Here is a 57671-nt window from a genome sequence, read left to right on the forward strand (position 1 = left end):
CCTGAAAGGGCGGAACCGTATACAATTATGCCCTTTCAGGGCGCAAATTCAGATTGTCGTTTTTACGTAGGGCGTTGCCCTACGCTATATAATTAAGCCCTTTCAGGGCACTCCGCAAAATTATCATTTAGCTCATTTCTGCACGGTTATGAATCAAATTTTGGTGCAGTTGCCCTGTATTTTATCTGATAAGTCTAAATATCAATCTAGTTTTTTTATAACTTCGCAGCGCGAAGATCAAGAATTAGAATTAAAATGAATCAGACAACACAATCATGGTGGTTTATCTTTTACAAAGACCAACTGCTTCTTGAGAAAAAAGAAGATGGCATATATGCCATCCCGTGTGGAGAAAGCTCTCCTATTGTTATTAAAGAAAAAACAACCGTACACAATATCACTACACTGGAAGGGAGAAACTGCAAGGCTTTCTCCCTCTCCTCTCCCATTGAAGAATCGGAGCAATGGATCATGATAGGGCTTCGTGCCTCCTATGAATATCTTCCTTTGTCTCATTATCAGACAGCAGGAAAAGCACATGAGATTCTGCATTGGGATAGAAACAGCCGCTTTTGTTCCGCCTGCGGCACGCCTATGGAACAGAAAGAATCTATCATGAAGCGTTGTCCGAAATGTGGCCGGGAGGTATATCCTTCCATTTCCACAGCGATTCTTGTATTAGTGAGAAAAAAAGATTCACTACTTTTAGTGCACGCCCGCAATTTTAAAGGAACATTCAACAGTCTCGTTGCCGGATTTCTGGAAACCGGAGAAACGCTAGAAGAATGTGTAGCACGTGAAGTGAAAGAAGAAACCGGACTGGATGTAAAGAATATCACTTATTTCGGTAATCAGCCCTGGCCTTATCCCAGCGGACTAATGGTCGGCTTTATTGCTGATTATGCCGGAGGGGAAATCAACCTCCAAGATGAAGAATTGAGTTCGGGAGACTTTTATACAAGAGACAATTTACCCGAACTTCCCAGAAAACTTAGTCTTGCCCGAAAGATGATTGATTGGTGGATAGAGCATCCAAATGAATAAATCAAACATGGAAAATATCATCAAAGGAATCCGTCAGTATGTTCCCGAAGCCTGCTTAGAGATGGGTAAAATGAACATTTACTAAAAACAATCATAAATTAGCCCCATGGAATTATCAACAAAAACACCCCGAATTGAAGTAGTAGATGCTCTTAGAGGATTTGCTGTAATGGCCATCCTTCTGGTTCATAACTTGGAACATTTCATTTTCCCCGTATATCCGGAAAACTCTCCTGAATGGCTCACCATTTTGGATGCCGGAGTATTTAATGCGACATTTTCACTGCTTGCCGGAAAGTCTTATGCTATATTCGCTCTGCTTTTCGGATTCACTTTCTATATCCAGTCGCACAACCAGCAGTTGAAAGGAAAGGACTTTGGTTACCGCTTTTTATGGAGAATGATATTGCTGGCAGGATTCGCCACTTTGAATGCTGCTTTCTTCCCGGCAGGAGATGTCCTGCTTCTGTTTGTTGTAGTCAGTCTTGTACTATTTATCGTACGTAAATGGAGTGACAAAGCAATTCTAATCACCGCCATCTTGTTTTCACTGCAACCGATTGAATGGTTTCATTATATAATGAGCCTTTTCAATCCTGCCTATACCCTACCCGATTTGAATGTCGGAGCCATGTATGCTGAAGTAGCAGAATACACCAAAGCCGGAAGCTTTTGGGATTTTCTGATAGGTAATGTTACGCTGGGACAGAAAGCAAGTCTGTTTTGGGCTATCGGTGCCGGACGTTTCTTGCAGACTGCCGGACTTTTCCTGTTTGGCTTATATATCGGACGCAAAGAATTGTTCGTTACTACCGAATCTCATTTGAAGTTCTGGATGAAAGCACTTATTATTGCAGCTATCAGTTTCGCGCCACTGTATTCTCTGAAAGAACAGATCATGCTAAGTGACAGCAGTTTAATTCAGCAAACGGTAGGTACTGCCTTTGATATGTGGCAGAAATTTGCATTTACGATTGTACTTGTTGCTTCTTTCGTGTTGCTTTATCAGAAGGATCAGTTCAAGAAAACTGTATCTAATCTGCGATTCTACGGAAAAATGAGTTTGACCAATTATATTTCTCAATCTATTCTGGGAGCCATTATCTATTTCCCATTCGGATTCTATCTTGCTCCTTACTGTGGATATACTCTTAGCCTGATTATCGGTATTATTCTTTTCCTGGCGCAGGTTCGGTTCTGCAAATGGTGGCTGTCTAAACATAAACAAGGACCATTGGAAACAATATGGCATAAATGGACTTGGATAGGCACGAAGAAATAACAGAAAAAAAGAAATAGCACTGACTGAAAAATAGACTAAAAAAGCAGGCCACGAAATACACATAACTACAAACGAACAACTTACGAATATGAAACTGAACGTATCACTCTAAAGCATCAACAAAACATGTGTATCCGCAGCCTGCGGGTTGAAATTGAGATGATGTCAATACAACAAGATTCTCGCAAGAAGGATTAGCAAGTGGACTTAAAGAATGCAAAGGAAATGAAAGAACTGTGCCAAGTTGGGGAAAAAGCCCGAAAATAGGCAGAATCAGGGCTATGTATAGAGAAAAAGAAGCGCCTCCATAATCTTCGAAAAGACCATGGAGGCGCTATTTATTATTTATCTTTCGTTATCTATATCTGAAATTTCAGAAGAAACAAAATCAGATACCCAATGATTTCTTCACTGCTTCAATCTTTTCCATTGCAGCAGATTCGGCAGAAGCATAACAATTGCGGCAACCCATTTCACCCTGAACTTCCATATAGAACTTAATCTTAGGTTCTGTACCTGAAGGACGAACAGAAACTTTGCTACCGTCTTCAGTGAAATATTGAAGTACGTTAGATGGTTCCGGCATATCGATTGCAGTTACGTTACCTTTATCATCTGTCTGTTTCAGTGTCTTATAATCTTTGCTTAAGATCACTTTAGAGCCACCCAATTCTTTCGGAGGATTGGCACGGAAGTTCTCCATCATAGCTTTGATTTCTTCTGCACCACTCTTACCCGGTTTCACTACGTTTACAGTAAACTCTTTAGAGAATCCGTATTCTACGTAGATATCCAGCAACAACTGATACAAGGATTTACCATTATCTTTTGCCCATGCAGCAACTTCAGCAATCAAACAGCAAGCTGATACGGCATCTTTATCGCGAACGAAATCTTCGGCAAGGAATCCGTAGCTTTCTTCACCGCCACCGATATATTTCTGTTTGCCTTCACGCAGACGGATTTCACGGGCAATCCATTTAAATCCGGTGTAGCAGTCAAGCATTTCGATATTGTTCTTATCTGCGATTTTCTTGATTAATTCAGTTGTAACGATTGTCTTCACACAGAACTCGCCACCTTTAATCTTACCCAGTTGTTTGTACTGTGTCAGAATATAATAAAGGTACATCATACAAGTCTGGTTACCGTTAATCAGTACCCATTCGCCTTTATCATCCTTGCAAGCAATACCCACACGGTCAGCATCCGGGTCGGAAGCCATAACGAGGTCAGCATCAATTTCTTTGGCAAGGTTTACAGCCATAGAAAGAGCTTCGGCGTTTTCCGGGTTCGGAGATACGACAGTCGGGAAATTACCGTCCTTAATCATCTGTTCGGGCACAGTAAATACGTTTTCGAATCCCCACATTTTCAATGCACGAGGAATCAACATCATACCTGTACCATGAATCGGAGTATAGACAATCTTCATATCTTTGTGACGGGCGATAGCTGCCGGATCAATAGAAACAGTTTTCACCATATCCAGATAAATCTTATCGATGTCTTCACCGATAATCTGAATCAAATCCGGATTTCCCTGGAATTTGATATCGGCAGCAGAAGCAATTGCATTCACTTCGTCGATGATACCTTTATCGTGTGGAGCCAATACCTGTGCACCATCGTCCCAATATGCCTTGTAACCGTTGTATTCTTTCGGATTGTGAGAAGCAGTCAGAATGATACCGCTCTGGCAACCGAGGTGACGGATGGCGAAAGACATTTCCGGTGTCGGACGCATGTCGTCAAACAGATATACTTTGATACCATTGGCAGAGAAAATATTAGCAGAAGTCTCCGCAAACAAACGGCTGTTGTTGCGGCAATCGTGACCTACTACTACAGAAATCTGCGGCAGGTCTTTGAAGTTCTTTTTCAGATAGTTGGAAAGTCCTTGAGTGGCAGCACCTACCGTATAGATATTCATACGATTGCTACCTACCCCCATAATACCACGCAGACCACCAGTACCAAATTCAAGATCTTTGTAGAAAGCTTCAATTAGTTCGGTTTTATCATCGTTTTCCAACATACGTTTCACTTCAGCCTGGGTTTCAGCATCATAAGCCGGGGTTAGCCATTTTTCGGCTTTTTCAGTGACCTGTTTAATAAGTTCCTGATTTTCCATTTCGATTGTTATTTATTGGTTAATGAATTATTTATTATCAATTTCTTGAGCACACAAATGTAAAATAATAAGTTTATAATTCCTAGTTATTTAATGAAGAATTAAGAATGAAAAATGAAGAATCGCATTATAAGACATATTTGCAAAGCATAATTCTTCATTTTTCATTCTTAATTCTTCATTTTACCAAATATCTGTCACCAGTCTGCTTGACATATTCCTGCAAGAATTCTTTCGGATATCCGGGACGCATCACTCCGGCAGGTTGTCCGATAGAATTACGCTCAAACTTACCGTCTTTAACACGTTTCACCACTCCATCATTGTACTTCACAATCAAGAATGTACCCAATTGTTTCCAAGTATCGAAAGTGCTTTGTGCGGTCATATTTGTATAGTTTGTCAGAAAGTCAACCGCTGCGTTCTTATCTTTTGCCAGCAGTTTGGCAGCCATTTCTTCAATGCCTTCCTGTGCATTGTTGAAAGTTGTTTCCATTTCTTTCTGCGCTTCCCGTACATCACCGATCATCAAATCATAACGCGGATAGACCATATTAGATACCCAGTTGAAAATCCAGAAAGCAGAATTCCAGGAAAAAGTAATATAATCGGCCCCATCTACACGGGTATAACATACCGGCACTTTAGTAGCACAACAATAAACCGGGGTAAATACAGCCATATTCGCATCATCCACGCCAAACCAAAGTACACCGCCTATCGGGTCCGGCTTATGAGCCCGCATTTGTGCAACAAATACAAACCCGCTTTGTTGAGTGGAAATCGGACGTTCGTTGAAATATTCCTGACCGTCTACTTTGAAGTTCAGAGGAGAAAGACGATAAGGTGTCTTATAAGGTCCGGCTCCGAAATCATTGGAGATGTCAAGAGGCGTTCCTTCATAATGGTCGCGCATCATATCTTTCACATCTTGCACGGATAACTTATGTTTTGGTTTCACAAAAAGAGGCATCGGCGTATTGGTCTTTCCCTCAATGTAAGGAAGATAATCTTTTCCGTTATCTGTGAACTTATTAAAATAGCTCCACACACGAGCCTCACAGAAACGACGTGCACCAAAATCAAGAGGCGCATAGGCTAATGAGAAGCTAAAGTCTTTGTTTACTCCATTAAAATATCCCTTCTCGCGGGCAAAAGAAACGACATCCGGAGAGTACATGCAGTTTTCCTTGTCGTTCATATCAAACTGATGGATACGTGACTGGTTGGCATGGGCCGAAATACAATCATCGGGCACACGTACAGCTACCCAAACTGCTCCACGGATGCCGGGACCTTTACCAATCATTTCCATAATCCATATTTCGTTCGGATCGGCAATAGTAAAGGATTCTCCTTCGCTATAATAGCCGTATTGCTGCACTAAGTCGGTCATGATCTTAATTGCTTCACGGGCAGTGCGCGAACGTTGCAAACCGATATAAATCAGACTTCCGTAATCGATAATCCCTGTAGAATCGGCCAATTCCGGACGTCCGCCGAAAGTTGTCTCACCAATGGTAACCTGATATTCATTCATATTACCGACTACATTGTAAGTCTGGCGTGCCTGCTCTATTTCTCCCAGATACTTGCCGGTATCCCATTCATAAACTTTCAGCATCGTACCTTTTGGATAGGTAGCAGCCGGATAATGATAAAGTTCTCCGAATAAGCCATACGAGTCGGCAGAATAGGAAACAATCGTCGAGCCATCGGCAGACGCATTTTTTCCGACAATCAGGTTGGTGCAGGCGAAGGTGTTCGCCACAGCCGCCATCAATACGGCGGCACAAAGAATAATTCTTCTCTTCATAATAAATATATGATTCACTTTTAATAATTTACCAAACAAAGCTTTCACGGGCTACTGTTTCATTCCCACAATAGTCGGTCACTGTAAATTCAACAGTATGCTTGCCTCCTTTCTTTACGCGTTTGGGGTCCAACGTACATTCCCAGTATGATTTCACAATATTGGGACGTCCGAAAAGCGCATACTTTCCGTCAATCGTTCCACGATAGGAAGCAATTCCCGCGCCCTGATCTTTCAAACGATAGACAATTTTTCCGTTTCTTCCCCACTGATTCTTGTTGACAGGGATAATCTCCGGCGGGATGGTATCGATGGCAACAGTGTAAGTTCCCAACTCCCGGATAGATGCTTTCATGTATCCGTCTTCATACTTTCCGCCTACGCTGTACTTTCCTCCTTTGGGAGTTATGCGGGCCACATAATATTTCGTCGTATCGGCAATTGGTTTTCTACGCAACCCGATACACAGTTCACAAGCTGCATGCAGCGGAACCGCCTTATCATTCAGTTGATAAGTAAAAGCAACGGCACCACTATCCGCCTTCACCTGATAATTGAGGGGAACATCATCATACAACATTCCTTTCGGAACAACCAAGTTTAATCCCGGTTCTTGCAGATAATTAGTCTTATTCCAGGTAAAATAATATTTCTCCCGATGATTCAACGGTTCAATCGGCTGTTTCCGACCCCGTACGGTGAAACTATATTTGGAAGTGTTTCCGAAAGCATCTTTTAATGTATATAAGAACTGATAGTCCCGTTCCTCATCAATCGTCACCAAGCCACGGTTATCATTCGATGCTTTTAGCAGACGCAAAGTGTTGCCCGGATCAATGAAAGATTTCATATATTGCCCGTAAGTCCAGGAATTAATCATCCGGTTCTCTTCCTGCGAGAAGCGATCTACGGTGCTACGAAATATTTCATTTCCATCTACCGTAAGTACAACCGAATAAACTCCATAATGGTTATTCACTCCATCCATGTAATCGTATGCTTTGATCCCCACACCTATCACTCCCCATGCTTCCACCGGACGCTCACTATTGGGAAGAATGGTTTTATTCTCTTGCTTTCCATCCACTACTCCTTTACCCAGTTGTGGAAAAAATAGAATGCCATCCGCTTTCGGAGCACGCGTATCTTTTATTTTCGATTGAAAGAAAGGCATAGGGTCAATATAATCTCCCGATTCCGTTTCAAACACATCCAGATGAAGATGCGGACCGAACGAATATCCGGTATTTCCGCTCCATGCGATCTGCTGGCCTCCTTTTACCGGATATTCTTCCGGTTCAGGAACAATCTCTACTTCCCAGCTTTCTTCTTCATATTGAAGTTTCTCCACCCTTTCGGCAATGGGAGAAACAAAACCACTCAAATGGCGGTTGATCGTTGAATAGCCATTGTGATAACAGACATCAAGTACATATCCCGAACCATTCGTGACGCGAATACGCGAAATATAGCCATCAGCGAGAGCACGAACGGGTTTACCGATAACTCCGCCTGTCTTAAAATCCAGTCCGCCGTGGAAGTGATTGGAGCGAATTTCTCCAAAGTTCCCACTCAATGTAAGAGGAAAGTCAAAAGGAGGTACAAAGGTTACTTGCTTCTTCTCTTGTCCATACCCTCCGATGCAGCAAGCCAACATCAAAGCAGTGATATATCGTCTCATCATTCCGTTCACTTTTTTACTCCCGCAAATGTACACTATTCCCACTAAACTATGAAATATCCGAGGAGAATGATGACCGTAGATACTAGTTAATATTTCTTTTTAATGTTATATTCATTGCAAATTAGTAGTCATTATGTTATTTATATTAGTACTTTTGTAGCCGTTTTTTAATTATAATTAAAAGTTAGAAACTCAATGAGAATGTATGTAAAAGTAATGGCAGCGGTCATTGCATGTATATTGCTGAGTGGAGAAGCGCTCTCGGCATTTGCAACTACCCCCGCTACAGAAAATCTGAGTTGGTTTAAAAAGAAAAAGAAAAAACCAGAAGAGAAAGAAGAGAAGAGTAAAAGCGACTACGAGAAATTAGTGGAAGACAGTAAAACGACCAAAGGGATGTTTGCTGTACATCAAAAGAAGAATGATTATTATTTTGAAATTCCCACCTCACTTTTGGGACGTGACTTATTAGTTGTCAATAAGCTGCAACGAGTTCCTGCCGAACTTAATGATGCGGGCGTAAACCGCGGAGTAAACTATGAGAATCAGATGGTTTGCATGGAATGGGACAAAGCGACGGGCAAACTAATGTTACGCCAACAACGCCCATTACCTCTGGCCCCCCAAACGGACGCTATCTTCCGTTCGGTAAAGGATAATTTTATCTCTCCGCTGATTGCCGCATTCAAGATCGAAGCAGTCAATGCAGATTCTACGGCATTAGTAATCAAGGTGAATGATATTTATGATGGTACGGAAACCAGTATCAATAACGTATTTACCAATATTAATCTGGGTACTTCGGCTATCAAGAATTTATCACGTATTCTATCCATCAAATCCTTTTCAAACAATGTCGTGGCAACTTCCGAGTTGACTACCCGGGTAACGGAAGGTACTACTACTGTTTATGTAACGGTGGAAGTTAGTTCTTCTATTCTCTTATTGCCCGAAAAGCCGATGATGGGGCGATTCGACAATCAGAAGGTCGGTTATTTCACGAATCCGTTATTAAGTTTCAGTGATGCGCAGCAGCGTACGGATAAGACACAGTATATCACCCGCTGGCGTATGGAACCCAAACCGGAAGATCGGGAGGCTTATCTGAAAGGTCAGATGGTAGAACCTGCCAAACCGATTGTCTTCTACATTGATAATTCAACTCCTTACCAATGGCGTTCGTACATTAAGAAAGGTATCGAGGACTGGCAGATTGCCTTTGAAAAGGCTGGTTTCAAGAATGCGATTATCGCCAAAGAAATCACGGACAGTATGCATGTAGACATGGATGATGTCAATTACTCCGTACTGACTTATGCTGCTTCGGAAAAGAAAAATGCAATGGGACCTTCTCTGTTAGATCCCCGTTCCGGAGAAATTCTGGAAGCTGATATTATGTGGTGGCACAATGTGCTTTCTATGGTACGTGAATGGATTACTGTCCAGACCGGAACAGTGTGTCCGGAAGCACGTAATGTACAATTGCCTGATGCTTTGATGGGAGATGCCATTCGATTCGTCGCCTGTCATGAGGTAGGCCACTCTCTGGGACTCCGCCACAATATGATGGGTTCATGGGCTTTCCCGACAGATTCATTACGTTCCGAAGCATTCACTTCCAGAATGAACTCTACCGCTTCATCTATCATGGATTATGCACGATTCAATTATATCGCACAGCCTGGAGATGGCGTGAAAGTTCTTTCTCCGCATATCGGTCCATACGATATGTTCGCTATCGAATATGGATATCGTTGGTACGGAAAGAGTACTCCGGAAGAAGAAAAGGATATTTTATTCGATTTCTTGAGCAAACATACTGATCGGCTTTATAAATATAGTGAAGCACAGGATGTCCGCGATGCGGTAGATCCACGTGCACAGAACGAAGATTTAGGTGATGATCCGGTTCGCTCTTCTTTACTTGGCATTGAGAATCTGAAACGTATCGTTCCACAAATTCTTCAATGGACTACTACCGGTGAGAAGGGACAAACTTATGAAGAAGCATCTCGCCTCTACTACGCTGTAATCAACCAATGGAACAACTATTTATATCATGTCCTTGCCAATATTGGCGGCATCTACATTGAAAATACAATTGTAGGAGACGGCGTTAAAACTTATACATTCGTAGAGAAAGAGAAACAACAAGCTTCACTGAAATTTCTGATGGATGAAGTTTTGACATACCCTAAATGGCTGTTTGACACGGAAGTGGGGCAATATACTTATCTACTTCGCAATACTCCCATCGGAAAACAGGAAAATGCTCCTACACAAATCTTAAAGAACGCCCAAGCCTATATCCTTTGGGATTTACTTGGCAATACTCGTTTGATGCGTATGATAGAGAATGAATCTGTCAACGGAAAGAAAGCCTTTACAGTAGTGGAACTTATGGACGGACTTCATAAGAATATTTTCGGTGTTACCGAACGCGGTGGTATCCCTAATGTTATGGAACGTTCTTTGCAGAAAAACTTCCTCGATGCATTACTTACAGCCGCTGCAGAACCGGAAGCTGTTAAAATCAACAAGAAGATCGCCAACGAACATTTCTTGCTTGACCACGCTACTCCTTTCTGTAGCTGTTACGCTGCCGAACAACGTGCACTTCGTCAGGAAGACCGGATGGGTGCTCCACGTGTGCTCAATTTCTATGGCAGTCAGCTCAACCGTATTTCAGATGCTATCTCTGTGAAACGCGGTGAATTATTACGTATCAAGAAGTTGTTGCAGAACCGTTTCGGAACTTCCGATACTGCTGCACGCTATCATTATGAGGACATGATTCTACGTATTAATACTGCTTTAGGAATCAAATAAAACCACTTATTACTTTAACTATCTACATTAATGAGAAAAAAATACTTGTGCATTCTTATATGCCTCTTTGCAAATGCGCTGGCCTTTGCCAGCGCTGCTAATCGTACAATCACCGGAGTCGTTATATCCGGTGAAGATAATGAACCTCTGATCGGTGCTTCCGTATATGTTAACGCAGATGACTTGAAAAAGGCCGGAGCATCACAGACTTCTCTAGGTACTATCACTGATATGGATGGTAAATTCTCCATTTCCATTCCGGAAAAGGTGACTAGGTTACATTGTAGTTATATAGGATTTGAAGAACAAGACATCGTTTTGCAAGCAGGAAAAGATACTTATCGTATTGTACTTCAAGCTTCTGCACACACATTGGGAGACGTCGTAGTAACCGGTTATCAAGAACTGGAACGTCGTAAACTGACTGCTGCCATTGCCAAAGTAGATGTTACAGATGGAATGGTAGGTGCTGCAAAAAGTATCGACCAGGCATTAGCGGGACAAATCGCCGGTGTGGCTGTAACGACAACTTCCGGTGCACCGGGAGCTCCAGCACGTATTCGTATTCGTGGTACTGCTTCACTGAATGGAACACAAGACCCGTTGTGGGTATTGGATGGAATACCTTTAGAGGGGACAGATATTCCAGAAATCAACAAAGACAACGATAATGACATCGTAAATATGTCACAATCTTCTATCGCAGGTTTAAGTCCAAACGACATTGAAAGCATTACGATATTAAAAGATGCAGCTGCTACTGCTATCTATGGTGCACGTGCTGCAAATGGCGTAATTGTGGTAACAACCAAAAGAGGAAAAACCGGAAAACCTGTTATTAACTTCAATACTAAATTGACTTATACTCCAAATCTCAATACTTCACGACTCAACTTACTAAACTCGGAAGAGAAAGTCGATTTGGAACTTCAATTGTTAAAAGAAGCACGGTTTGACATATTATGGGGATTAACAGATCCGATACCGGTATTTCCTGAAAAAGGAAAAGTTGCTGCTATCATGAAACAATATAACTTAATAGACATCTATAAAGAACAGGGGTGGAACGGACTGACACCTGAAGCCCAAAATGCTATAAACAAACTGAAAACAATCAATACAGATTGGAATGACATATTATTCAGAGATGCTTTTACGCAAGAATATAACTTTAGCATTTCTGGTGGTAGCGAAAAGGTTACTTATTACAACTCACTTGGTTATGTCAAAGAAAACGGAAATGTACCAGGTGTAAGCATGAGCCGTTTTAATCTGACCAGTAAAACGTCTTACCAAATCAACAAAATATTAAAAATTGGAATGTCTATTTTTGCCAACAGACGCAAGAATAACACATTTATGACTGATACTTACGGACTTATTAACCCTATATATTATTCACGTATCGCCAACCCTTACTTTGCTCCGTTTGACGAACAAGGAAACTACCTTTACGATTACGACGTAGTCAGAAGTAATGAAACAGATGAAAAGCAAGGCTTTAATATATTCGAAGAACGAGCAAACACCAATAAAGAATCTGTCACCACAGCCATCAATTCTATCTTTGATGTTCAGCTACGTTTTAACGATCAGTGGAAAGTTTATTCACAGATTGGTGTGCAATGGGATCAATTGTCGCAAGAAGAATATGCCGGGATAAATTCATATAATATTAGGAATATACGTGAAACCAATAAATATTGGAAAGATGGTGTACACACTTATCTCATACCAGAAGGAGGTATGCTTAAAACAACTAATAGTACAACTTCACAACTCACATGGAAAATCCAGGGAGAATACAAAAACACATTTGGGGATATACATGACATACAGATAATGGCTGGTTCGGAAATTCGCAAAAACTGGGTAGACAACCAAGCCTCAACCGGATACGGATATGATCCCAAGAAACTAACATTCCAGAATCTCATATTTAATGATGAAGCACAAGCCAATGATTGGAATCTAAAAACTAAATCGTACAAGGAAAACGCTTTTGCTTCTTTCTTTGCCAATGGTTCATATACTTTAATGAATCGTTATACATTGGGAGGAAGTGTGCGCATGGATGGTTCTGACTTATTCGGAGTAGATAAGAAATACCGTTTCTTACCAATCTATTCGGTAAGCGGTTTGTGGCGTTTATCTAATGAATCGTTCATTAGACAATACAAATGGATTGATAATTTAGCTCTTCGCCTTTCTTATGGTTTGCAAGGAAATATTGATAAGGGAACCTCTCCATTCCTAGTCGGGAAATATGATAATGTGAATATTTTACCTGGTTACAGTGAAGAAAATATTATTATCAATAGTGCTCCCAACAGTAAATTACGCTGGGAAAAAACAGCATCTTACAATTTAGGAATGGATTTTTCCGTACTCAATCAAGCCATCAATCTTAGTGTGGATTACTACTATAGAAAAGGAACAGACTTAATTGGTTCTAAAGCATTAGCTTTGGAAAATGGATTCACTAATATGTCTATAAACTGGGCTAGTATGGAAAATAAAGGTGTAGAAGTAAATCTGCAGACACGTAATATCACCACTAAAAACTTCTCTTGGTACACTACTTTCAACTTCGCATATAATCAAAATAAAGTACTAAAAGTACTTACAGATAAAAGCCAAGTGACTCCTAGTCTGGAAGGATATCCTGTAGGTGCAATCTTTGCGCTAAAAACAAAAGGTATAAATCCTGATACAGGACAAATCTATCTTGAGAATAAAGAGGGCAAAGCTGTCACTGTAGAAGAATTATTTAGAATGACATCGAATGAAGACGGACTTGGCACTTACCAAATAGGACCGAATAGCGAAGAACAAAGAGATTTCTACAGCTATGTCGGAACGTCAGACGCTCCCTATACGGGCGGTTTTCTAAATACGTTCAATTACCGCAATTGGGAACTGAACCTGAATTTTTCTTATAATTTTGGAGCACACGTAAAAACTACTCCAAGTTATAATGTGTCTGACCTAGATCCAGGACGCAATATGAATAGAGACATACTAGATAGATGGACGCCGGAAAATAAAACAGGAAAATTCCCTGCATTAGCAACGTATAACTACAATCCGGCTGACTACTACTTGTTCAGTACTCGAAATGACATTTACAGATCACTGGACATCTGGGTAAAAAAACTAAGCTTTGTACGCCTACAAAATATTCGTCTTGCTTATCGGGTTCCATCCGAATGGCTGCATAAACTAAGTATAGGTGGAGCCACTGTAGGCTTAGAAGCTCGTAACCTATTCGTTATCAGCTCTAATTATGATAATTATATGGATCCGGAGTCAATGGGCAACCTATACTCTACCCCAGTTCCCAAATCCATTACCTTCAATCTAAGTCTTAACTTTTAAAAAATATATTATGACAAAGAAAATATATTATATATTCACATTAATAGGAAGCCTGTTATTATCTTCTTGTGATAGTTATTTGGACATACAGCCAGTAGGCCAAGTAATTCCCAATACGCTAGCTGAATACAGAGCTTTATTCACAACAGCTTACAATACAGCACTCAATGACAGAGGAATATGCGAAATCAGAACAGATATCGCAACCATATTACAGTCTGATGCCACTTCCAAAAATTCTTTAGGAGATGTTGAAAAATGGAATGATGTTAATCCGAATGCAAGTACGAGACAATTTGGATGGGCGGCCTATTATACCAATATCTATTATGCCAACGCAATCATCGATAAAAAAGATGAAATATCAGAAGGAAGTCAAGAAGATATTAATCAATTAGTTGGAGAAGCTTACCTCATGAGAGCATATATGCACTTTATATTGGTCAATCTTTATGGACAACCTTATACAGCTGCCGGAGCATTAGAAACCAAAGCAGTTCCTCTCAAACTCAATACTGATTTAGAAGAAATACCATCACGAAACACTGTAAAAGAAATATATACCTCCATATTGTCTGATATAGAAACAGCAAGGAAACTGATTTATAAAAAAGAATGGGAAGTTCAATATTCATACCGTTTCTCAACATTGTCAGTAGATGCTATGGAATCACGGGTATATTTATACATGGGTGAATGGGGCAAATCTTATGAATCTTCGGAACGTGTACTAGCCGGAAAATCAACATTAGTGAACCTAAACGATGAAGGAGACAAACTTCCTAATGAATTTACATCTGTAGAAATGATCACTGCCTATGAAATTTTCCCGAATAGCGATTATGCCGGATCACTCTTACTGTACCCTGCATTTTTACAAGAATATGAGGAAGGAAAAGATCTACGCCCAAACAAGTACTATCAAGCAAATAAAAATGGAGATTATACTTCTATCAAAAGTGGTGAATCTAGATTCAAATGTACTTTCCGCACTGGAGAGTTTTATTTAAATTCAGCAGAAGCTGCTGCACATTTAAACAAATTGCCTGAAGCACGTTCACGACTTCTAAAGTTAGTAGAGAATCGTTATACACCAGAAGGTTATGAACAAAAGAAGAATGAAATAAATGCGATGAGCCAAGAAAAGCTAATCACAGAAATTCTGAAAGAACGCGCTCGTGAGCTTGCTTTTGAAGGACATCGCTGGTTTGATTTACGCCGAACTACCCGACCAGAAATCAAAAAAGAAATAGAAGATGTGACCTACACACTTGTACAAGATGACTCCCGCTATACATTGCGTATTCCACAAGATGCAATTGATGCCAATCCTGGATTATTAAACTAATAACATATTACCATCTATATTCTTATAGATATCACTAAATAACAAACTATAAAAAACTCTCTTTACCAAAAGCGTAAGGGGAGTTTTTTTATTCTGTCCACTAACTACTTTATATTTTATCTACACATCTCGTCCATCGCTAAATCTTTATCCTCCAAAAGCATTGCCGATTAACAGAAAATCCGTATCTTTGTCCGCACTTATTACGGAAAATAACGTAGAAGCGTTTAGAATATTATCCCTATTCAGAATCTGGTAAATTCATCAACAGTGGGGTAATGGCAACTAAGCGTTCACGTCTTTGTTATATGCAAGGGCGTGGACTCTGTTGTTCATTCACTGTTGGGCTTACCAGAGCCTTGAATAGAATGAACTAACGACGTCCACGCTTCTCTTGTATATATATGGTATCCGGACGCTTACCACACAAACAATAAAGAAAATGAGCAGCACTATTACAAAGTTCTTCGCTTCTTTTTTAGCTTATGGGGTAGCTAATAAGAAAAAGCGCTTCTCGGCCATTGGCCGTTTCTCTGAAGGATTGGCACCGGTTAAAGGAAAAATCCAATGGGGATACATTAATAAAGAGTATGACGTTGTCATTCCTCTAATGTATGAACGGGCTTTCTCGTTTAAAGAAGGATTAGGGCTGGTAGTACTTAATTCTCAATACGGATTCATCGACCATACCGGACAAATACGGATTCCGTTTAAATACGCAGCCGCTCACTCGTTTGAGCAAGAATGTGCACGAGTATGTCACGATGGATTATGGGGACTGATTGACAGACAAGGAAACTACATTCTTCCACCGACTTACAGTCAAATGGAGCAATTCGCGGAAGGATTAGCCCTCGTCTCACTACACAACAAAGTAGGATTCATTAATAAGAAAGGAGAAGTTATCATTCCGCTGGAATATGATAACGGATGCTCTTTTTCTGAAGGATTAGCTGCTGTTTGTATTGAAAGCCAGTCGTCCAAGTGGGGATACATAAACAAAGATAATGAAGAAGTACTTCCTTTTAAGTACGATATTGCAGAACCCTTTTATAACAACATAGCTCGAGTGGGTCTCTATGGAAAAAGCATGAAAATCAACAAGCAGGGCAGTGAATGTCTATAAAACAACCACTCTACGCATTTATTCATCTCAACACGCGAAGACATTCTGTTCTAAAACATCCCCTTACGAACAACAACGTAAGGGGATTTTTCGTACTTTCGAACATGTTAAATCTTTAATACGCAACATTATGATTATCGGAGTACCAAAGGAAATCAAAAACAATGAGAACCGTGTAGGCATGACACCTTCGGGAGTGGCTGAAGTGGTAAAACAAGGGCATCGGGTATTTATCCAACATACAGCGGGAATAAATAGCGGTTTTCCGGATGAAGCATATCAAGCTGTCGGCGCACATATCCTGCCAACAATAGAAGATATTTACGCCACTGCCGAGATGATCGTAAAGGTGAAAGAGCCGATAATCACTGAATATAACTTAATAAGAAAAGGACAGTTACTATTCACTTATTTCCATTTTGCTTCCGACAGGGAGTTAACCCTTGCCATGCTCTCCAACAAATCAATATGCCTGGCTTACGAAACTGTAGAAGAAGCAGACCACACATTACCTTTATTAATTCCGATGAGCGAAGTTGCCGGACGTATGTCTATTCAGGAAGGTGCCCGTTTTCTAGAAAAGCCGCAGGGTGGAAAAGGTATTCTTTTGGGAGGTGTGCCAGGTGTTAAACCGGCTAAAGTATTAATTTTAGGTGGCGGAATCGTAGGTAGCAATGCTGCACAAATGGCTGCGGGAATGGGGGCAGACGTCACTATCACAGATATAAATCTGGCACGTTTGCGCTATTTGAGTGAAACACTTCCTAAGAATGTAAAGACATTGTATGCATCCGAACTAAGAATCAGAAAAGAATTGCCGGATGTTGATTTAGTTGTCGGTTCCGTATTGATTCCCGGCGATAAAGCACCACATCTGATTACTAAAGAGATGCTTTCGATGATGCAACCCGGCACAGTATTAGTAGATGTAGCAATTGACCAGGGAGGATGCTTCGAGACTTCTCACCCAACCACCCACAGTGCACCGACCTATATTGTAGACGGAATCGTTCATTATGCAGTAGCTAATATTCCGGGAGCCGTACCTTATACTTCCACTCTTGCACTGACCAATGCCACCCTCCCCTACGTGATCGCTTTAGCAAATAAGGGATGGAAAAAAGCCTGCAAAGATAATCCGGCATTGGCTCTTGGACTGAATATTGTAGAAGGAAAAATCGTTTATAAAGCTGTAGCCGATGTATTTGGTTTGAAATACGAACCTGTCAGCCTATAATAACGGTTAAATGGGAATTTAGCGGTTAAATGAGATTTTAGCGGTTAGGCTGAAAGCCTTACAATTATATATTTATTGGGGTGCCCTGAAAGGGCTTAATTATATACCGTAGGGCAACGCCCTACGTAAAAACGACAATCTGAATTTGCGCCCTGAAAGGGCATAATTGTATACAGTTCCGCCCTTTCAGGGCTTGTGGCTGGGGTGTTTTTTTCGTAGGGCGTTGTCCTACGCTATATAATTAAGCCCTTTCAGGGCACTCCGCAAAATTATCATTTATCGTTCAAACAAATATTTTTTCTCCACAGCTTGCCGATAAGATTCAACCAATTCATTCATCACCTCTGCCACCGACTGTCGACGGGATATTATTGCCGAGACCTGACCTATTTCCAGTTCACCTTCTTCCAAGTCACCTTCGAAGATACCTTTCTTAGCACGTCCGCGTCCGAGCAAAGTTCTTAATTCCTCGGAAGTTGCACCACTATCTTCAGCCTTCTCCACCGCTTCACGAAAAGCATTTTTTACCAATCGTGTCGGAGCCAGCTTTTTCAACAACAACTTAGTATCCCCTTCACCGAGACTCAAGCAATACTCTTTAAATACCGGACTCGCAGAACTTTCTTCAGTCAGCGCAAAACGTGTTCCTATTTGCACACCTTCCGCCCCCAACACCATAGCAGCCAGTATTCCTTCTCCTGTACCAATACCTCCCGCGGCTATCAAAGGCAATGTGGTAGCCTCACGCACAGCAGGAATCAAACAGAAAGTCGTTGTTTCCTCCCGCCCATTATGCCCTCCGGCTTCGAAACCTTCAGCTACTACTGCATCCACCCCAGCTTCTTCACATTTCACAGCAAAACGAGAAGATGAAACGACATGAACAACTGTTATTCCACGCTCCTTCAACCATCCGGTCCACGTTTTCGGATTTCCGGCAGAGGTAAAAACAATCTTCACCCCCTCTTCCACTACAATATTCATAATCTCTTCTATTTGGGGATACATCAAAGGGATATTCACTCCAAAGGGAAATTTTGTGGCCGCATTACATTTACGGATATGTTCACGTAAAGTGTCCGGATGCATAGAACCGGCGCCGATCAATCCCAATCCGCCGGCATTGCTCACGGCAGAAGCAAGACGCCAACCGCTACACCACACCATACCACCTTGAATAATAGGATATTGAATACCCAGAAGGGAAGTAATTCTATTCATAATTAATAATTTATCTATGTTTTAATATGCCAAAAGACCAATGATAACGACAGAGTTATATAACAATGCGCCAACATAACAATACACAAATATACTAATTATTCAATTACAAACACTCTCAAGTTAGTACATTACACATTGTTACATCAACACATTATTATAACGTCTTCAGCGTGCAATCTGTTCGATCGGTTTATTTATCAACACAGTTGTAGAATCTCCATAAGTTCTCAAAACCTCCAATGTACGGGCGCGGTTATCTCTGCCTTTCTTATTCCAGAACTCTTTGGTAAAGACAGCCATCAGGTCAAGTCCACCGACCGTTCCTCCATTGATATACACTCCGCTTCCACCAAACAAGGGAATAGGTGCGTCCATCACTACCGTGTTCACCATCATTCCATTGGCACGTTCGCTCAACTGCCGGAAACGTACTCCACTCGCCTGTATCTCATCCAAAGATTTACGCACCCCTTTCGCCATCGGATTACGTGCCCAGTTCGAGTAGGATCTTTGATGGCGTATCTCATAGAAAGGATCTCCCCGCCAAGTGTTTTTATCAATCTTTATCTTCTTCTGATAGATAGGGTCCCAGTTATAACGGGTATTCGCTTTATATGGCATCAAGCTCAACACCACTTTCGGTTTAGGCAACGCTTCAGGAAGCGATTCATCAGGCATCATCCAGCTTTTCTCCTCCGACATTCGGGGAGTACCAACTGCAGTTCCGAAATCAATCGACTTTACAGCATCCATATTCAAATGCAACTCCTGGTCACTCTCCAGCAATTTCTTCAAATGCAAAGAGTCTTGCGCCGTCCATACTTGCGAATATGCAAATAAAGCCGTCAGGCACAGTACCATCGTTGCAATAAACCGTTTCAATCTATCCATCCTCTATCCTCTTTCATTACCTGTTATTTTGGAGCACTTCATATACCCTAATGCACATACGTTTCTCCCTTACGTTACCACCTATATTCTCCTACGAGAAGCGGTCTTTTGAGCGTAGTAATCCCCTGTCAGCAGCATAAGACTACTGATACAAACAAACGTTCCCACATGAATGTTTCCTATTTTTTACTTTCCGAAAGCTCCTCCTTTGTTACCACCAACGATAACCCGATCCACAAAGCGGCTCATCGTAGCACGGATCGATCGTCCATCTTGTTTTCGGATATTGGCGTTCTTCCCACCAACTACGATAACAAGCGGCTGCATCGAGCACTTCCTCATCAGTCAGGAAATAAATTGCTTCATAATTTTCAGCATTCGCCAATACCATTTTGCAACCTAATGACGGAGGTGTGCCCTGACGGATAGACTCAATCACCCAAAGCATACACTCGCCCAACCGAATTTTACCGTTGTTCATATTATAAACCGACGGAAAAGAAGGAATAATGGTCAGATCTTCTGCATATTTTAAAAGTTCGGGGATGTCCTCTTCCGTAAAATGAGGGACCTCCACCACCCCTTTATCATTCTTCATCTTGTACGTACCCGACTTCAATTGTTTCACAAAAAGGGCAACATCCGGATTGTTATAATCCATTTCTTCGCTGGTGCATCCTGTAAAAGATACGATCAGGCAAACAGCCATCCACAGCATTAGTAGTGTTTTTTTCATTTTCATAAGGATTAATACGTCATGCGAAGTCCGCAAAGTAAATTAAAATTAGTCGGCCGTTTCGTTCGTACCGTAGCCAGTTTCGAATCTGTTTTGAAATGATGCGAAACTCCGGGTTCGGCAAAAACAGCAAGTCGGTCATTAATCTTATAATTGATTCCAATGCCGGCAGTCACTGCCAGTTGGATAGGTTCTTCTTTAAAACTGTTGTCCGGCGCGCCGGCGATACATTTATCGGCTATTCCGCCTACGGTAGCGTAAAGGTCAAATTTCTTCGTATCTACCAGTGTTACATTTACTTTAACGGGGATACCCAGATAGTGCAAATGCTGCCCCGCCGAACGAAGGTTTGAATAAAGCAGTCCGGTTTCTATTCCGAGAGATTCGTTTAGTTTACGCTCTACCGTTACCCCTGCGGAAACCGGCATTTTATAAGTGCCATTATCAGCCGGAAGCGCCGTGCCTACCTGAACTTTCATCGCCCAGCGATGCTTTTTCACCGCTTTGGGTTGAGCCACATTCACATTCGATTGTTCTTCCGGAGCTACAGATGATTCCGTATCACCGTTTGTTGCCTGCCAAAAGCCGTTATTCCCTTGATTACCATATCGGTTGCCATTTCCTGTGGAAGTGGTGGCGGAAAAAGAAAACGACATGGAGAAAGTGATAGAAAGCGAATCTTCTTCCTCCGTGTATTGTGACAGCATACCGTAAGACTTTGGAGCCGGTTTCGGCAACACCGGTTCTACCGGCAACGGTAACTGATTGACGCGTATTCCATCTCCATCCATCTGCCCTCCATTTGTCACGGCTATCTTTGTAAATGCTTCTTCCATTTCTTCTTTGGGAGAGAAATACAAGAAAGTAGCCGACGAGGCCGCCAAAACGAGCAATACAGATGCCGCAGCCGCCACACGGAAGAGCAGAATCCGACGACGATGCTGGCAAGCCACAGGTATTTCCTGCGAGAGCTCTTCCCAAAAACCATCCCGTACATTCATCCCGGCATCAGCGAGACGCGTGCGAAACAGATCGGTTATTTCATCATTTTCTTTCTTCATGATTCCTATACTCTTTAATTCTTTTTGCTAACAAATACTTGGCCCGGTGCAACTGCGAAGTAGACGAATGCTCTTTAATGTGAAGCATCTTGGCTATCTCCTTGTGCGATTTCTCTTCAAACACATAAAGGTTGAAAACGGTTCGGCAACCATCCGGCAATTCGGCAATAAAAGCCATCAATTGCTCTTCGGAGATTCCAGCCCCTCCTCCCGAGTCCGATATATCCGGTATATCGGGAAGCTGCTCTTCATGCACTACCAACTGGCTGACTCGTTTCTCCCGCCGCAGGAAATCGAGTGATTGAGTAACCATCACCCGGGTTATCCATGTACAGAGCGAAGACTCGCCCCGGAACGAGAAGTTGGTAAAAATCTTGATGAAACCGTCATGCAGTACATCGTGCGCCGCATCCATATCGCCCGTATAGCGGAAACATACCGCCAGCATCTGTTTGGAATAGAGGGTGTAAAGTTCCTTTCGGGCTGAATCCTTTCCTGCCCGACAGCCCTTTATCAGTTCTATCTCGTTTTCCAAAGTCAATTACTTTTTTTTAAAATCGAACGTATGTCTGCGTCGTTTTACTCATTAGACGCAAGAGTTTGAGGAATGCTGCAAGGAATATTGCTAAAAGAAGTTAAAGAATAGAAGAGAGTTCACCACAGAGGACGCAGAGTACACAAAGGAACAATGATAGGAAATTCTTCCTATAAAGTAAGTTTAAAACCTCTGTGTACTCTGCGTCCTCTGTGGTGAAAAAAATCAGCACGCTTTGAAACTCATATCCAGTCCTTTCACTGAATGAGTCAAAGCCCCTACCGAGATGAAGTCTACGCCACATTCGGCATAGTCACGGAGGGTATCAAAGGTAATGCCGCCCGAAGATTCGGTTTCGTATTTGCCTGCTACCATCTCCACTGCTTTCTTAGTCATCTCGGGAGTGAAGTTATCAAACATGATACGATCCACTCCGCCGAGGTCAAGAACTTGTTGCAGTTCGTCGAAGCTGCGGACTTCTATTTCTATTTTCAGGTCTTTGCCTTTTTCTTTGCAATATTCTTTAGCGCGAGTGATAGCTTTGTCGATACCTCCGGCAAAGTCTACATGGTTGTCTTTCAGAAGAATCATGTCGAACAAACCAATACGATGGTTTACTCCACCACCGATTTTCACTGCCATTTTTTCGAGGATGCGCATACCGGGAGTTGTCTTACGGGTGTCGAGCACACGGGTATTTGTTCCTTCCAATACCTTTGCGTATTTGCGGGTCATGGTTGCGATGCCGCTCATACGCTGCATCACGTTCAACATCAGACGTTCGGTCTGAAGCAAAGATTGCACTTTTCCTTCCACTACCATTGCTACGTCGCCCGGTTTCACTTCTGTTCCATCGTTGATGAACACTTCCACTTTCATAGTGGGGTCGAAGCGGTTGAAAATTTCTTTGGCTACTTCGATACCTGCCAGTACACCGGCTTCTTTGATAAGCAATTTTGATTTTCCCATTGCCGTAGCGGGAATACATGAAAGGGTGGTATGATCACCATCACCTATATCTTCTGCAAAAGCAAGATCGATCAACTTGTCGATCAGTTCTTTTTCCTTATTCATTGATCTTGTCAATTCTTATTTGATGTATTAAATATTGATTCTGCACTTTCTTCAGGAAACAGTTCACACGAAAGTTCCCATTAGTAGTAGCCAACGTGCCGATAACGAAACTTGATTCGTCCCGTTTTCCCTGATGGTTCACGTTAAATCCGCTGACTTTATTCTCCGTAAAGAATTCCTGCATCGCAGCTGTTGCTTTCTGTTTGTCAACGTTTGTCGAGCGACCTTGGAGCACCAGGTTTACCTTGTCCCCCATATACTTACTTAGCTCTTGCGAGCTTCCTCTTTTAAATGCCGTAATCACTCCTGCCGGTATCTCTTGCGCCATTAGCAACGAGAGGGAAAGAAGCAATGCGGTCATTCCTACGAGCACTCGTTTTTTCATAATTACAAGCTTTTAAGTTGAAGTTTAAAGGCTTAAACTTTCAACTAATGATAGGCAAAGGTAAGCATTAATTGCAGAATAACATAAAAAATGCCTATTTTTGTGCAATAATCAGAATTGTAGACGTATGAAAACAACCCTGCTCGTCGTAGGACGAACCGTAGAACAGCACTATATCACTGCCATCAACGACTATATCCAGCGCACCAAACGCTATATCACTTTTGATATGGAAGTGATTCCCGAACTGAAAAACACCAAGAGTCTTTCAATGGAAGTACAGAAAGAAAAGGAAGGAGAACTGATACTGAAAGCCCTTCAACCGGGTGACGTCGTGGTGCTGCTCGATGAACACGGAAAAGAAATGCGCTCTCTTGAGTTTGCCGAATATATGAAACGGAAAATGAATACGGTGAATAAACGATTGGTGTTCATTATCGGAGGTCCTTATGGCTTTTCAGAAAAAGTGTATCAGGCAGCACACGAAAAGATTTCAATGTCCAAGATGACTTTCTCACATCAGATGATCCGGCTGATATTCGTTGAGCAGATTTATCGGGCGATGACTATATTGAATGGAGGGCCGTATCATCATGAATAGTAACTTATCTCATATACTATTATAAACGAGACAAAATAGACTTTTTAATTTCGTCCCAAGATACATCCACAAACATATAAGGCATTGGCTCCTCCTCCGCATCTTCAAAATAAGCTAAACTTTTCATAGCCATAAAAGAAGATGAGTCAGGATATTTTTGAGAATAGAAATCCAATAGATTTTTCAATGAATACTTTTTCAACAAAAAGTAAATATCTACAAAATCTTTTTTAGTACCCCTCCCTTCAATAGCGGTAATTTTCATTGCCGCAATATCTCTAGGACTTGCCAAACGTATCCCATCTTTATATACGACATCATCAAGCCAAGGATAAGTATAGTTCACGATATCTATTTTAACCTCATTCAATACGTAAATGTGTATATTCTTAGAATCATTTAAGATAGTCAGTGTCCCAAGTGTTCGCAAAGCTTCCTTCAAATCTTGAGAATCTACATTAATCTGACCAAAAAAATCCAAATCGACCGACTTTCGATGTCCTAATTGCAAAGCTAATGCAGTACCACCGACTAGACGAGTATTACAAAGTACAGGTAACTGTTGCAACTTTTTTAAAAGTTCCAGTGTTGTGGATTCGACCGTTGATAAGTGTAACATCTAAATTGTTCTTTAGGAGTTTGTGAAATGGCAGAAAGATAAGCTAAAGCCCGAGGCTCCAATTCACGAAACCCTTTAGCTATTTCGACGATCCTCCCAAGTCCATAATATTGTTTTACAATATTCCAATCTTGCAACATACCATATTCAAGCACTCTCTTTATTATATATTGTGAATGCTTCTCCATATCCAAATCATCTTTATTGACATCCCAAAAAAGATATGTTGAAAATCGAGTAATATATTCTTCCATTGTCTATCGTATTGCAATCCTTAATATGACAAAGATAAAAATAAAAAATGAATCGAACGCAAGCTAATAGCTATATTTCACAAAACTGTATTATTCTCTTCTTCATAGATTTTATTAAAAACTCTACAAAGTTTTTTTTCATCCGCAATTAGTTGACGAAGTTCTGCCAACCGTCCGGCATTATCCGATTGGGGTATCCATAACGTCAGATACCCTCCTTCTGCATATTTTTCAGTTAGATGTTTCCGAAAACGGGCATATTGCTCTTCTTTATCCATCTCCGGATAATGAGACAGCCCATATTGTACGGTACGGCGTAAAGTAACTTCGGGATCAATAATTCGGTCAGCCTCGGCAACAATCATTCCATAGATTGTTCTGGGAGCCTGTTTATTAGAAGCCCGATGATCTTCTATCGCCTCTTTCATCTGCAACAGCTGTTCATCCGTAAACCAACGCCGCAAAGTTTCGTCGGCTAACAATACTTTGCCGGAGGTTATATGATGAAATTCACGTCCTTCATACAACCCCAGGTCATGATAAGCAGCAATGACATAAACCATCGAATAATCGACTTCATAATACGTCGCTAATTTCAGACTTTCCTCAATTACCTTTTCTACATGGTCAATTTGATGCGCTTTATCAAAGTTAGCGTATTGAGGAATAATACTTTGCCGAACATAGTTTTGCAATTCAGCAGGCACATGATGAGTCATATTCGATCTTTTTAGCTAGTAAATTCTTTTATTTATATTATTCCCGATTCATCAAACGATGTTCTGCCATCTGTTCGAACTTTGTTCCCGGACGACCATAATTGGCATACGGATAAATGGAAATACCACCACGAGGAGTAAATATTCCCGTTACTTCTATGTATTTGGGATTCATCAATCGGATAAGATCTTTCATTATGATGTTCACACAATCTTCATGAAAGGCACCATGACTGCGGAAACTGAAAAGATACAATTTCAAACTTTTGCTTTCTACCATTTTTATATCAGGAATGTAGCTGATACGTATTTCAGCAAAATCCGGTTGCCCTGTGATAGGACACAAACTTGTGAACTCCGGGCAGTTAAAACGTACCCAATAGTCATTTTCAGGATGCTTATTATCAAAAGCTTCCAATACTTCAGGAGCATAATCTTGCTTATACTCGGTCTTTCTTCCTAATAAAGAAAGTTGGTCTTTTAATTCTGTCATTGTATTCGTTAACTACAATCCCTATCCTAGATAAAAAAACACATTTCCTCTTTCACCTATCACCGGCCAGTCTCAAACGCTCTATTCATCGATGTTTCAGTGGTGAAAGATTCGTTTTACAACCTATCACCGCATCTATCACCTATCACCATCAACCCTTAACCCACAGTTGCTTTATCCGCAGCTTACTTGTTACAGTTTGTTTCATTACCTGAAACAAAGAGTTTCCCGTAGAGAAACAAAGTGTTTCACACCGAGGAACCAAGAGTTTCACGCCTTGGAACTAATAGTTTCAAGCAACAGAAACTTTAGTTTCTCACCGTTGAAACTCTAGTTTCCTACCGTTGGAACTTTAGTTTCAAGCTGCTGAAACTAAACTAAGCCAATACATTCCAGGCAGAAGCTACTATCTTCTATTAATTGAAACTTACCGATGACAATAGATGTGACGGCAAAATATCAAGTTTTGTTGCTGTCACCACTTGCTGTCACAAACTATTTATTTTATAATCAACTGTTTAACAACAACAATGTGACAGATGACAGCAAGAAAATGCATTTTAATCTCTATGTAGAGATATTATTGATTCTTACTTTTTAAATACTTCTCCAATCCTTCCCGTCGTAACGTACAAGCCGGGCAATGTCCGCAGCCATCTCCTTGAACACCATTATAGCATGTCAAAGTCTCGGTGCGAATCAGTTCCAGTACTCCCAATTCGTCGGCCAACGCCCATGTCTCTGCTTTATCAATCCACATCAAAGGAGTATGAATTACAAACTGTTCATCCATAGCCAGATTGAGAGTCACATTTAGAGACTTGATAAACGCATCCCTACAATCGGGATAGCCGCTGAAATCCGTTTGGGAAACTCCCGTTACCAAATGATTAATACCACGTTCACGGGCATACACCGCCGCAATACCCAAAAAGAACAGGTTGCGTCCCGGAACAAATGTATTGGGAACACTATCTGCCGGCTTTTCCTGATCCATCACTATGGTGGTATCGGTCAATGAATTATGGCCTAACTGTCCGATGAAGGAAACATCCATCACATCAAATTCCACTTCCGCTTTCCGGGCTATCTCCCGCGCAAGTTCCACTTCTTTCTGATGCTTCTGACCATACAGAAAACTCAAGGCATATACTTTCTTAAAATTGCGTTTTGCCCAAAACAGGCAAGTGGTAGAATCCTGCCCACCACTAAACACAACCAATGCTACTTCTCTATTCATATTCTATATTAAATATCTTTGACTTTCAATACATTATAAGAGATATCGGTGTCGTAAACATCACTACCGTCTATTTTCTTGATTGCTTTCACCACACGGATCGTCACCGGGAGGATCATCACCTCATACAAGGATTTCAATACAATCTGAATCCCCATCATGATAAGCAATTCTTTCCAGGCAATGACACCTCCAAAAGCTACCGGGAAGAAAATCAATGAATCGGCAGTCTCACCCACCACAGTCGACCAAATGGCACGGGCTGAAAAGTTACGTCCCTGACTGGCTACTTTCATTTTACTCATCACATACGCATTGAGAAATGAGCCTACCAAAAAGGCCATCAGACTGGCAGCCACAATACGTGGAGCCATACCGAACACAAAATCAAAGTGCTCTTCACCTTCCCAAAAAGGAGCAGCAGGAATGGCAACAGCTATCAACCCAAGAGCGACCACAAAGAAGTTCATAGCAAAACCACTCCAAATGATAAGGCGCGCTTTCTTGAATCCCCAAACCTCGGCGATACAGTCATTTATAATATAAGAAATAGGAAAAACCAATAATCCGGCTGTTACGGTCAAACTACCGATCTGGATTACTTTCGTTTCAAGAAGATTGGCTGCAATAAGGCAAACGTTAAAAAGGATACCCAGCAGCATAAAGGGTACAGATACTTTTTCTTTCATAATTCCTGTTTTTTACGTGGTGTTCTAGAATACACGACCGCTATTCACGGCATCAAATGTCTTTTTATTCTTTTGCGCTGCAAAGGTATAGGAAAAACTATGAAAAAGCAAAAGAAATCCGATGATTGACATACATTTCACCGAAAAGACATAACTTTGCCAAATACAGAGCTTAATGTTTGTATCAAAGATTAAACTTATAAACTATATTTAAAGAAACGATATCTAAATCATGGCAAAAGAAAATAAAAGCAATATCATCATCTACCAAAGCGAAGACGGGCAGACACACATAGAAGTGCAGATGGACGAAGATACCGTATGGCTATCCCAACAGCAAATGGCCGACCTTTACCAGACATCTCGAACAAATGTGGTAGAACATATTAAGCACATTTATGAAGATGGTGAACTTGTTGAAGAATCAACCTGTCGGAAAATCCGACAGGTTCGACAAGAAGGAGCGCGCATGGTTGAAAGAGAAATTCCTCACTACAATCTTGATATGATAATATCTTTAGGCTACCGAATAAATTCAATTCAAGCCACACACTTCCGTCAATGGGCAACGGCACGCCTTAAAGAATATATCATCAAAGGCTTCACCATAGACGATGAACGATTGAAGCAGATGGGAGGAGGCTATTATTGGAAAGAGTTACTCGACCGCATCCGTGACATCCGATCGTCTGAAAAGGTGATGTATAGACAAGTGCTTGATATCTATGCTACTGCCGTAGATTACGATCCCCACGCCAAACAATCTATTGAATTCTTCAAGATTGTTCAGAATAAGCTACACTTTGCAGCCCACGGACATACAGCTGCAGAAGTTATTTATGAACGAGCCGATGCCGACCAACACATGATGGGACTAACTTCCTTTAAAGGCGACCATCCGACCTTGCGCGATGCAAAGATAGCCAAGAACTACTTGAGCGCAGAAGAACTCAAAGTGCTGAACAACCTTGTCTCCGGATATTTTGATTTTGCCGAAGTACAAGCTATCAAGCATCGTCCAATGTACATGAACGATTACATCAAACATCTGGATGCCATACTGTCTTCCACGGGAGAAGTTCTATTGATGGATGCCGGTATGATAAGTCATGAACAAGCTATGGATAAAGCTGAAACAGAATATCGCAAGTGGGAAGTGCGCACGCTTTCACCTGTAGAACAAGCCTACCTCAACAGTATCAAAACACTGCATCATAAAACTAAAAAGAAAGGATGACTAAAAAAAAATGAAAACTCTCTATGAACAATCCTTTTCAGACGACTACAGTGAAAGAAAAAGCTATAGAAGCAGCCCATACCGCACAAGCAACTGTCCAAAAGGCTAAACACAGAGTACAGGAAATACTGGATTGACAATAAAAAAGAGCCTTCCCATCAGCGTCGTATTCTGACAGGAAGGCTCATCACTTTGACCTTAAAACACATCACTCAATTAAAAAGGCGCATCAGGAGGAGAAATCTTTCAATTCCTCTTTCAACCGTTTACGGATGAAAAACAGACGGCTCTTCACCGTTCCCATCGGCAATCCTAATTTCTCGGCAATTTCTCTATATTTAAATCCAGCTACAAACATCTGAAAAGGCACTTTCATCTCTTCCGGTATGGAATGTATCACCCTATACAACTGTTTCATATCGTATGTAAATTCGAATCTGTCAGCATCCTCATCTTCTATCAGATGTTGTTGATTGATGGAGTAACTATCATCAATCAAGTTCATTTCGCGAACTGTACGACGATAGTTATTCACGAAAATATTACGCATAAGCGTATACATCCATCCTTTCAGATTTTTGCTATACGTAAACTTCTCCTGATTATCCAATGCCTGCAACAAACAATCCTGAACCAAATCATTGGCAGATTCGCGATCTGCCGTCAATTTATATGCGAAGCGATGCAAATCCGGTTGTATCGCTAATATTCCTTTCGTAAAATCTACTTTTTCCATCGTCGTATTTCTTTTATCTAAATTAGTACGATACAAAGATCCGCTTTTTTAGAATCATTATAAATAGCAATTCTTCCGATTAGTTTGGCAATTTTTCCTTTGCCCCTCTCAACCATTTCTTTTTTTAGTTGTTGATTGGGCATTCACCTAAAACTTAACTCATAATGAAAACAAGCTTTAAAATGGTAGCTATGCTACTGGGGATAGGAATTTTCCCCCTCTGTGCCCATGCGCAAAAGAAGGTAATCATCGAAGATGAAGAGCCCAACTCGATCATGTTTGTCTCGAAGAACAAAGCAGGAGATGAAATCATCCGAATCATGAACGACCGTTCACAGATGCGTTTTCACGACCCCAATGCTCCCCGCTTCCTGCTCACTGACCAGAAAGGGAAATTCGCCCTCGGCATCGGAGGGTACGTTCGTGCAACGGCAGAGTATGATTTTAACGGTATCGTTAATGATGTAGATTTCTATCCGGCATTGATACCACAACGCGGAAGCGGCAATTTTGCAAAGAACCAATTCCAGATGGATATCACCACTTCCACCCTGTTCCTCAAATTGGTAGGACGTACCAAACATTTGGGAGACTTCGTAGTTTACACTGCCGGAAACTTCCGTGGCGATGGAAAGACCTTTGAATTACAAAACGCTTACGCACAATTCCTCGGTTTCACCATCGGGTACAGCTATGGTTCGTTCATGGACCTCTCCGCACTGCCTCCAACTATCGACTTTGCAGGGCCTAACGGTTCAGCCTTTTACCGCACTACGCAATTAAGCTATATGTGTGATAAGTTGAAAAACTGGAAGTTTGGTGTTTCTATGGAAATGCCTTCGGTAGACGGAACAACCAATAATGATTTGTCTATCAACACCCAACGGATGCCTGACTTTGCCACTTCCGTACAGTACAACTGGAACAGCAACAGCCATATTAAATTAGGAGCCATTATCCGCAGCATGACTTATTCGAGCAATGTGCATGAGAAAGCCTATTCTGCTACTGGCTTCGGTCTGCAAGCCTCTACAACCTTCAATATTACCAAGAAATTGCAGGCATACGGACAGTTTAATTATGGAAAAGGTATCGGTTCCTACCTGAATGATTTAAGCAACCTGAACGTAGATATCGTCCCCGATCCTGACAAGGAAGGAAAAATGCAAGTTCTTCCGATGCTGGGATGGTATGCAGGATTGCAATACAATCTTTGCCCGAGTATCTTTATATCCGGAACATACAGTCTGTCCAGACTTTATTCTGAAAATGGATATCCTAGTGAGAATCCCGAATCCTATCGTAAAGGACAATATCTGGTAGCCAATGCTTTCTGGAATGTAAGCAGCAATCTGCAAGTCGGCGTTGAATATTTGAGAGGATGGCGCACTGATTTCAGTTCCGCAACCCGTCATGCCAACCGGTTGAATATGCTGGTGCAGTATTCTTTCTAAATCAGCATATACATAAAAGATTATTTCATTGTATAAAATTGAAGAGGGAGACAGCCATTGAAACGCTGTCTCCCTCTCATCATTATTAACTTCGTATTTTATTGAGTTCTAATTTATTTAGAATCTGTAGTCAATGCTAAGACCAAATACTTTGTTAGTACGGCTATATACATTGGTACCAGGCAATCCTGTACCACTATAATTCTTTGAAGTTTTAGTATAATCTTCATAGGTAGTCCACATATAACCAACATTCAAAGCTGCTCTTTCACTCAACTTCACTTTCGCTCCAACACCCAATGTATAAGAGTCACAAGAGAAACTCGTATCACTTTGGAAATCGTCAGATAATCCGTAGTCTGTAATCTGTCCGCCACAGCTCAATGTCAGTTGCTTGGTTACATCCCATTCAATACCCATTAAATATTCATTTGCTCCCTTTGTCAGATATTTCTGTTTGTCACCAGCCATTCCCGCTTTCTTATCATCATAGAAGTGATACTCTACAGATGCACGCAACACTGGAAGGAATTCATAAGCCACTGCTACCGAAAGCATAGAAGGAATATCATTCGGAGTATTCACACCGTCTTTATAGCTACCAACCAAACTCTCCGCCGAATCTGGATATTTCAAATTATTAGTTTTGTTTTCAATATTCAAGTTCGTCTTGAATTCATATTTCGCACCAATATTGAATTTACCAAACTTGGCATCCACACCGAGAACAGGAGTCAATCCCCAACCCGTCTGATCACAATCCAATTCCAGATTCATCAATTCGCCACCACCATAAGCTTCTTTCAGATGAGCATTTAGAAAACCTTTATAACCACCTGTAAAATAGTTCATACGTCCACCGGCGAATGCAGAAAGCCAATCGTTAATTTTATAAGTTAGTCCTAACTGTAAAGAATAGATGTATTGCTTACCATCCATTGCACTATTGATGTCATACATATTGGGAGTCACAAGAGGACTTTGTACACCAGGAGTAAGGTGTCCCGGAATACTACCCTGAAAAATCCCCGCCATAGCAGCCGCGTCGAACATAGGCAGACCGTCATCAAACGAAGCCTTTCCACCTCCGCCAGTTATAGCGAAGAAACCGGAAATCGTCCAATCTCCTTTCTTATAGGCTGCGAACACGCTAGGAATGACCGGTGCAGCAGCTTTTCCCTTATAATATTTATTAAATGGATTATCAGATTTTGTTGGTACCGGTTTCCCATCAACCATAACCGGGCTCCCATTATTCATAGCAATTCCATTATAAGTATAGAAGCTAGCATCAATATTTCTCGTCTGAAAGGCACTCTGAACACTCAATCCCATATGGAAACCATCATTCGGCAAAAAAGCCAAACCGGCAGGATTGGACAAAGCCCCGTCTATTTCAAAGGTAGCACCACGAGATAGCATACGAAGAAAAGCAGCGTGTTGATTAGTATTTGTCAGAAGACCTCCGGCAAAAGTTGGAATTGAAACGATTAGCATTACAAATCCAATCAAGGAAATTTTTCTCATCTAAATCTTTTTTTAATTATTTCGGGCGCAAAGATACGATATTATTGCACACGAGAGATACGTTTGTGCATTTATTTTCGTTTAGCCTCCTATTTTAATTGAAAAAGTAAACTGTTTCTAATGAAACAATTCTCATTTATAACCCAAAAAAGGATAAACAATTCACCCTATTTTAGCGTTTACTAGTAAGCAATAAAAACTGAAAATATTATGGCCTATACAATTGCATTTTTCGGCACAAAGCCTTATGACGAGTCCTCTTTCAATGACAAAAACAAAGAGTTTGGATTTGAAATACGATATTACAAAGGACACCTGAATAAAAACAACGTACTACTGACACAAGGAGTGGATGCAGTCTGTATCTTTGTGAACGACGTTGCCGACGCAGAAGTAATCCGTGTGATGGCGGCAAACGGAGTGAAACTACTGGCATTACGCTGTGCCGGATTTAATAATGTAGATTTAAATGCTGCCTCCGCTGCCGGAATCACCGTAGTGCGGGTTCCCGCTTATTCTCCCTATGCTGTTGCAGAATACACGGTAGCACTTATGCTATCGCTAAACCGCAAAATACCTCGCGCCTCCTGGCGTACCAAAGACGGTAATTTCTCCCTGCACGGTCTGATGGGATTCGATATGCACGGGAAAACAGCAGGTATCATCGGCACAGGAAAAATAGCGAAAATATTAATTCATATCTTAAGAGGTTTCGGCATGAACGTACTGGCTTACGACCTCTATCCGGACTACAACTTCGCCCGTCAAGAACAAATTGTTTATACTTCACTGGACGAACTATACCACAATTCGGATATTATCTCCTTACACTGTCCGCTCACTGAAGAGACCAAATACCTGATAAACGACTACTCTATCAGCAAAATGAAAGACGGAGTAATGATTATCAATACCGGTCGCGGGCAACTGATTCATACCAATGCACTGATTGAAGGACTGAAGAACAAAAAAATAGGTTCCGCAGGACTGGACGTATACGAGGAAGAAAGCGAATACTTTTATGAAGATCAATCCGACCGCATCATCGACGATGATGTACTCGCCCGTTTGCTCTCGTTCAACAATGTAATCGTCACTTCTCATCAAGCTTTTTTCACACATGAAGCAATGGAGAATATTGCCGCAACCACCCTGCAAAACATAAAAGATTTTATCAATCACAAGCCTTTATTAAATGAAGTGAAGAAATAAAACTTTTAAGCCGCTTTCTTTGTTTACCAAACATATAAACAAATAAGAGAAAGGACAGTTTTTATGAAAAAAGTAATACATAAAGCAGATACAAGAGGACATTCCCAGTATGATTGGCTGGATAGTTATCACACTTTCAGTTTTGACGAGTACTTCGACTCCGACCGTATCAATTTTGGTGCTCTTCGCGTATTGAATGATGATAAGGTTGCGCCCGGACAAGGTTTTCAGACTCACCCGCATAAGAATATGGAAATTATTTCCATTCCTCTGAAAGGACATCTGCAACATGGAGACAGCAAGAAGAACAGCCGCATTATTACTGTCGGAGAAATTCAGACAATGAGTGCGGGAACAGGAATCTTCCATAGTGAAGTAAATGCAAGTCCGGTAGAACCGGTGGAATTCCTGCAGATTTGGATTATGCCGAGAGAACGGAACACCCGTCCCGTTTATCAGGATTTCAGCATTGCAGAACTGGAGCGTCCGAACGAACTGGCAGTCATCGTATCGCCCGACGGTAGCACACCTGCTTCCCTTTTGCAAGATACCTGGTTCTCCATCGGCAAAGTAGAAGCCGGAAAGAAATTAGGTTATCACATGCATCAAAGTCATGCAGGCGTCTATATCTTCCTCATTGAAGGAGAAATAGTAGTAGACGGTGAAGTTCTGAAACGTCGTGACGGCATGGGTGTTTACGATACGAACAGCGTTGAACTGGAGACATTGAAAGACTCACATATTCTATTAATAGAAGTACCTATGTGATATCATCATTAAAAATAATAAACTAAAGCTGCCAGATAATCTTATGGCGAAATTAAACATAGCAGATATCCGACAGGAATATACGAAAGGCGGGTTGCGGGAAAGTGAACTTCCCGGCGACCCGCTTTCGCTTTTCAGTCGTTGGCTGCAAGAAGCGATTGACGCAGAGGTGGACGAACCGACTGCGGTCATTGTAGGAACTGTATCCCCCGAAGGGAGACCGTCCACACGTACAGTATTGTTAAAAGGACTCCATGATGGAAAATTTATCTTTTATACCAATTACGAAAGCCGCAAAGGCAGACAATTGGCACAAAACCCATCTATCTCCCTCTCTTTTGTCTGGCACGCCCTTGAAAGACAAATACATATAGAGGGAATAGCGACGAAAGTTTCACCGGAAGAATCGGATGAATACTTCCGGAAGCGTCCTTATAAAAGCCGGATTGGCGCACGAATTTCTCCGCAAAGTCAACCGATAGCAAGCAGAATGCAATTGATACGATCTTTCGTCAGAGAAGCCGCCCGATGGATTGGAAAAGAAGTGGAAAGACCTGATAATTGGGGCGGATATGCCATCACACCTACAAGGATTGAATTCTGGCAAGGACGCCCCAACCGACTACACGACCGCTTTCTATACACCCTACAACCGGACGGAGAATGGAAAATCAGTCGTCTTGCTCCTTGATTTCGTCGATTTTTCTTGGCAACTCCAACTAGAATACGTAATATTGCAACTATAAAATAGTCAGCTATGACACTGGATTATATTTATCACAGCGGTTTCGCCATCGAAATGGAAGGTGTAACCATTATCATCGATTACTACAAAGATTCTTCCGAAACGGAACACAACCGGGGAATCGTGCATGATTATCTCCTGCAAAGGCCGGGTAAACTGTACGTATTGGCCACTCATTTCCATCCCGATCACTTTAACCGTGAAATATTGACTTGGAAAGAGCAACGCCCCGACATTCAATACATCTTCTCCAAAGATATTCTGAAGTCCCATCGTGCCAAAGCCGAAGATGCTTTCTATATTAAAAAAGGAGAAACCTACGAAGACGACACGATCCGCATCGACGCCTTCGGATCAACAGATGTCGGCAGTTCGCTCCTTCTTCACTTACAAGATTGGAGTATCTTCCATGCCGGCGACTTGAACAACTGGCATTGGAGTGAAGAATCGACCGAAGAAGAGATACGAAAAGCCAATGGTGATTTCCTTGCAGAAGTTAAATATTTAAAAGAAAAAGTGCCTAACATCGATCTAGTGCTATTCCCGGTGGATCGGAGAATGGGAAAAGATTACATGAAAGGGGCAAAACAGTTCATCGAACAAATAAAAACTACTATATTTGTGCCCATGCACTTCAGTGAAGATTATGAAGGAGGAAATGCGCTTCGTAGTTTTGCAGAAAATGCAGGATGCCGTTTTATCAGCATCACCCGTCGGGGCGAAAGTTTTGAGATTACCAAATAAACACATTATAATTATGAATAAATTTACGATTCTGTTTCTTACTATGTTTCTCGCATTGCCGATGGCAATGAAGGCAGATTCTGCAAAAGAGAAGAAAGATGACACCAGGTACCTTGTAGGAGCCGTTCCTGAAGTAGAAGGTAAAGTAGTATTTTCCAAAGAGTTCCAGATTCCCGGAATGAGTCAGGCACAAATCTACGACACAATGACAAAGTGGATGGATGAACGCCTGAAAGAGAATAAAAACATCGATAGCCGCATTGTTTTCTCCGACGAAGCAAAAGGAACAATTGCCGGTATTGGAGAAGAATGGATTGTTTTCAGCTCCAGTGCCCTGTCATTAGACCGTACATTAGTTAACTATCAGATTACCGTTACCTGCAAACCCGGAAACTGCCTGGTAGAGCTTGAAAAAATCCGTTTTACTTATCGTGAAACAGAAAAATATAAAGCCGAAGAATGGATTACTGATAAATATGCGCTCAATAAAGCTAAGACTAAATTAGTACGTGGCTTGGCTAAATGGCGTAGAAAAACCGTAGACTTCGCCGATGATATATTCATGGATGTAGCGGTAGCTTTCGGAGCACCTGACACCCGTCCGAAAACAGAGAAAAAGAAGAAAGAAGAAGAGCAAAAAACTCCATCAATCGTTGCAGCCGCAGGTCCGATTGTCATTGGTGCCGCAGATAAAAAGACTGATATAAAAGTGACAACTGGCGAACCTGCTCAAACCACTGTTCCTGCTGCAACTCTCACTCCTGCTACTCCTGCAGGCAAGGCTTCCGCTGATATGCCGGGTTATATAGAAATTGATTTGAAACAAATCCCGGGTGAAGTATATGCTTTGATGGGAAGTGGAAAATTAGTAATCAGCATCGGAAAAGATGAGTTCAACATGACCAATATGACTGCAAATGCTGGTGGCGCACTTGGTTATCAATCAGGAAAAGCAGTTGCCTATTGCACGCTTTCACCCGATCAAGCTTACGATGCAATAGAAAAGGCAGATAGCTATACATTAAAATTGTACGCTCCGAACCAAACAACACCTTCGGCTGTTATCGAATGTAAGAAAATGTCTTCACAGACAACTCCGCAAGCCGGACAACCGCGCACGTATGTTGGAGAAATCGTGAAGCTCTTAATGAAAAAATAAGGAAAATCGCAACAATGGAAATAAAAAGTAAATTTGACCATTTTAATATCAACGTCACTAATCTGGAGCGGAGTATCGCTTTTTATGAAAAAGCACTCGGCTTAAAAGAACATCATCGGAAGGAAGCATCCGACGGCTCGTTCACGTTAGTCTACCTAACTGATAACGAAACAGGTTTCTTGCTGGAATTGACGTGGTTGAAAGATCATACTGCTCCATACGAACTGGGAGAAAACGAAAGCCATCTCTGCTTTCGTGTAGCCGGCGATTACGATGCAATCAGAGCTTATCACAAAGAAATGAATTGTGTATGTTTTGAGAACACGGCCATGGGGCTTTATTTCATCAATGACCCGGATGATTACTGGATTGAGATTCTTCCGCAGAAGTAAGAGAGGTCATCCCCAAAGTCCCTAAAAAGAAAAAATCACCCTTACTACAATTTGGAGTGGCCCTAAAAAGCTAAACAGATAAAAAAGGACTTCAATAAATAAAAAAGATAAGGCAACTAATTCACTGCGAATTAGTTGCCTTTTTGTATTGCTAGGCAGAGATATTCAACAAATGTCTCTAAAAATTAACAAGATTGATAAAGAGTCCGGTTTTGCATCGGGCTCTTTCCTTTTAACCTTGATTTGACTCTACTATTATTGTACTACTCTATAATATTCCTCTAAGGCTTTTCGGACAGCCTATGCTGTTTCTAAAAAACAAAGCATAATCCTAAAATTGCCGCCAGTATAAAAAAACAACCAGGAACAAATTGGTTAACAAGCAGCCTCATTAGTTGCATTCTAGGCAACACAAACATATCATTCGCCTTACCTTTATCATACAATATGGTAACCTTATCATCTATATGATACTGTTTTGGATAAAGATAAATATTATTTTCCTCTCCACTCTTTAGATTAGAAGGAAGAAATTGGCAACACTTTTCGTCTTCTCCCTCCAATTTATATTTTATTTTTGGTATACATACATCAGTAATATTCATACCATCAGACTTTACCTGTGTCTCTATATCCACTACCTTTCCATGTGTTTTCCTGTCATACGATTTTATTATCCTGCAATGAAGCATCCACAAGAGTCCCATTTTCAGAATTAAAAAAGCACCACGCAACATAAGTATAACAGATACTACACAAATTATTATATTTATAACCATACTTTTATTTCTTATGACGGCTAGCTCTCTTCTTCCGGATATCTGCTTTCATCTTCGCTGCACCCGAACCATGCTGTCCACGAATATACGTCGCTTTTTTCGCTTTCGTCTTCACTTTTTCCTCTTCTTTGGGCTTATCTTTCTTACCTTTAAAAACGATTCCACCCATGATTGCTTCTTCTATACTCATATAATCATTTATTAGTATTCAACATTTCCGACGGCAAAGATAAGCCTTTTCTGCGGATTTATTTATCTTTGCAGAGTTAACAATCGTAACCACCAATGGCAACAACAACTCTTTCTGCAGAAAAGGACCCGATGGGAGCCGCTATTTCTGATTATTTCAACCATCACAGAGCTGATCGTTTGCGGGTATTCTCTTCCCAATTCGAAGAAGATGAAATTCCCGTCAAAGAATTGTTCCGTAGTATACAGTCTATGCCTATATTAGAGCGTACCGCCCTACAAATGGCTACAGGACGAATATTGGATGTAGGTGCCGGAAGCGGATGCCATGCACTGGCACTTCAGGAAATGGGAAAAGAAGTGTGTGCCATTGATATTTCTCCGTTATCCGTCGAAGTGATGCAACAACGCGGAGTGAACGATCCACGCCTCATCAACCTTTTTGACGAAACATTTACCGAAACATTCGATACGATCCTGATGCTTATGAATGGTTCCGGAATTATCGGAAGACTGAATAATATGCCCGGATTCTTCCAACGAATGAAACGTATTCTCCGTCCCGGCGGATGCATACTCATGGATTCCAGCGATCTGCGCTATCTTTTTGAAGAAGAAGACGGCAGCATAGTCATCGACCTGGCCGGAGAGTATTACGGAGAGATTGACTTCCAAATGCAATATAAAGATGTAAAAGGAGACACATTCGACTGGTTATATGTAGATTTCCAGACTCTTAGCTTATACGCTTCCGAATGTGGTTTTAAGGCAGAACTGGTGAAAGAAGGAAAACATTACGATTACCTAGTCAAACTTAGTATTGCTTGAAAAGCTCATTATTATATAGTGACGGTATGTGTTCCGGATAGCGTCACTATATAACCCAAATAGTGACGCCATCACATCAGGATAGCGTCACTATTTTTATATGCTCATAAATGCTCCGTCAGATACGCCTAATGAAGGCTTTCTTTCATTTCAGCATCTCATTAATCTTCTGTACAAGAGAAGCAAACTCTTCTTCATTATACAAACGAGTCAGTTTTACAATTCTTCCTTCCTTATCAACTAACACATTTCTTGTTATTCCGGATTCACGCAATGCATATTTCGCAAAAATATCAGCTCCCGGATCCAGTCCTAACGGATAAGTCACTCCGGTAGATTTAGCAAAAGCCAATACTTTATCAAGTGGTTCGTCACGGTCAATGCCAATTAAAGCAAAGTCTGCATTATTTTTATGCTTTAACCAAATATCCTTCTCAATAAACGGCATTTCTTTACGACAAACTCCGCACCAACTTGCAGTAAACTGCAACATGACAACCTTACCACGAAGGGAAGATAGACTCACTTGTTTACCATCTGTCAGGATAATCGTAAAGTCCGGAGCCATCTCTCCTACCCGAACAATATATCCTGTACTATCTGCCTGAACAGATATAGCATCTGCAGCTACTTCTACACTATCTGTTGCAACTTCTACATTTGCCGTCCCCTTTTTCTGTCCGGAACAAGCCCATATACCTATGGCTAAAATCGCCATACCACATACATTCATAATTTTCATTTTCATCTAATCATTGGTAACTTTGCAAATATAAAAAAAGTATGCGATGTATTTGCATTTTTAAAAGAAATTCATACCTTTGCACCCGCAAAAGAAAAACGCCTCTTTAGCTCAGTTGGCCAGAGCACGTGATTTGTAATCTCGGGGTCGTTGGTTCGAATCCGACAAGAGGCTCTCCTATAAAAATGTTGTTTATCCGATCAGGTAAAACAGCATTTTTTTTATTTATACTCTTTCATTTTTTTGTTTACGAAATATTACCACACTCACAGCCAACAGAATTAAAATAATCCCAATAGCGCTATTCAGAGTAAATAATTCTTTAAACACAAAAATTCCGATCACCACAGCTGTCAATGGTTCCATCGCACCTAAAATAGATGTCAACGTAGGCCCTGCATATTTAATAGCCCGTACCAATGTTATATTAGAAATGGCTGTAGCCGGTAATGCAAGTCCCAAAATAATCAACCAGGTATAACCGTCAGCTACCAGCTGAAGCCCGGAAGTAGTCAAAGCACCTATAAAATAAAGAACGGTTCCTAACCCCATAACATAACAAGTCAGTACAGTGGAATTGATTCGAACAGCGCGTGTCATTCGTACGCCAACAATATACCCCGCATAGGAAAACACAGAAACACAAGCTGCTACCAGTCCGACTATCGTATCACCATTTTTCGCCTCCAGTTCCCCCGATGAAAGCAAGGCCGCTCCTAACAAGGACATGGAGACCGCAAACATCACCCAAAGGGATTTCTTTTCCTGAAAGAAGTACATCATAACTAGAGATACCGCCAACGGATACATAAAATGAATGGTTGACGCCACCCCGGTAGCTATATTCTGATATGCTATAAGCAAACTGAATGAAGTAACTGCCCTCAACAAACTTAATAAAAGAACAACTAAAAAATCTTTCTTTTCCAATCGAAAACTACATCCCGAACACCATCCGAACAGAGTCAACGCAATTGTCGCCACTCCCCAACGATAGGAAAGCACTTCGAAAGCTGAAAAACCTGCCAACAATAAAGTGAGGGAAAAGAACGGAGCCAGTCCAAAAGTAGAGGAAGACACCGCTGCATAAAGTATACCTTTTATACGATTCATCAATCTATTCAACTAATTTCCGATATTCATGGGTACAAAGATCATAAATATTTCTTTAATATCACCATTAATTTCACATTATCAGTTAATCGATCTACCCCCTAAATCAGTACAAGAAGATAAGTCTGATACATTTCCTCCTTATAAATATAACCTTTTAATAATCCTCAATAACTGTATTTCCAAAAATATCCTTTTTGATAATTTTTCTATGACCATCACTACTTTCAATTATTTCGTTCCCAAAAATATCTTTTTTAATGGTTGTTCTATTGCCTTTGCCATCTTCGATAATAGTATTCCCAAAGATATCTTTTTTAATCGTCTTTCTATTACCTTTATCATCACGAATGATGGTATTTCCAAAAATATCCTCTTCAATAGTCTTTCTATTGCCTTTATCATCACGAATGGTGATATTCCCAAAAATATCTTTTTCAATGGTCTTTCTATTGCCTTTATCATCACGAATGATGATATTTCCAAAGATATCCTTTTCGACAGTCTTTCTCTCTTGATTAACTCCAGAATACTCATAATTGTCTTCAATAAGATTTGCACCATAGCTCTTTATTATATAAGGAGCCAAAATAAATTGGGTAGCAAATAGGATAAATAAAATCTTTTTCATGGCGTTTTTCTTTTGGTTTATAACAAAAGTAACGCAGGAAAATCATAAAAAACTAGTGAATACTATAATTGTCGATAGGGAAAAGCCTAAAATAAAGAATTAAACACAGTACCTATTGTACCATACCATAATGCGGGAATTGACGAGAGCACTCAGCAGGAACAATAGATTTCTCTTCTAAATAAAGAATAAAGCAGGTATTCAGACTGAGCCGAATATTCTCAAATTTTCAAGTGGTCCCCCGAAACGGTCTCCGTAAAAAATAAGCCCTTGAAAGTGCTTGACTCTCAAGGGCTTTAAAGTGATAGTTGAGGTTCCTGGCGAACCTCTTTTTCTTTATTTTCCTTATTTATTAGATAAAACATTATCTTCATAAACTACTGAAAAACAACAAATTATTTATCACACAAAGAAAATAGAATAAAATAAGATAAAAGTTTGTAGTACCAATGTAGTACCAAATCAAAAAGAATCTCTATCTTTGTAGTACCAACTTATAAAAGTAAAAATATGGGTGCAACATTCATTTTGAGAACTGACAAAAGCGAAGGATATGCAACCTTATACGCTCGCATACAAAACAGGGTTCCAAAGATTAACATTCGAGTATCTACCGGATTAGAGGTTGATATAAAAGAGTGGAACAAATCTTTAACAGGAGCCAAAGCTCTAACAGCTTTCAGGACAGGCAAAGGAAAAGAACTTTACCTTAAACTAGACGCTATTTCATCAACGATTGACGCACTAATAAAAAATGGTGTAGCCATAACTTCCAACATGGCTAAAGAGCGTATACATGAAATAGTATATGCTGAACAGATAGCAGCCGAAAAAGAACGAGCAGAAGCCGAAGCTAAAGCCCTAGAAGAAGAACAGGCTACCAACTTCAACGACTTCATAGCACAATTCATTCACGAATGCGAAACAGGAAAACGGAAAAAGAAGGGAGGAACTACAAATATATCTCCTGGAACAATCAAAAGCTACAAAGGCTTTCAATCCCAGTTTAAAGCGTATCAGGAAACAAGGCTAAAGGTTATTGATTTTGAGGATCTGACAATAGAGTTTTATAATGACTTTCGATCATTCCTCACAGATAAGGAATATTCCCCTAATACTATTGCCCGGATGGTGAAGATATGCAAAACAATCTGTTATGCAGCCGAACAGCTTAAACTAATGGATGCGGCAAACGTCCGGTTTGGTTTTGATGTGATCTATAAAGATGTTGATAATGTCTACTTGACTGAAGAACGAATACAGGAACTTTATGAGTACGATTTATCCAATCGTCCGGCATGGGAAAAGATAAAAGATGTGTTTGTAGTCGGCTGTCTGACCGGGCAACGAGTAAGTGATTATAAGCGCATCAATTCAAAAATGATAGTTACCCTTACCGATGGCAATAAGTACATCAAACTTAAACAGGAAAAGACCGGAAATATCGTTTATATTCCTCTTGATTATCGGGTTGCAGCTATCCTTGACAAATATAACGGTACACTTCCCAAAGTCTACGACCAAAAGATAAACGACCATATCAAAGAGATTGGAGAGGCTTTAGGATGGACGGAAATAGTAGAGTTGGACGAACAACGGGGAGCAATGGAGTATACAGCAAAGAAACGTTTCTGCGACCTTCTTAAAACTCATACCTGCCGAAGAAGCTTAGCAACCAATATGTATAAAGCCGGGGCTTCATTAAGTTCTATTATGGCTATCACTGGACACAACAGCGAGCAGCAACTAAAGACGTACCTTAAACTGGATGAATCGGAAAAGAGCATGCTAGCAGCTAAAGAGAATTATTTCACGAAATTACGAATAGCAAAATAATCAATCATGGAAAATTGGAAAGAACAATACAATCAGCTAGAATGTGAGTGGAAGAAATATTATAAGGATGATTTTGCAGAAGTTTATAAATACTTATTAGAAGATAATATATCAATTGACGAAGCAATAATCAAGATAGGAGCTAATTATAATGCAGAAGATATATCAAACCTCAAGAGATGCGATGAGATATTGGCTCAAGGCACCAAATTAGTAATGGATAATTCAGAAGAGCTAATTAATGAAGGAAACGCAATTATGTACGATCTGATCTTAGCATTATCTAATGAAAAAATTAAAAAGACATTATTTTTTGAAAATCTAAAAAAAGAAGATGAAAGTTTTGATGATCTGTTTATGTCGAATAACTATAAATGCGAATATGGACTTTACACATATTACAGAAAGCTAAAAGAGCATAAGCTAGACGTTTTTTTAGGAACAGAAGATTTTAAGAACATAATAGAGACATTAAATAAAGTCTGTATATTTATAAAAGAGAATAATCAACATCCTATTAAAATTCAAAACCAACTCATTGAACTAATAACATTATATATTGGAATGAGGCTTGAATATCATTTAATTATAGTATTACAAGGTTTAATAGAATGGACAGAAAAAATATATGAAAATAATAATGAGCCCGAAAAAGAAAACGCATTTGAGTTACATACCTGGATTTTAAAACAAGCAACCCGGTTGTACTATAGTTATTATCTTTCCTGCAGTAATCAAATTGAGAATGATTTTGATGTTTTCTTCTTTTCTACAATGATCGGGAGATATATTAAAGAACATAGTGATGAATATTCAATAGAAGCAATAGAAAACATCATTGATGATAACAACATTCCTAAAATCGACAAAACATTAATAAGAAAAATCTATAACAAATGCAACAATAATCAATGGAATAGTATCCCTATAGATGATTTTATCAGATTACTTAATTGTGACAATTCAAGAACTCTATCTATTAAAAAAGATGAGTTTAATAGGACAAAAGTTGTATTTAAGAATATAGCCAACAGCATAAAAGATAAAGGAAGTCGCAAAAAATGGATCGAATTTATTAAAAAAGAAGTCTTCAATAATGTAGATTTTATGAAAGCTACATTGAGAACCGATACAAGCTGCGAAGGATATAGCCAAATCGATATAAATTTTAGCAGTTTTATAGCCGATTTAGGAGTTTCCCCCAATAAATAAAAAACGCCCCAATAAACTCCCCAATAAATATTTCAGAAGCGCATTGATAATCAACATTTTATCAATGCGTTTTTTTTTATATTCCCCAATAAATCCCAATTTCTCCCCAATGTATCTTCGCAGTTGAAGATTAGGACGTGCACACCCTGCCTTCATAACAATTAAAAAGTATAAGTTATGAAAGAATTAAATGCAACCCAGCAAGCTATAATTATGAGTTTCTTTGATCCATTTGTAGATGTGATTGTAGATAGAGTTTCAGAAAGAATATTGTCTGTAACTGCTAAGAAAGAACCAAAGTTCTACACTCGAAAAGAAGCCGCTGAAATCCTTCATGTCACCTTACCAACATTGGCGAGAATAACAAAAGACGGACTTCTTATCTCCAAGCGTGTAGGTAGTAGAATCCTGTATGAAGCGGATGCTATTGATGAGGCAGTAAAAAAGCAGGTCGTATTCAAATATCGGAGGGCGTGACTATGAAAGAAAAGAAAAAGGCAGCCTCCACGACCGCCAATCTCCAACATAGATCCGGAAACAAAGATAGCAAATCATCTCGAATAATTCAACAGGTACGATCTATTTTCTTATCTGGTCGGAAAGTAACAGCAAAAGAAATCAACGCTGAAACAAATTCGAATGATGCCAGACGTGTAATCTCCACCCTCCGTAATGATGAAGGTTGGGACATTAAAGACGTTCGTCTGGACGATAGAAGAAAACTATACTGGTTAGAGCCAGATAAACGGCAAATGTCTATTGATTGGGAGGTTAATGGCAATGAGTGAAGCAATAAAACAGATTGTTAGCGAATTTGAAAAGCCTGTGATTGAGATTCCATCCGATATAATGGATGCTATTCAATGTAGCCGCCTGGACTTATCACAAAATATACCCGATCCGCAAATGCTCGTATCAAAAGGAAACCTACCTGTATGTACCCGGGGAAATTTTTCTTTCGTTATTGGTTTACCCGGTGCAAGAAAGAGTTTTCTATGTTCTGGTATTGCCGGGGCGTTCCTGAATGAAAACGGGTGTATGGGATTAGACAACCCGAACGGATCTGGAAAGTTACTTTGGATTGATACGGAGCAAGCACCGGGGCACGTGGCGAAGATCGGCCGGAGACTACACCGCATTGCAGGGCTTCCAACTAACATCAATTCAGATAATATCATTATTCACATGTTGAGAGAGTATCAGCCGCCAATAAGACATAAAATTTTTTATGCGTGCATGAATCTATATCATCCTGATTTTGTCGTTCTTGATGGAGTTAGTGATCTAATAGCCGATCCCAACAGTTCGGAGCAATCAACGTCTGTAATTAATGATTTGATGGCTTTTACAAAAGAATATGATTGCCACGTTCTGACAGTCATTCACGCCAATGTAGGAAGTGAAAAAGCCCGGGGACATCTTGGATCGGAAGCTTTGCGGAAGTGCGAAACAGCAATTTTTGCGGAGGCTAAAGGAGATGTAACGTTATGCAAATGGGCTAAAACTAGAGATATGCGACCGATGGACTTTGCATTTATGGTTTTGGAAGGGCTTCCCGTTGAGGCTGAATACATACCCATTGAAGCAAAAACGGATAAACTACAACAGACACTATCAAGTATCATGCCTCAATATCCGGCAACTATAACCTATTCGGATTTAAGACAGAAACTAATGTTACATCTTGGGGTGAAAGAAAGCGCTTCCGAAAAGAATATAAAGAAAGCGGTAGAGAATGGATATATTATCAAAAATCAGGTAGGCTGTTATTACCTGCCAAAGATTGAAAAAGCTAATGATACACTACCATTTTAATAACCGTTACCGTACCGTACTTTTCTACCGTACTCATCACCCCTTCTATAGAAGGGGGTGAATACGGTTAATACGGTGTACGGCAAAAATACGGTAAAAATACGGTTATTAATACGGTGCTATAAAATTTAAAGATTTTGATTTATGAGTGAACATACATATCACCTACAAAAATACGCAGGAACGAGTACCCGCCACACCTGCCCGCAATGCGGACATAAAGGAGAATTTACTTATTATGTTGATGAAAGGAATGTTCCTATTGATGAATCGTGCGGACGTTGCAACCGGGAACGTTGCGGCTATCATCTGACACCTTCGGAATATTTCAAGGCACACCCGGCCGATAAACGAAATGAGTTTACCACATGGAAACAGCCGGAACCACCTAAAGCAATTCCCATATCTTATCTACCTTCTTCGTTGTTGGCAACAGATACACACCGAGACAGAAACAATCTATTCCAGTTTATGTCTAAAGAGTTCGGAGATGTTGAGGCAAACCGGGTGTTTGATCTCTACCATGTCGGGACATCTCGCCACTGGAGAAACAATGACGGATTATCTACCACCTTTCCACAGATTAACGAAAAAGGCAAATTATGCCAACTAAAGGTTATGGCTTATAATCCCAATACGGGAAAACGGATGAAAAAACAAGACCGGGCGGAGATGTGGAGCGATAAGGCGCAAAAGTATATTCCAGATACTCGACCGATGGATAAGATTTGGTTTGCCGGGAAAACGCTTCTCAAAAACTATGAGGCTAATCTTCAGCAAACATTCTTCGGTTGCCATTTAATAAAAACCTCATCCCGGATAGGAATTGTTGAAAGTGAGAAATCAGCCCTTATATGCTCTATTTTGATGCCCGAAATCACTTGGATAGCATCAGGAGGCTGTAACGGATGCAAATGGACGGAAACAGCCGTTTTCAAGCCGTTATCAGGCAAAAGAGTAGTTTTATATCCTGATAGTGGAATGTTGGCAAAATGGGAAGAAAAAGCCGAAATATTGCACAGCGCCGGAATAGATGTAACAGTTAGCCGGATATGTGAAGGACTACCGAATAACTGGGACGTGGCGGACGTTCTTCTTCGGGAACGACATACACAGAAAGGTATGAATATTGGTGAAATAATGGCTTATGCCAAAGAAATAGGAGTTTCCCGGCAAATAACATATAACGTTTGAGTATGGAAATAGAAATAATATACGGGCAAGTGATAGCGAAAGCAAATAACTATCAAGCCGTACCGGGCAAAGACGGTCAGAAACGGATCATCAAAAACGACCGGATCAGGGAGTATGAGAAATCCTTCTGCCTACAATGCAAGAAGTATCGAGGAAAGCGCATTTCCGGTCGTTTCAAGCTATTTATTCGTGTATGGCATGGGAATATTCGCTTCGATCTGGATAATGCCTTAAAAACGATCCTTGATTGCTTGCAAATGGTGGAGGCTATTACAAATGACAGCCTTTGTTTTGAGATTCATGCGGAGAAACGGATAGACCGACGGAATCCGAGAGTAGAGTTTGGTATGGAAGAGATAAACGAGCAAAAAAATATATTCAGCCAAAATAAAGCGAGCGAAAATCACTTTCATCTGTCAGATGAGCAAGAGTACCCAAAAGAGTAAATTATCATTTTCGCTCACCTTAAAATGAGCGAGAGCAACATTTAAAAGTTATGGAAGCAATTAAAGAATTAAAGAAAGAGTTTATTAAGAACAAAGAGCGATTTATCCAAATCGGATATAATCCCCAAACTGAAGTTTACTTATACAAGCGTATATTTCCAGGAGGAGCAATCGTTTATGAAGTGTTCAAACGCAAGATAAATAAACGGTTTAACTGTGTTAGCTATCCCGGTAACAACGCCTTTGGTTATTGGGCTTTGACATTCCCCAAATATGAGCAAGCGAGATATTATTTAGATAATGGGTTTATAAAACCCTCGTAAGTTTATTTTTAAAAGAATCATTTAAACAAATGCCCATTAAACGAGGAAAAGTATTATCAGATAGGTGTTTGTCTAATCGTTGCAAAAGAATTAGAGAACAAATATTTTATTAACCAATTTAATTTTTTAGGTCATGAAACAAGAAACATTTTTCGGAGTAAGAAAAGATAGTGAAAAACATCTTTATGTGAGAAGATGTGACAACAACGAAGTCCTTATCACTAAAACAGTAAACGGGGAATCCATAACAGAAGAGAACACCGTACACCTAAATGCGGAAGAAGCCCGTAAACTGGGGATTCAGTTGCTAAAATTAGGTAGTGAAGAACTGCCAAAATCTGGAATAGATCTTAAAACGGAATCTTTCGTAGACAAAATCACGGTATACAGAGGAATAAACCCGGACGAAACACCGGCCAATCTCGCAGTTATCACCATTGATGAAAGTGATGAAGCCAGACAAGTAAGGGAAGATAGCGGAGAGGAGCCCGGCTTTTCCATTGAAGGCGAAGAACTGGAAAAACTCATTTCCGCACTGGCAAAGATTGTATAACCGATACCGGGTAGGTCTGCTTCGGATGGTCTACCCGGTATAAATAAAAAATATGCTATGACAAGAGACGAATTATATATCAATAACACAAAAGCCGATCTTAACAAGACGGATATTACTTTGAGCTATAAGAGTAACCTGCTAACCGATATTAGTAAAATTATAAGTAATAGGAGTTATACGATCAGGTTGCCTAAAACAGCAAAGAATCTGGCTTTGATTGAGTGTTCACATCTTCCCAGCTCAATAAGCCGTTATCCTTACCTAAAGCATAAAGGAACATTATTGCGAAATGGTGTTAAGATGATTAAAAATGCCAATGTAGTACTACTAGAAACTGGCGAAACAATAGAGGTTGCTCTTACATGGGGAAACGTCACAAACTTTGCTGGCGTGGTAAACGATGGCAAGAAGCTAACGGATATTACGCACGGGACAGTGGAAGGCGTGGATTGGGTAGTATGGAGTAATAAGGGAAGCAATTCAGCGCAATTTCCACTTATCGACTACGGGTTTAACTCCGATGATCCGAACGTGTGGTATCATCCTGTAGTGACTGTGAAATGGATTTTAGACAAGATTCAGGAGCAAAGCGGAGTGACATTTAATTTCCCGTCTGACAAGCTTACTGTTATAAATAAAATGATTATTCCTCTTTTGACAAGGAATGATTCACAAGAGATATATGATGCCTACCCAATGACTTTAAAAGTAACAGGGTATGATTCATCAATAATCAAATTTGAAGCTGTAGGAGATAGTACCCAACAGTATGTTAGCACTAATGGGAGCCGGGATATTTACCCGAAATTTGATTCAACATTGAAACTGAAAGGAACAATAGAAGTTTCATACACTTACTCACAGGGGATTGATTATTTAAATACGCCTTTTCAAATCACAGTTTATAGCACACCGACCAAGCAGGAGGAAATAATAAACATATATAAGCCGGCTGCATATATAGAACCGCCATATATTCGGCTAGTTTATAGCTTTGATACTTCTGCTACAGTCTATAAAGATGGATATTTTATAATATCAAGTGGAAACGGAAAACAACCGATAAATAGTGTATCAGGGAGTTTATCAGTAACGATAACAGAAAGAGAAGAGGATGTTTTACTAGGTGAGAAATTTCCCCTAGTTCCCAATCTTCCGGACATCAAGCAAATAGACTTCATCAAAGCCGTTGCCTCAATGGTCGGTTTGTTTGCCTTACCGGATGGCGAAAACGGGATCAAGTTTATTCCCTTCGATAATCTGTCTGCAAACAAATCTAAAGCTGTAGACTGGACGAATCGTGTGATAATGGCTTATAATAGCGTAACGCCAAGAAACTTACAGTACACCCTTGATAATATTGCTCAAAACAACTGGTTCCGGTATAAAGAAGATGATAATGTCATGGGAAACTATGACGGAAATATCCAGGTTGATGATGCCACGATTGAGTACGAACGTGATGCCATCACTTTGCCTTTCTCCGCCTGCAGTACAAAAGGAGGCGTTGCTTATATTCCTCTTTATTCTTATAACGAGGAAGGAGAGTTGGAGTATAACAAAACAAATCCCCGGATATTATTGCTTGATGGCACGAAGGGAATATTCAAGGGGCTAGAATGGACTACCTTAATTGCAAATAACTATCAGACGTACAAAGGACTAATCAATAATGCAAAGGTAGTGACCGAGTATATCCGTCTTAACAGTATCGAGTTGCGAGACTTAGAGATGGATATACCGGTTTATTTGGCTCAATATGGTTGTTATCTGGCTATCATAGAGATAACGACCAAAGAGAATGATATATGCGAGTGTAAACTTTTAAAATTGTAATGACATGGAAGAAAATGTAGAAGAAAAGATTCGGAGTATTACCGAACAGGCCAATCAAACTAGAAAAATGCTTTTAGAAGAGTATTTGGGACATTCTATCTCTATGGAGGAGGCTATAAATATGGAAATACCGGACGAAGCTTTGGATCATCTGGGAGATTTGTAATTTAATGATTAAATATAAAATGATTATGACAGAAAAAGATTTATTAAACAACAGAGAAGCCATGAAATTAGCTTTGGCTTTTGATAAGATGGCCAAAGAGTATAAAACTACTATTCAGAAAATAGTAGCAGAAGGCAAACGAGTTACAGAATTAATCCAAAACAACCGGATGGAGGCTGTATCAACATTATCAATGATCGAGAATTTGATAAATGAACATGAGCCGGATTCCGAAAAACGTAAAAAAATGCTTTCACTCCTGGATAATCTGAATATCAAAGGAGATAGCAAAACTTTCCCAGCCCTTGTTATGGCTTTATTTTTTGCAAGTAACGGAGTATTAACCGAAAAATAGAAAAGAGTTATGAAAAATGAAAATACAGTAGAAAAAGTACTAGAGATAAAAGTTCGATATGATGATGCGATCCGGAACATTGCAAAATACCGGGCGGTTATTGATGACTTGAAGAAAGAAGAGGCAGAGTATAAAAAAGCCCTGAAGGACAAGAAAATATCACAAGAGGAGTATAATGCCAAGCTCGTAGAAACAGAAAAAAAGATGATGCACGCTAAAGACGTGGTTCAGACGCTTACTAAAGATGTTAGAAATAATATAAAGATTGAAAAGGAACAGGCAGGTAGTTTAAAGCAGCTCCGGGCGCAATTATCCAATCTTACATCAGAGTATGACAGCCTTTCGGAAGTAGAAAGAAAAACAAGCAGAGGGCAGGAGCTTAAAATCAAGATCAACGGTATAACAGATTCACTCAAAGAAGCGGAAGGAGAAACTCAACGTTTCTACCGAAGTGTCGGAAGCTACGAAGAAGCCATAAAAAACGCTCTGGGAATGAATAACTCTTTTGCTGATTCCTTGTTACGTATGGCAGACAATGCCAAAAGCGGTTCCGGTCTTTTCTCCAATCTAAAAACGGAAGCTTCCGCCTTCGGAAATACCCTAACTTCCCTTTTAAAGAATAAAGTATTTTTAGGCATCGCAGGGATAGCGGGTGCTGGCGTTGTCTTTAAATGGTGGTATGATTACAATAAAGGTTTGGTTGAGGCTACAAAGTTAACAAGGCAATTCACTGATAAATCAGGGGATGATTTGAAGGCTTATCGAAGTGAAGTGCAAGCTCTGGCAGACTATTACGGGAAAGACTTTAAAGAAGTACTTATTTCCGCTAATACGGTATCAAAACAATTTGGTATCACTTCCGAGAAGGCTTTGCAAATAATAAAAGACGGATTTATAGCCGGAGCAGATGCGAATGGCGAATTTCTGGATAGCCTGAAAGAATACCCGGCATATTTCAAAGAGGCTGGAATATCTGCCGATCAGTTTGTAGCCATCATCGCAGAGACCAACAAGCAGGGGATATTCTCCGATAAGGGTATAGATACGATTAAAGAAGCAAATATACGGCTCCGAGAAATGACAGATTCCACTGCCGCAGCATTAGAGGGGATCGGGCTAAATTCGAAGAAAATACAAAAGGAGTTACAAAGCGGGTCTATTACTACTTTTGAGGTTATGCAACTTGTTTCTGATAAATTGAATGAGCTTCCGGAAAGTTCCGCTGCTGTTGGTACTGCCATTGCTGATATATTTGGCGGACCGGGAGAAGATGCAGGTTTGAAGTATATCCGGACACTGAAAGATATTTCTACCAATTTGGATGAAGTGAAAGCTAAGGCCGGAGAGTTAGGACGTGTCGAAGAAGATTTAATTAATTCTCAAACCGAATTAACAAAAGAGATTGCTTTGCTGTTTGATGCTACCGGAGGATCATTTGAGAAAATGACAACTAAGATTAAGCTATTTGTGAACTCCGTTCTTTCAGAACTAATTAAAGAGGTTAGAGGGCTGTTTGATACCGTAGAAACTATATCCAATAGAGAAGAAGCCATTGCAAAACGATTAGGAGAGACTATTGGGACAGACATGGCAAAAAAGAAGTATATTGATATAGAAAAAGCTCGGAAAGAATATATTAAACAGGGAATATCCGACAATGAAGCTTTAGAGAAAGCAAAACAAGATCAACTAAAGATTCTCGAATTATCATTGGCACAAGAGGAAGAATATTTCCAAAAGACTATAGATATAAACGAGAAATACAATAAAGAACTAAAAGATGCTTCAATTATTAGACAAGGACTAGGGTTAGATCGTACTAATAAAGAAATAAATCAGGATATTAGCAAATCTTGGAAAGAGCGAATGAATCAATTATCTGTTGTTGAATCTCTAAGAAAACAAATAAATGATATAACGAATTATGAGCCTACAAGCAAAGCAACGGGGGGTATCACCAGTGCTGCCAATATTGAAGCAAAAAAGAAAGAAATTGCCGAATTGAGGAAAGCAGAAGATGAAGCCTTAAAACTGATAAAAGATAGCCGGAAACGCCAAACGGAAGAGATCGAACTACAGTATTCCCGCCAGATAGAGGATCTTAAAAAGCGTATTAAAACGGAGGAGGATTTGACACCTAAAGCAAAAGAGGCCATCAATAAGCAAATCACTTCATTAGAAGCACAAAAACAGCAGGCACTAAAGAAGCTATCCGATGAAGAATTGCAGAAGGAAATTGCCAACCGCCAGAAGCTTATAGAAATACAACTTGAATCTGTAAAGAAAGGGAGCGAACAGGAATATCAACTGAAGATGCAGCAATTAATTGCGCAACGGGATTTAGACCTTTCTAATACCGAACTTACCGAACAGATGAAATTTGCCATCCGTGAAAAATATAATAAGAAAATTGATGATCTTGTAAAACAACATGATGCGGACTTACTGAAAAAGCAACAGGATGCAATGAAACTTCGCTATGAAACCGAGATTGCAAAAGTGTACAATGATGAAGCGGAAGTTTATCGTATCAGATTAAAGCAAAGAAAGGAGGAATTAGACGCCATCCAACAAATGGAAGGAGAAAGTATAGAAGCTTTCAATCTTCGTAAGCTGGAGCTTAAAAATGCCTATCTCGATGCAGAAAAAGAACTAGCTGATAAAGAAGTAGAAATCGAAACACAGAAATCAGAAGCTATTGGAAATCTTATTGGTGGAATCTCTTCCTTGTTGGAGTTGGCAGGAGAAACTAATGAAGAAATGGCACGTGCCGCAAAACTATTAGCGATTGCAGAAGTTGCCATAGCGCAGGGAGTAGCTATTGCAAATGCTGTTAAAACGGCTACCAGTTCAAGTGCAACATGGATAGATATGCTTGCAGCCATTGGAACTGTTGTTGGTGCTGTTACTGCTATGATGGGAACTGCTATGAAGTCTATTAAATCCGCCAAGTTTGCAACCGGTGGACTAGTTACTGGGCCGGGAACCGGAACGAGTGATAGCATACCGGCACAACTAAGTAACGGAGAATCGGTAATGACAGCAAGAACTACGGAGTTATTCGCTCCGATACTTTCCTCATTTAACCAAATGGGAGGCGGTGTTCCGATAAACATCACCGCATCAAGTAATCAGACCATGGGAGAGGATATGTTAGCAAGAGCTGTAGCAAAAGGAGTCCAGATGATGCCTAATCCGGTGGTATCTGTAACTGAAATAAACACAGTTGGAAAACGAGTTGAAGTACTTGAAAACCTAGAAAGCTTATAATATATTATTAAAAACTATTGAAGATATGGCAAAATTTAATGAAGAAACAATTCAAAAGTGCGTTGACTGGGTATGTGAAAACGGACTTATAGATTATGGCGGTGCAAAGCTTATTGACTTCTGTAATGTAATGGGAATCGGAAAGAGTACCTATTACCGGTGGATGGAAAATGAAACTTTCGGGACTGCTATAAAAAAGGCGAAAGAAGATTTCAAAAACGGGTTAGAACGCAATGTAGTTTCTTCCCTTGCAAGGTCTGCCATCGGGTATGAATACGAACAAGTTTCTTCCGAATACTACATGGAAGGCAAGAAAAAGAAGTTGAAAAAGGAAGTTAGAAAAAATGTCCGTGTTGAGCCTAATGTAGGAGCCGGAATATTCCTTCTCACAAACCTTGCTCCTGACAGATGGAAGAACAAACAGAACACCGAGCATTCCGGAGAAGTTTCTACCGGATTGACCGTTGTAGTCAAGAATCAGGAAGAAGCGGATTTAATCAAACAATTAAAAGAGCATTAGTTATGTCTGCACCTAAAGGAAACCAATTTTGGAAGTTGAGAAACAGGCATGGGAGAAGCAAGCGTTTTGCTTCTCCTGAACAGTTGTGGGAAGCAGCCTGTGAGTATTTTGCCTATTGTGACAGGACTCCATGGAAAGTAATCAAGAATAAAACGAAAGGAGAAATAAAGGAAAAAGAAGAAAGCCCTACACAACGTCCTTACTCTCTGACCGGGTTAATGGCTTATTTAGATGTTAGTAAGTCCTTTTGGAACGATTTTAAAAAAGGTAGTCATGAAGATTTTTCCGTAGTCATTACACGCATAGAGAATGTCATCAGGACACAACAATTAGAAGGTGCTATTGTTGGTGCGTTTAACCCCAATATAGTTTCCCGAATTATAGGTCTTTCTGATAAACAAAAGGTAACTCATACCATCAACAGTAAAGAGTTTAAAGGCTTTGATTTCTTACCTTATATTCCCAAAGCAGATGAAAGTATATGAGGTTTTAGCATCAAGCCGCTTTCTACTCGCTACAATGAACAGAAACGGAGTGAGCGCAGATGATATAATGTATCTTGATATGTTCTATGAGTATAGAGATATGCTTGCAGAAGGACGAAAAGAAGCCGAAATTCGGGACTTTCTTTCAAACAAGCATAAGCTATCAGCCTCAACAATAAAAAGGATCATAAAACGTCTGAATGATGAATATAAATTATAGTTTTAATGGCTAAGTATAAACAAAAGTCCCGAACCAATCAAGGAACGGGGCTTATTATTTCTCTCATTTCAGCCTTTGCCAAAGGAGAAAGTTCTTTCATATAATTACATTTAAAAGCGGCTGATTCCAGATCAAGCACATCATAACGGACGCCGGAACGTAACTTTCCATCAACATCTTTATATTTCTTCACTATGCCAGCTTTTACCCATTTAGTAACATTTCCTTTGCCATACCGGATATGTGCCTGATTTTGAGATATAAATTGAGATTCTTTGAATAAGCTAATTCGTTCTTTTTTACGACCCAAATTTTCTGCAAATTCTACTAGCTTAAACAGCAATTCTTCGGATATGGCTACAATCATATTAACATTTATTTTTACCACATCACTCATAAGACTTAGGAATGTTCAAATATTGATATTTAATTCTATCTAACAGATGAAATACAGGAAATGTAAGTGCATAATAATCTGTAACACCATTTACAGCAACTAATTTCCAATATGAGTAATATGCAGTTTTTTGAATATTGAATGTATATTTATTATCATAAATTAATAATTCATGTTGTTGTTTCTCCGTTATTGATGGATATAAAAGACATAATACTTCATTTATAGCTGTAAAATTCTTCCTATACGGAGATAATGGTTCTTGTATAGAACAGGCTGATATCGCATTAGAAACTTCATAATCATCTACAAACATTTTTTTCAAAACAAGAAATAATAATCCTGCATAATCACACGTTTTATGAAAATCGTCAAGAGTCTTTGT

General features: G+C 40.1%; 57 protein-coding genes and 1 tRNA gene (1 of these 58 running past the window's edge). 33 read left to right on the forward strand and 25 right to left on the reverse strand.

The window, feature by feature from the left end; all coding sequences use genetic code 11:
* Positions 1-249: 249 nt before the first annotated feature.
* Positions 250-1044, forward strand: a complete 795-nt coding sequence (nudC, locus tag DW173_RS08740) for an NAD(+) diphosphatase (protein ID WP_255421350.1) — start codon at positions 250-252, stop codon at positions 1042-1044.
* A gap of 106 nt (positions 1045-1150) precedes the next feature.
* On the forward strand, positions 1151-2326 hold the full coding sequence (locus tag DW173_RS08745; protein WP_120144324.1) for a DUF418 domain-containing protein: 1176 nt from the start codon (positions 1151-1153) through the stop codon (positions 2324-2326).
* 388 nt (positions 2327-2714) lie between these two features.
* Here DW173_RS08745 and DW173_RS08750 read toward each other — a convergent pair whose 3' ends face one another.
* From DW173_RS08750 to DW173_RS08760, 3 genes are all read right to left on the reverse strand, one after another.
* Positions 2715-4460 (reverse strand): phospho-sugar mutase, encoded by a 1746-nt coding sequence (locus DW173_RS08750; protein ID WP_004300737.1) that lies wholly within the window; start codon positions 4458-4460, stop codon positions 2715-2717.
* A gap of 178 nt (positions 4461-4638) precedes the next feature.
* On the reverse strand, positions 4639-6276 hold the full coding sequence (locus tag DW173_RS08755) for a C69 family dipeptidase (RefSeq protein ID WP_053095326.1): 1638 nt from the start codon (positions 6274-6276) through the stop codon (positions 4639-4641).
* Positions 6277-6304: 28 nt separating this feature from the next.
* On the reverse strand, positions 6305-7957 hold the full coding sequence (locus DW173_RS08760; RefSeq protein ID WP_044918878.1) for a M23 family metallopeptidase: 1653 nt from the start codon (positions 7955-7957) through the stop codon (positions 6305-6307).
* A 198-nt stretch (positions 7958-8155) separates the two neighbouring features.
* On the opposite strand from DW173_RS08760, the gene DW173_RS08765 reads away from it, so the two are divergent.
* From DW173_RS08765 to ald, 5 genes are all read left to right on the forward strand, one after another.
* Complete coding sequence (locus DW173_RS08765; protein ID WP_120144325.1) at positions 8156-10789, forward strand: zinc-dependent metalloprotease; 2634 nt, start codon at positions 8156-8158, stop codon at positions 10787-10789.
* 30 nt (positions 10790-10819) lie between these two features.
* On the forward strand, positions 10820-14167 hold the full coding sequence (locus DW173_RS08770) for a SusC/RagA family TonB-linked outer membrane protein (RefSeq protein WP_120144327.1): 3348 nt from the start codon (positions 10820-10822) through the stop codon (positions 14165-14167).
* Between the two features lie 10 nt (positions 14168-14177).
* Positions 14178-15515 (forward strand): RagB/SusD family nutrient uptake outer membrane protein, encoded by a 1338-nt coding sequence (locus tag DW173_RS08775; RefSeq protein WP_120144329.1) that lies wholly within the window; start codon positions 14178-14180, stop codon positions 15513-15515.
* A 442-nt stretch (positions 15516-15957) separates the two neighbouring features.
* Positions 15958-16641, forward strand: coding sequence for a WG repeat-containing protein (locus DW173_RS08780; protein ID WP_087321905.1), 684 nt, complete (start codon positions 15958-15960; stop codon positions 16639-16641).
* A 130-nt stretch (positions 16642-16771) separates the two neighbouring features.
* A complete protein-coding gene (gene ald / locus DW173_RS08785; RefSeq protein ID WP_008025781.1) occupies positions 16772-17878 on the forward strand; it encodes an alanine dehydrogenase in 1107 nt (368 codons plus the stop codon).
* Between the two features lie 276 nt (positions 17879-18154).
* On the opposite strand, the gene DW173_RS08790 is transcribed toward ald, so the two are convergent.
* The 7 genes from DW173_RS08790 to DW173_RS08820 form a co-directional block, all read right to left on the reverse strand.
* Positions 18155-19099: an NAD(P)H-dependent flavin oxidoreductase gene (locus DW173_RS08790; protein WP_120144331.1), complete on the reverse strand. Its 945-nt coding sequence runs from the start codon at positions 19097-19099 to the stop codon at positions 18155-18157.
* Between the two features lie 168 nt (positions 19100-19267).
* On the reverse strand, positions 19268-19993 hold the full coding sequence (locus DW173_RS08795; protein WP_004314511.1) for a DUF4858 domain-containing protein: 726 nt from the start codon (positions 19991-19993) through the stop codon (positions 19268-19270).
* A 211-nt stretch (positions 19994-20204) separates the two neighbouring features.
* Positions 20205-20729, reverse strand: coding sequence for a DUF4943 family protein (locus DW173_RS08800; RefSeq protein ID WP_008644616.1), 525 nt, complete (start codon positions 20727-20729; stop codon positions 20205-20207).
* A gap of 11 nt (positions 20730-20740) precedes the next feature.
* Positions 20741-21790 (reverse strand): outer membrane beta-barrel protein, encoded by a 1050-nt coding sequence (locus DW173_RS08805; protein WP_120144333.1) that lies wholly within the window; start codon positions 21788-21790, stop codon positions 20741-20743.
* Positions 21774-22325: an RNA polymerase sigma factor gene (locus DW173_RS08810; protein WP_004300758.1), complete on the reverse strand. Its 552-nt coding sequence runs from the start codon at positions 22323-22325 to the stop codon at positions 21774-21776. The genes DW173_RS08805 and DW173_RS08810 overlap by 17 nt, the downstream gene beginning before the upstream one ends.
* 225 nt (positions 22326-22550) lie before the next feature.
* Entirely contained in the window at positions 22551-23399 is an 849-nt protein-coding gene (gene nadC, locus DW173_RS08815) for a carboxylating nicotinate-nucleotide diphosphorylase (protein ID WP_004314515.1), read from the reverse strand.
* Positions 23392-23784, reverse strand: coding sequence for a DUF4783 domain-containing protein (locus tag DW173_RS08820; protein ID WP_004311346.1), 393 nt, complete (start codon positions 23782-23784; stop codon positions 23392-23394). The genes nadC and DW173_RS08820 overlap by 8 nt, the downstream gene beginning before the upstream one ends.
* 127 nt (positions 23785-23911) lie before the next feature.
* Here DW173_RS08820 and rlmH point away from each other — a divergent pair, with 127 nt between their 5' ends.
* A complete protein-coding gene (gene rlmH, locus DW173_RS08825; protein ID WP_004314516.1) occupies positions 23912-24385 on the forward strand; it encodes a 23S rRNA (pseudouridine(1915)-N(3))-methyltransferase RlmH in 474 nt (157 codons plus the stop codon).
* A 19-nt stretch (positions 24386-24404) separates the two neighbouring features.
* On the opposite strand, the gene DW173_RS08830 is transcribed toward rlmH, so the two are convergent.
* From DW173_RS08830 to DW173_RS08855, 6 genes are all read right to left on the reverse strand, one after another.
* The gene (locus DW173_RS08830; RefSeq protein ID WP_022200187.1) at positions 24405-25004 is read right to left on the reverse strand and encodes a nucleotidyl transferase AbiEii/AbiGii toxin family protein; all 600 of its coding nucleotides are present in this window, start codon (positions 25002-25004) and stop codon (positions 24405-24407) included.
* Positions 24959-25258, reverse strand: a complete 300-nt coding sequence (locus tag DW173_RS08835; protein WP_004311349.1) for a DUF6922 domain-containing protein — start codon at positions 25256-25258, stop codon at positions 24959-24961. The genes DW173_RS08830 and DW173_RS08835 overlap by 46 nt, the downstream gene beginning before the upstream one ends.
* Before the next feature lie 77 nt (positions 25259-25335).
* A complete protein-coding gene (locus DW173_RS08840; RefSeq protein WP_087323654.1) occupies positions 25336-25977 on the reverse strand; it encodes an HD domain-containing protein in 642 nt (213 codons plus the stop codon).
* A 37-nt stretch (positions 25978-26014) separates the two neighbouring features.
* A complete protein-coding gene (queF, locus tag DW173_RS08845; RefSeq protein ID WP_004304260.1) occupies positions 26015-26470 on the reverse strand; it encodes a preQ(1) synthase in 456 nt (151 codons plus the stop codon).
* A 580-nt stretch (positions 26471-27050) separates the two neighbouring features.
* Positions 27051-27710 carry a 7-cyano-7-deazaguanine synthase QueC gene (queC, locus tag DW173_RS08850; protein ID WP_118219898.1) on the reverse strand — a complete coding sequence of 220 codons (660 nt, stop codon included), beginning with the start codon at positions 27708-27710 and terminating at the stop codon, positions 27051-27053.
* An 8-nt stretch (positions 27711-27718) separates the two neighbouring features.
* Positions 27719-28399 carry a queuosine precursor transporter gene (locus tag DW173_RS08855; RefSeq protein ID WP_004311352.1) on the reverse strand — a complete coding sequence of 227 codons (681 nt, stop codon included), beginning with the start codon at positions 28397-28399 and terminating at the stop codon, positions 27719-27721.
* A 232-nt stretch (positions 28400-28631) separates the two neighbouring features.
* Between DW173_RS08855 and DW173_RS08860 the strand changes: the two genes are divergently transcribed.
* A complete protein-coding gene (locus tag DW173_RS08860; RefSeq protein WP_015532985.1) occupies positions 28632-29636 on the forward strand; it encodes a virulence RhuM family protein in 1005 nt (334 codons plus the stop codon).
* A gap of 229 nt (positions 29637-29865) precedes the next feature.
* Here the strand turns inward: DW173_RS08860 and DW173_RS08865 are convergent, their stop codons facing one another.
* Positions 29866-30372 carry an RNA polymerase sigma factor gene (locus tag DW173_RS08865; protein WP_004314521.1) on the reverse strand — a complete coding sequence of 169 codons (507 nt, stop codon included), beginning with the start codon at positions 30370-30372 and terminating at the stop codon, positions 29866-29868.
* Positions 30373-30536: 164 nt separating this feature from the next.
* On the opposite strand from DW173_RS08865, the gene DW173_RS08870 reads away from it, so the two are divergent.
* On the forward strand, positions 30537-31826 hold the full coding sequence (locus DW173_RS08870; protein WP_008644596.1) for a DcaP family trimeric outer membrane transporter: 1290 nt from the start codon (positions 30537-30539) through the stop codon (positions 31824-31826).
* Between the two features lie 117 nt (positions 31827-31943).
* On the opposite strand, the gene DW173_RS08875 is transcribed toward DW173_RS08870, so the two are convergent.
* A complete protein-coding gene (locus DW173_RS08875; protein ID WP_008774706.1) occupies positions 31944-33353 on the reverse strand; it encodes an OmpP1/FadL family transporter in 1410 nt (469 codons plus the stop codon).
* Positions 33354-33563: 210 nt separating this feature from the next.
* Between DW173_RS08875 and DW173_RS08880 the strand changes: the two genes are divergently transcribed.
* The 6 genes from DW173_RS08880 (at position 33564) to DW173_RS08905 (ending at position 38373) form a co-directional block, all read left to right on the forward strand.
* The gene (locus DW173_RS08880; protein ID WP_004314523.1) at positions 33564-34565 is read left to right on the forward strand and encodes a 2-hydroxyacid dehydrogenase; all 1002 of its coding nucleotides are present in this window, start codon (positions 33564-33566) and stop codon (positions 34563-34565) included.
* A gap of 63 nt (positions 34566-34628) precedes the next feature.
* Positions 34629-35333 (forward strand): pirin family protein, encoded by a 705-nt coding sequence (locus DW173_RS08885; RefSeq protein WP_004314524.1) that lies wholly within the window; start codon positions 34629-34631, stop codon positions 35331-35333.
* Positions 35334-35376: 43 nt separating this feature from the next.
* A complete protein-coding gene (gene pdxH / locus DW173_RS08890) occupies positions 35377-36024 on the forward strand; it encodes a pyridoxamine 5'-phosphate oxidase (protein WP_120144335.1) in 648 nt (215 codons plus the stop codon).
* A gap of 66 nt (positions 36025-36090) precedes the next feature.
* The gene (locus tag DW173_RS08895; RefSeq protein WP_009041224.1) at positions 36091-36822 is read left to right on the forward strand and encodes an MBL fold metallo-hydrolase; all 732 of its coding nucleotides are present in this window, start codon (positions 36091-36093) and stop codon (positions 36820-36822) included.
* Between the two features lie 13 nt (positions 36823-36835).
* Positions 36836-37981, forward strand: a complete 1146-nt coding sequence (locus tag DW173_RS08900) for a DUF4468 domain-containing protein (protein ID WP_120144337.1) — start codon at positions 36836-36838, stop codon at positions 37979-37981.
* 14 nt (positions 37982-37995) lie between these two features.
* The gene (locus tag DW173_RS08905; RefSeq protein WP_004304308.1) at positions 37996-38373 is read left to right on the forward strand and encodes a VOC family protein; all 378 of its coding nucleotides are present in this window, start codon (positions 37996-37998) and stop codon (positions 38371-38373) included.
* A 311-nt stretch (positions 38374-38684) separates the two neighbouring features.
* On the opposite strand, the gene DW173_RS08910 is transcribed toward DW173_RS08905, so the two are convergent.
* Both DW173_RS08910 and DW173_RS08915 read right to left on the reverse strand, forming a co-directional pair.
* The gene (locus DW173_RS08910) at positions 38685-39152 is read right to left on the reverse strand and encodes a hypothetical protein (protein ID WP_008774710.1); all 468 of its coding nucleotides are present in this window, start codon (positions 39150-39152) and stop codon (positions 38685-38687) included.
* A gap of 4 nt (positions 39153-39156) precedes the next feature.
* The gene (locus tag DW173_RS08915) at positions 39157-39342 is read right to left on the reverse strand and encodes a hypothetical protein (protein WP_004300779.1); all 186 of its coding nucleotides are present in this window, start codon (positions 39340-39342) and stop codon (positions 39157-39159) included.
* A gap of 95 nt (positions 39343-39437) precedes the next feature.
* Here DW173_RS08915 and DW173_RS08920 point away from each other — a divergent pair, with 95 nt between their 5' ends.
* Entirely contained in the window at positions 39438-40169 is a 732-nt protein-coding gene (locus tag DW173_RS08920) for a class I SAM-dependent methyltransferase (protein ID WP_120144339.1), read from the forward strand.
* Between the two features lie 145 nt (positions 40170-40314).
* Here DW173_RS08920 and DW173_RS08925 read toward each other — a convergent pair whose 3' ends face one another.
* Complete coding sequence (locus tag DW173_RS08925) at positions 40315-40917, reverse strand: TlpA family protein disulfide reductase (RefSeq protein ID WP_009041222.1); 603 nt, start codon at positions 40915-40917, stop codon at positions 40315-40317.
* A gap of 94 nt (positions 40918-41011) precedes the next feature.
* On the opposite strand from DW173_RS08925, the gene DW173_RS08930 reads away from it, so the two are divergent.
* Positions 41012-41085: transfer RNA gene (locus DW173_RS08930), tRNA-Thr, on the forward strand.
* A 51-nt stretch (positions 41086-41136) separates the two neighbouring features.
* On the opposite strand, the gene DW173_RS08935 is transcribed toward DW173_RS08930, so the two are convergent.
* Together DW173_RS08935 and DW173_RS08940 are read right to left on the reverse strand one after the other, a co-directional pair.
* Positions 41137-42024 carry a DMT family transporter gene (locus tag DW173_RS08935; protein WP_008025813.1) on the reverse strand — a complete coding sequence of 296 codons (888 nt, stop codon included), beginning with the start codon at positions 42022-42024 and terminating at the stop codon, positions 41137-41139.
* A gap of 157 nt (positions 42025-42181) precedes the next feature.
* Positions 42182-42655 carry a hypothetical protein gene (locus DW173_RS08940; RefSeq protein ID WP_087318932.1) on the reverse strand — a complete coding sequence of 158 codons (474 nt, stop codon included), beginning with the start codon at positions 42653-42655 and terminating at the stop codon, positions 42182-42184.
* Positions 42656-43165: 510 nt separating this feature from the next.
* Between DW173_RS08940 and DW173_RS08945 the strand changes: the two genes are divergently transcribed.
* From DW173_RS08945 to DW173_RS09010, 15 genes are all read left to right on the forward strand, one after another.
* Positions 43166-44491, forward strand: a complete 1326-nt coding sequence (locus tag DW173_RS08945) for a tyrosine-type recombinase/integrase (protein WP_117515376.1) — start codon at positions 43166-43168, stop codon at positions 44489-44491.
* A 6-nt stretch (positions 44492-44497) separates the two neighbouring features.
* Positions 44498-45703: a hypothetical protein gene (locus DW173_RS08950; RefSeq protein WP_117610446.1), complete on the forward strand. Its 1206-nt coding sequence runs from the start codon at positions 44498-44500 to the stop codon at positions 45701-45703.
* Between the two features lie 177 nt (positions 45704-45880).
* On the forward strand, positions 45881-46180 hold the full coding sequence (locus DW173_RS08955; RefSeq protein WP_117610445.1) for a helix-turn-helix domain-containing protein: 300 nt from the start codon (positions 45881-45883) through the stop codon (positions 46178-46180).
* A gap of 2 nt (positions 46181-46182) precedes the next feature.
* The gene (locus DW173_RS08960; RefSeq protein WP_117610444.1) at positions 46183-46491 is read left to right on the forward strand and encodes an AbrB family transcriptional regulator; all 309 of its coding nucleotides are present in this window, start codon (positions 46183-46185) and stop codon (positions 46489-46491) included.
* Positions 46484-47518 (forward strand): AAA family ATPase, encoded by a 1035-nt coding sequence (locus DW173_RS08965; protein WP_117610464.1) that lies wholly within the window; start codon positions 46484-46486, stop codon positions 47516-47518. Before DW173_RS08960 ends, DW173_RS08965 begins: the two co-directional genes overlap by 8 nt.
* A gap of 144 nt (positions 47519-47662) precedes the next feature.
* The gene (locus DW173_RS08970; RefSeq protein WP_120144341.1) at positions 47663-48712 is read left to right on the forward strand and encodes a DUF6371 domain-containing protein; all 1050 of its coding nucleotides are present in this window, start codon (positions 47663-47665) and stop codon (positions 48710-48712) included.
* Positions 48713-48714: 2 nt separating this feature from the next.
* Positions 48715-49158 (forward strand): RusA family crossover junction endodeoxyribonuclease, encoded by a 444-nt coding sequence (locus tag DW173_RS08975; protein ID WP_117610442.1) that lies wholly within the window; start codon positions 48715-48717, stop codon positions 49156-49158.
* 50 nt (positions 49159-49208) lie between these two features.
* Positions 49209-49481, forward strand: a complete 273-nt coding sequence (locus tag DW173_RS08980; RefSeq protein ID WP_117610441.1) for a hypothetical protein — start codon at positions 49209-49211, stop codon at positions 49479-49481.
* 133 nt (positions 49482-49614) lie between these two features.
* A complete protein-coding gene (locus DW173_RS08985; RefSeq protein WP_117610440.1) occupies positions 49615-50034 on the forward strand; it encodes a hypothetical protein in 420 nt (139 codons plus the stop codon).
* A 57-nt stretch (positions 50035-50091) separates the two neighbouring features.
* Positions 50092-51873 (forward strand): hypothetical protein, encoded by a 1782-nt coding sequence (locus DW173_RS08990; protein WP_120144342.1) that lies wholly within the window; start codon positions 50092-50094, stop codon positions 51871-51873.
* 4 nt (positions 51874-51877) lie between these two features.
* Complete coding sequence (locus DW173_RS23800) at positions 51878-52039, forward strand: hypothetical protein (protein ID WP_007754900.1); 162 nt, start codon at positions 51878-51880, stop codon at positions 52037-52039.
* A 25-nt stretch (positions 52040-52064) separates the two neighbouring features.
* Positions 52065-52394 (forward strand): hypothetical protein, encoded by a 330-nt coding sequence (locus DW173_RS08995; RefSeq protein ID WP_117610438.1) that lies wholly within the window; start codon positions 52065-52067, stop codon positions 52392-52394.
* A gap of 9 nt (positions 52395-52403) precedes the next feature.
* Positions 52404-55664: a phage tail tape measure protein gene (locus DW173_RS09000; protein ID WP_120144346.1), complete on the forward strand. Its 3261-nt coding sequence runs from the start codon at positions 52404-52406 to the stop codon at positions 55662-55664.
* Between the two features lie 25 nt (positions 55665-55689).
* Positions 55690-56184 (forward strand): hypothetical protein, encoded by a 495-nt coding sequence (locus DW173_RS09005; RefSeq protein ID WP_117610436.1) that lies wholly within the window; start codon positions 55690-55692, stop codon positions 56182-56184.
* A 2-nt stretch (positions 56185-56186) separates the two neighbouring features.
* Positions 56187-56669: a DNA-packaging protein gene (locus DW173_RS09010; RefSeq protein WP_117610435.1), complete on the forward strand. Its 483-nt coding sequence runs from the start codon at positions 56187-56189 to the stop codon at positions 56667-56669.
* 257 nt (positions 56670-56926) lie between these two features.
* Here DW173_RS09010 and DW173_RS09020 read toward each other — a convergent pair whose 3' ends face one another.
* The gene (locus DW173_RS09020) at positions 56927-57286 is read right to left on the reverse strand and encodes a hypothetical protein (protein WP_229097076.1); all 360 of its coding nucleotides are present in this window, start codon (positions 57284-57286) and stop codon (positions 56927-56929) included.
* Positions 57279-57671 carry the end of a P-loop NTPase fold protein gene (locus DW173_RS09025; RefSeq protein ID WP_120144347.1) on the reverse strand. 999 nt of this gene lie beyond the right edge of the window, so the window shows 393 of its 1392 coding nt (coding positions 1000-1392); its start codon lies beyond the right edge, outside the window — the gene reads right to left on this strand; it ends in the stop codon at positions 57279-57281. The genes DW173_RS09020 and DW173_RS09025 overlap by 8 nt, the downstream gene beginning before the upstream one ends.

This window comes from Bacteroides sp. AM16-13, from assembly GCF_003602705.1.
Classification (GTDB): domain Bacteria; phylum Bacteroidota; class Bacteroidia; order Bacteroidales; family Bacteroidaceae; genus Bacteroides; species Bacteroides xylanisolvens.

Bases quoted from the DNA above. Each gene is read 5' to 3' on its own strand.
- DW173_RS08770 (WP_120144327.1), top strand. From the start codon at position 10,820: ATGAGAAAAAAATACTTGTGCATTCTTATATGCCTCTTTGCAAATGCG.
- DW173_RS08830 (WP_022200187.1), bottom strand. From the start codon at position 25,004: ATGTTACACTTATCAACGGTCGAATCCACAACACTGGAACTTTTAAAA.
- DW173_RS08975 (WP_117610442.1), top strand. From the start codon at position 48,715: ATGGAAATAGAAATAATATACGGGCAAGTGATAGCGAAAGCAAATAAC.
- DW173_RS08880 (WP_004314523.1), top strand. From the start codon at position 33,564: ATGGCCTATACAATTGCATTTTTCGGCACAAAGCCTTATGACGAGTCC.
- DW173_RS09020 (WP_229097076.1), bottom strand. From the start codon at position 57,286: ATGAGTGATGTGGTAAAAATAAATGTTAATATGATTGTAGCCATATCC.
- DW173_RS08995 (WP_117610438.1), top strand. From the start codon at position 52,065: ATGACAGAAAAAGATTTATTAAACAACAGAGAAGCCATGAAATTAGCT.
- DW173_RS08945 (WP_117515376.1), top strand. From the start codon at position 43,166: ATGGGTGCAACATTCATTTTGAGAACTGACAAAAGCGAAGGATATGCA.
- DW173_RS08805 (WP_120144333.1), bottom strand. From the start codon at position 21,790: ATGAAGAAAGAAAATGATGAAATAACCGATCTGTTTCGCACGCGTCTC.
- pdxH (WP_120144335.1), top strand. From the start codon at position 35,377: ATGGCGAAATTAAACATAGCAGATATCCGACAGGAATATACGAAAGGC.
- DW173_RS08865 (WP_004314521.1), bottom strand. From the start codon at position 30,372: ATGGAAAAAGTAGATTTTACGAAAGGAATATTAGCGATACAACCGGAT.
- DW173_RS08985 (WP_117610440.1), top strand. From the start codon at position 49,615: ATGAAACAAGAAACATTTTTCGGAGTAAGAAAAGATAGTGAAAAACAT.
- DW173_RS08820 (WP_004311346.1), bottom strand. From the start codon at position 23,784: ATGAAAAAACGAGTGCTCGTAGGAATGACCGCATTGCTTCTTTCCCTC.
- DW173_RS08775 (WP_120144329.1), top strand. From the start codon at position 14,178: ATGACAAAGAAAATATATTATATATTCACATTAATAGGAAGCCTGTTA.
- DW173_RS08910 (WP_008774710.1), bottom strand. From the start codon at position 39,152: ATGGTTATAAATATAATAATTTGTGTAGTATCTGTTATACTTATGTTG.
- DW173_RS23800 (WP_007754900.1), top strand. From the start codon at position 51,878: ATGGAAGAAAATGTAGAAGAAAAGATTCGGAGTATTACCGAACAGGCC.
- DW173_RS08920 (WP_120144339.1), top strand. From the start codon at position 39,438: ATGGCAACAACAACTCTTTCTGCAGAAAAGGACCCGATGGGAGCCGCT.
- DW173_RS08870 (WP_008644596.1), top strand. From the start codon at position 30,537: ATGAAAACAAGCTTTAAAATGGTAGCTATGCTACTGGGGATAGGAATT.
- DW173_RS08885 (WP_004314524.1), top strand. From the start codon at position 34,629: ATGAAAAAAGTAATACATAAAGCAGATACAAGAGGACATTCCCAGTAT.
- DW173_RS08840 (WP_087323654.1), bottom strand. From the start codon at position 25,977: ATGACTCATCATGTGCCTGCTGAATTGCAAAACTATGTTCGGCAAAGT.
- queC (WP_118219898.1), bottom strand. From the start codon at position 27,710: ATGAATAGAGAAGTAGCATTGGTTGTGTTTAGTGGTGGGCAGGATTCT.
- queF (WP_004304260.1), bottom strand. From the start codon at position 26,470: ATGACAGAATTAAAAGACCAACTTTCTTTATTAGGAAGAAAGACCGAG.
- nadC (WP_004314515.1), bottom strand. From the start codon at position 23,399: ATGAATAAGGAAAAAGAACTGATCGACAAGTTGATCGATCTTGCTTTT.
- ald (WP_008025781.1), top strand. From the start codon at position 16,772: ATGATTATCGGAGTACCAAAGGAAATCAAAAACAATGAGAACCGTGTA.
- DW173_RS08755 (WP_053095326.1), bottom strand. From the start codon at position 6,276: ATGAAGAGAAGAATTATTCTTTGTGCCGCCGTATTGATGGCGGCTGTG.
- DW173_RS08745 (WP_120144324.1), top strand. From the start codon at position 1,151: ATGGAATTATCAACAAAAACACCCCGAATTGAAGTAGTAGATGCTCTT.
- DW173_RS08955 (WP_117610445.1), top strand. From the start codon at position 45,881: ATGAAAGAATTAAATGCAACCCAGCAAGCTATAATTATGAGTTTCTTT.
- DW173_RS08835 (WP_004311349.1), bottom strand. From the start codon at position 25,258: ATGGAAGAATATATTACTCGATTTTCAACATATCTTTTTTGGGATGTC.
- DW173_RS08780 (WP_087321905.1), top strand. From the start codon at position 15,958: ATGAGCAGCACTATTACAAAGTTCTTCGCTTCTTTTTTAGCTTATGGG.
- DW173_RS08900 (WP_120144337.1), top strand. From the start codon at position 36,836: ATGAATAAATTTACGATTCTGTTTCTTACTATGTTTCTCGCATTGCCG.
- DW173_RS08940 (WP_087318932.1), bottom strand. From the start codon at position 42,655: ATGAAAAAGATTTTATTTATCCTATTTGCTACCCAATTTATTTTGGCT.
- DW173_RS08980 (WP_117610441.1), top strand. From the start codon at position 49,209: ATGGAAGCAATTAAAGAATTAAAGAAAGAGTTTATTAAGAACAAAGAG.
- DW173_RS08990 (WP_120144342.1), top strand. From the start codon at position 50,092: ATGACAAGAGACGAATTATATATCAATAACACAAAAGCCGATCTTAAC.
- DW173_RS08970 (WP_120144341.1), top strand. From the start codon at position 47,663: ATGAGTGAACATACATATCACCTACAAAAATACGCAGGAACGAGTACC.
- DW173_RS08800 (WP_008644616.1), bottom strand. From the start codon at position 20,729: ATGAAAAAAACACTACTAATGCTGTGGATGGCTGTTTGCCTGATCGTA.
- DW173_RS08905 (WP_004304308.1), top strand. From the start codon at position 37,996: ATGGAAATAAAAAGTAAATTTGACCATTTTAATATCAACGTCACTAAT.
- DW173_RS08960 (WP_117610444.1), top strand. From the start codon at position 46,183: ATGAAAGAAAAGAAAAAGGCAGCCTCCACGACCGCCAATCTCCAACAT.
- DW173_RS08790 (WP_120144331.1), bottom strand. From the start codon at position 19,099: ATGAATAGAATTACTTCCCTTCTGGGTATTCAATATCCTATTATTCAA.
- DW173_RS08795 (WP_004314511.1), bottom strand. From the start codon at position 19,993: ATGGATAGATTGAAACGGTTTATTGCAACGATGGTACTGTGCCTGACG.
- DW173_RS08855 (WP_004311352.1), bottom strand. From the start codon at position 28,399: ATGAAAGAAAAAGTATCTGTACCCTTTATGCTGCTGGGTATCCTTTTT.
- DW173_RS08925 (WP_009041222.1), bottom strand. From the start codon at position 40,917: ATGAAAATGAAAATTATGAATGTATGTGGTATGGCGATTTTAGCCATA.
- DW173_RS08915 (WP_004300779.1), bottom strand. From the start codon at position 39,342: ATGAGTATAGAAGAAGCAATCATGGGTGGAATCGTTTTTAAAGGTAAG.
- DW173_RS08875 (WP_008774706.1), bottom strand. From the start codon at position 33,353: ATGAGAAAAATTTCCTTGATTGGATTTGTAATGCTAATCGTTTCAATT.
- DW173_RS08935 (WP_008025813.1), bottom strand. From the start codon at position 42,024: ATGAATCGTATAAAAGGTATACTTTATGCAGCGGTGTCTTCCTCTACT.
- DW173_RS08895 (WP_009041224.1), top strand. From the start codon at position 36,091: ATGACACTGGATTATATTTATCACAGCGGTTTCGCCATCGAAATGGAA.
- DW173_RS08760 (WP_044918878.1), bottom strand. From the start codon at position 7,957: ATGAGACGATATATCACTGCTTTGATGTTGGCTTGCTGCATCGGAGGG.
- DW173_RS08765 (WP_120144325.1), top strand. From the start codon at position 8,156: ATGAGAATGTATGTAAAAGTAATGGCAGCGGTCATTGCATGTATATTG.
- DW173_RS09010 (WP_117610435.1), top strand. From the start codon at position 56,187: ATGTCTGCACCTAAAGGAAACCAATTTTGGAAGTTGAGAAACAGGCAT.
- DW173_RS09000 (WP_120144346.1), top strand. From the start codon at position 52,404: ATGAAAAATGAAAATACAGTAGAAAAAGTACTAGAGATAAAAGTTCGA.
- DW173_RS08750 (WP_004300737.1), bottom strand. From the start codon at position 4,460: ATGGAAAATCAGGAACTTATTAAACAGGTCACTGAAAAAGCCGAAAAA.
- DW173_RS09005 (WP_117610436.1), top strand. From the start codon at position 55,690: ATGGCAAAATTTAATGAAGAAACAATTCAAAAGTGCGTTGACTGGGTA.
- DW173_RS08860 (WP_015532985.1), top strand. From the start codon at position 28,632: ATGGCAAAAGAAAATAAAAGCAATATCATCATCTACCAAAGCGAAGAC.
- DW173_RS08965 (WP_117610464.1), top strand. From the start codon at position 46,484: ATGAGTGAAGCAATAAAACAGATTGTTAGCGAATTTGAAAAGCCTGTG.
- rlmH (WP_004314516.1), top strand. From the start codon at position 23,912: ATGAAAACAACCCTGCTCGTCGTAGGACGAACCGTAGAACAGCACTAT.
- DW173_RS08950 (WP_117610446.1), top strand. From the start codon at position 44,498: ATGGAAAATTGGAAAGAACAATACAATCAGCTAGAATGTGAGTGGAAG.